General features: G+C 45.0%; 38 protein-coding genes (1 of these 38 running past the window's edge). 25 read left to right on the top strand and 13 right to left on the bottom strand.

The annotated features are described in order from the left end of the window. Positions 1 to 262: 262 nt before the first annotated feature. From EXU57_RS25925 to EXU57_RS16600, 3 genes are all read right to left on the bottom strand, one after another. The gene (locus EXU57_RS25925) at positions 263 to 499 is read right to left on the bottom strand and encodes a type II toxin-antitoxin system RelE/ParE family toxin (RefSeq protein ID WP_133269470.1); all 237 of its coding nucleotides are present in this window, start codon (positions 497 to 499) and stop codon (positions 263 to 265) included. A gap of 46 nt (positions 500 to 545) precedes the next feature. Next, positions 546 to 791 carry a hypothetical protein gene (locus EXU57_RS16595; protein ID WP_133269360.1) on the bottom strand — a complete coding sequence of 82 codons (246 nt, stop codon included), beginning with the start codon at positions 789 to 791 and terminating at the stop codon, positions 546 to 548. A gap of 604 nt (positions 792 to 1,395) precedes the next feature. Further along, the gene (locus EXU57_RS16600) at positions 1,396 to 2,247 is read right to left on the bottom strand and encodes a hypothetical protein (protein WP_133269361.1); all 852 of its coding nucleotides are present in this window, start codon (positions 2,245 to 2,247) and stop codon (positions 1,396 to 1,398) included. A gap of 898 nt (positions 2,248 to 3,145) precedes the next feature. Here EXU57_RS16600 and tnpA point away from each other — a divergent pair. Further along, on the top strand, positions 3,146 to 3,592 hold the full coding sequence (gene tnpA, locus EXU57_RS16605; protein WP_133269362.1) for an IS200/IS605 family transposase: 447 nt from the start codon (positions 3,146 to 3,148) through the stop codon (positions 3,590 to 3,592). Between the two features lie 288 nt (positions 3,593 to 3,880). Here tnpA and EXU57_RS16610 read toward each other — a convergent pair whose 3' ends face one another. After that, positions 3,881 to 6,379 carry a sugar-binding domain-containing protein gene (locus EXU57_RS16610; RefSeq protein ID WP_133269363.1) on the bottom strand — a complete coding sequence of 833 codons (2,499 nt, stop codon included), beginning with the start codon at positions 6,377 to 6,379 and terminating at the stop codon, positions 3,881 to 3,883. A 579-nt stretch (positions 6,380 to 6,958) separates the two neighbouring features. Here EXU57_RS16610 and EXU57_RS16615 point away from each other — a divergent pair. The 3 genes from EXU57_RS16615 (at position 6,959) to EXU57_RS16625 (ending at position 11,398) form a co-directional block, all read left to right on the top strand. Continuing rightward, the gene (locus EXU57_RS16615) at positions 6,959 to 8,677 is read left to right on the top strand and encodes a T9SS type A sorting domain-containing protein (RefSeq protein WP_133269364.1); all 1,719 of its coding nucleotides are present in this window, start codon (positions 6,959 to 6,961) and stop codon (positions 8,675 to 8,677) included. 479 nt (positions 8,678 to 9,156) lie between these two features. Next, a complete protein-coding gene (locus EXU57_RS16620) occupies positions 9,157 to 10,413 on the top strand; it encodes an MFS transporter (RefSeq protein ID WP_133269365.1) in 1,257 nt (418 codons plus the stop codon). Between the two features lie 595 nt (positions 10,414 to 11,008). Then, positions 11,009 to 11,398: a hypothetical protein gene (locus EXU57_RS16625; protein ID WP_133269366.1), complete on the top strand. Its 390-nt coding sequence runs from the start codon at positions 11,009 to 11,011 to the stop codon at positions 11,396 to 11,398. A gap of 140 nt (positions 11,399 to 11,538) precedes the next feature. On the opposite strand, the gene EXU57_RS16630 is transcribed toward EXU57_RS16625, so the two are convergent. Continuing rightward, positions 11,539 to 13,974 (bottom strand): outer membrane beta-barrel protein, encoded by a 2,436-nt coding sequence (locus tag EXU57_RS16630; RefSeq protein WP_133269367.1) that lies wholly within the window; start codon positions 13,972 to 13,974, stop codon positions 11,539 to 11,541. A 477-nt stretch (positions 13,975 to 14,451) separates the two neighbouring features. Between EXU57_RS16630 and EXU57_RS16635 the strand changes: the two genes are divergently transcribed. Then, a complete protein-coding gene (locus EXU57_RS16635; RefSeq protein WP_133269368.1) occupies positions 14,452 to 15,075 on the top strand; it encodes a DUF664 domain-containing protein in 624 nt (207 codons plus the stop codon). Between the two features lie 199 nt (positions 15,076 to 15,274). Here EXU57_RS16635 and EXU57_RS16640 read toward each other — a convergent pair whose 3' ends face one another. Next, positions 15,275 to 17,803, bottom strand: a complete 2,529-nt coding sequence (locus EXU57_RS16640; RefSeq protein WP_133269369.1) for a cellulase N-terminal Ig-like domain-containing protein — start codon at positions 17,801 to 17,803, stop codon at positions 15,275 to 15,277. 1,166 nt (positions 17,804 to 18,969) lie between these two features. Between EXU57_RS16640 and EXU57_RS16645 the strand changes: the two genes are divergently transcribed. Beyond that, complete coding sequence (locus EXU57_RS16645) at positions 18,970 to 19,323, top strand: YtxH domain-containing protein (RefSeq protein ID WP_133269370.1); 354 nt, start codon at positions 18,970 to 18,972, stop codon at positions 19,321 to 19,323. A 1,303-nt stretch (positions 19,324 to 20,626) separates the two neighbouring features. Here the strand turns inward: EXU57_RS16645 and EXU57_RS16650 are convergent. From EXU57_RS16650 to EXU57_RS16665, 4 genes are all read right to left on the bottom strand, one after another. Beyond that, positions 20,627 to 21,343 carry an FRG domain-containing protein gene (locus EXU57_RS16650; RefSeq protein ID WP_133269371.1) on the bottom strand — a complete coding sequence of 239 codons (717 nt, stop codon included), beginning with the start codon at positions 21,341 to 21,343 and terminating at the stop codon, positions 20,627 to 20,629. A gap of 190 nt (positions 21,344 to 21,533) precedes the next feature. Then, complete coding sequence (locus EXU57_RS16655) at positions 21,534 to 25,307, bottom strand: hypothetical protein (protein ID WP_133269372.1); 3,774 nt, start codon at positions 25,305 to 25,307, stop codon at positions 21,534 to 21,536. A gap of 262 nt (positions 25,308 to 25,569) precedes the next feature. Then, positions 25,570 to 27,033, bottom strand: a complete 1,464-nt coding sequence (locus tag EXU57_RS16660; RefSeq protein WP_133269373.1) for an SIR2 family protein — start codon at positions 27,031 to 27,033, stop codon at positions 25,570 to 25,572. 831 nt (positions 27,034 to 27,864) lie between these two features. Next, positions 27,865 to 29,064, bottom strand: a complete 1,200-nt coding sequence (locus tag EXU57_RS16665; protein WP_133269374.1) for an endo-1,4-beta-xylanase — start codon at positions 29,062 to 29,064, stop codon at positions 27,865 to 27,867. A 1,023-nt stretch (positions 29,065 to 30,087) separates the two neighbouring features. Here EXU57_RS16665 and EXU57_RS16670 point away from each other — a divergent pair. From EXU57_RS16670 to EXU57_RS16690, 6 genes are all read left to right on the top strand, one after another. Next, the gene (locus EXU57_RS16670; RefSeq protein ID WP_133269375.1) at positions 30,088 to 31,038 is read left to right on the top strand and encodes an alpha/beta hydrolase; all 951 of its coding nucleotides are present in this window, start codon (positions 30,088 to 30,090) and stop codon (positions 31,036 to 31,038) included. Between the two features lie 230 nt (positions 31,039 to 31,268). Next, complete coding sequence (locus EXU57_RS16675) at positions 31,269 to 32,045, top strand: SGNH/GDSL hydrolase family protein (protein ID WP_133269376.1); 777 nt, start codon at positions 31,269 to 31,271, stop codon at positions 32,043 to 32,045. 259 nt (positions 32,046 to 32,304) lie between these two features. Next, positions 32,305 to 33,120 (top strand): ATP-binding protein, encoded by an 816-nt coding sequence (locus tag EXU57_RS16680; protein ID WP_133269377.1) that lies wholly within the window; start codon positions 32,305 to 32,307, stop codon positions 33,118 to 33,120. Between the two features lie 489 nt (positions 33,121 to 33,609). Beyond that, positions 33,610 to 35,922: a c-type cytochrome gene (locus EXU57_RS16685; protein ID WP_243745631.1), complete on the top strand. Its 2,313-nt coding sequence runs from the start codon at positions 33,610 to 33,612 to the stop codon at positions 35,920 to 35,922. A gap of 302 nt (positions 35,923 to 36,224) precedes the next feature. Then, positions 36,225 to 36,401 (top strand): hypothetical protein, encoded by a 177-nt coding sequence (locus tag EXU57_RS25185; protein WP_165958181.1) that lies wholly within the window; start codon positions 36,225 to 36,227, stop codon positions 36,399 to 36,401. Next, positions 36,391 to 36,915 (top strand): hypothetical protein, encoded by a 525-nt coding sequence (locus EXU57_RS16690; RefSeq protein WP_133269378.1) that lies wholly within the window; start codon positions 36,391 to 36,393, stop codon positions 36,913 to 36,915. The genes EXU57_RS25185 and EXU57_RS16690 overlap by 11 nt, the downstream gene beginning before the upstream one ends. A gap of 439 nt (positions 36,916 to 37,354) precedes the next feature. On the opposite strand, the gene EXU57_RS16695 is transcribed toward EXU57_RS16690, so the two are convergent. Beyond that, complete coding sequence (locus EXU57_RS16695; RefSeq protein ID WP_133269379.1) at positions 37,355 to 37,747, bottom strand: winged helix-turn-helix transcriptional regulator; 393 nt, start codon at positions 37,745 to 37,747, stop codon at positions 37,355 to 37,357. 118 nt (positions 37,748 to 37,865) lie between these two features. Between EXU57_RS16695 and EXU57_RS16700 the strand changes: the two genes are divergently transcribed. The 8 genes from EXU57_RS16700 to EXU57_RS16735 all read left to right on the top strand — a co-directional run bounded on the left by EXU57_RS16700 (position 37,866) and on the right by EXU57_RS16735 (position 46,149). After that, the gene (locus tag EXU57_RS16700) at positions 37,866 to 38,414 is read left to right on the top strand and encodes a YceI family protein (RefSeq protein WP_133269380.1); all 549 of its coding nucleotides are present in this window, start codon (positions 37,866 to 37,868) and stop codon (positions 38,412 to 38,414) included. Between the two features lie 457 nt (positions 38,415 to 38,871). Further along, complete coding sequence (locus EXU57_RS16705; protein ID WP_243745632.1) at positions 38,872 to 39,723, top strand: pirin family protein; 852 nt, start codon at positions 38,872 to 38,874, stop codon at positions 39,721 to 39,723. A 102-nt stretch (positions 39,724 to 39,825) separates the two neighbouring features. Continuing rightward, positions 39,826 to 40,167 carry a hypothetical protein gene (locus tag EXU57_RS16710; protein WP_133269382.1) on the top strand — a complete coding sequence of 114 codons (342 nt, stop codon included), beginning with the start codon at positions 39,826 to 39,828 and terminating at the stop codon, positions 40,165 to 40,167. A gap of 436 nt (positions 40,168 to 40,603) precedes the next feature. Beyond that, positions 40,604 to 41,641 (top strand): LLM class flavin-dependent oxidoreductase, encoded by a 1,038-nt coding sequence (locus EXU57_RS16715; protein WP_133269383.1) that lies wholly within the window; start codon positions 40,604 to 40,606, stop codon positions 41,639 to 41,641. Positions 41,642 to 42,122: 481 nt separating this feature from the next. Then, positions 42,123 to 42,656 (top strand): YbhB/YbcL family Raf kinase inhibitor-like protein, encoded by a 534-nt coding sequence (locus EXU57_RS16720; RefSeq protein ID WP_207955507.1) that lies wholly within the window; start codon positions 42,123 to 42,125, stop codon positions 42,654 to 42,656. A 192-nt stretch (positions 42,657 to 42,848) separates the two neighbouring features. After that, entirely contained in the window at positions 42,849 to 43,229 is a 381-nt protein-coding gene (locus EXU57_RS16725; protein ID WP_133269384.1) for a PH domain-containing protein, read from the top strand. 362 nt (positions 43,230 to 43,591) lie between these two features. Then, complete coding sequence (locus tag EXU57_RS16730) at positions 43,592 to 45,379, top strand: sensor histidine kinase (protein WP_133269385.1); 1,788 nt, start codon at positions 43,592 to 43,594, stop codon at positions 45,377 to 45,379. Between the two features lie 2 nt (positions 45,380 to 45,381). Further along, positions 45,382 to 46,149 carry a LytR/AlgR family response regulator transcription factor gene (locus tag EXU57_RS16735; RefSeq protein ID WP_133269386.1) on the top strand — a complete coding sequence of 256 codons (768 nt, stop codon included), beginning with the start codon at positions 45,382 to 45,384 and terminating at the stop codon, positions 46,147 to 46,149. Positions 46,150 to 46,426: 277 nt separating this feature from the next. On the opposite strand, the gene EXU57_RS16740 is transcribed toward EXU57_RS16735, so the two are convergent. Together EXU57_RS16740 and EXU57_RS16745 are read right to left on the bottom strand one after the other, a co-directional pair. Continuing rightward, positions 46,427 to 47,467, bottom strand: coding sequence for a PAS domain-containing protein (locus EXU57_RS16740; RefSeq protein WP_133269387.1), 1,041 nt, complete (start codon positions 47,465 to 47,467; stop codon positions 46,427 to 46,429). A gap of 145 nt (positions 47,468 to 47,612) precedes the next feature. After that, positions 47,613 to 48,407, bottom strand: coding sequence for an alpha/beta fold hydrolase (locus EXU57_RS16745; protein ID WP_133269388.1), 795 nt, complete (start codon positions 48,405 to 48,407; stop codon positions 47,613 to 47,615). Between the two features lie 619 nt (positions 48,408 to 49,026). Between EXU57_RS16745 and EXU57_RS16750 the strand changes: the two genes are divergently transcribed. The 5 genes from EXU57_RS16750 to EXU57_RS16770 all read left to right on the top strand — a co-directional run. Further along, complete coding sequence (locus tag EXU57_RS16750) at positions 49,027 to 50,049, top strand: LacI family DNA-binding transcriptional regulator (RefSeq protein ID WP_133269389.1); 1,023 nt, start codon at positions 49,027 to 49,029, stop codon at positions 50,047 to 50,049. A gap of 80 nt (positions 50,050 to 50,129) precedes the next feature. Continuing rightward, complete coding sequence (locus EXU57_RS16755) at positions 50,130 to 51,734, top strand: glycoside hydrolase 43 family protein (protein WP_133269390.1); 1,605 nt, start codon at positions 50,130 to 50,132, stop codon at positions 51,732 to 51,734. Between the two features lie 341 nt (positions 51,735 to 52,075). Then, positions 52,076 to 52,960 (top strand): alpha/beta hydrolase, encoded by an 885-nt coding sequence (locus tag EXU57_RS16760; RefSeq protein ID WP_133269391.1) that lies wholly within the window; start codon positions 52,076 to 52,078, stop codon positions 52,958 to 52,960. A 994-nt stretch (positions 52,961 to 53,954) separates the two neighbouring features. Next, on the top strand, positions 53,955 to 57,095 hold the full coding sequence (locus EXU57_RS16765; RefSeq protein WP_133269392.1) for a SusC/RagA family TonB-linked outer membrane protein: 3,141 nt from the start codon (positions 53,955 to 53,957) through the stop codon (positions 57,093 to 57,095). Between the two features lie 16 nt (positions 57,096 to 57,111). After that, positions 57,112 to 57,671, top strand: the beginning of a protein-coding gene (locus EXU57_RS16770; RefSeq protein WP_133269393.1) for a RagB/SusD family nutrient uptake outer membrane protein. Its footprint extends 1,264 nt past the window's final position; only the first 560 of its 1,824 coding nucleotides appear in the window; the start codon lies at positions 57,112 to 57,114; its stop codon lies off the right edge, out of view.

The raw sequence follows: 57,671 nt of genomic DNA on the forward strand, positions 1-57,671 counted from the left end.
CTTGTGTCATAGGGTCTCTGTTTTTAAAGTGATTGATTATTCCTTAACTCAATTTACACTTTTACAGGACCCTTTTTTATTTACAAGTCTCCCGCATCTCATACATGAGACCTTGTACTTTTTGTATTTCTATTCACCATAAAGCAAACAGCTGCTCGGGATGTTAAGCAGGGCACCGGACTTTTAGATTAAAGATTGTTCCTTAAACAACTGACGTTGGAAGCGCCAGGTAATGTTGCGCTTCAGCACTTTCGTGTTATATTTATTTTAATTTGTTTCTTTCCGGATTGATCCTTGTGTCGTACATATTTAAAATAACAATCCTGTTGCTTTCAATTCTGTAGTACAGTCTATTATGTTTGCTAATGCGGATGCTTCTAACATTTCCTATATGAAGTGAAGGTTGCCCGATAGATGGTTGTTGTTGAATTGTCAAAAGCTTCTTATCAAGTTGCTTCGCAAATTTCTGTGCAACCAACAAGCCGAACTCATTTTCAATGTAGGTAAGTAGTTTTCAAGCTTGTTCTGAAAGCGTTTCTTGAAGATTATTTAGTAAACCATCGCCTTAACGAAGATTTCAGTTCATTGTAAGAAGTGGTGTCTTTTTCCGGCGCCTCGTTCATCAAAGAAATAAGTTCTTGGTAGTCGCTCTTGGAAAGACCTTCAGCTTCATGAGGACTTGTTGCATGTATCCTGCTGCTGGCTTCACTTAATAGGTCGTCAAGCAATACTTCATTGTTCGTTTGTTCAATCAACGAATGCAGTTTCTCCTTTATGTCTTGTATTGCCACAACAACTGTTTCTCAAATTTACTAATTATAGGGTATCCGAAGGTTTTTCTACCTTCTGATCACGGGTTTAAGCAATCGCTGTCGTTGATTTAACCAGGTTGTTTCAGTGTCTTCCGCAGGTTGACCCGGAACCGGGTTAGAAGGAGGTCTTGCATCGCGCAAAGACAGCTGTTCTAAGAACAGCAATTATCCATGTTCGAGGTGCCCTGCGGAACACCTCGAACAACGCGGAGCTCCAAACAGTATGGGACGAAGAAAAGCCAGCTCTCGTTGCCGAGGAGGCGTTGGTTCCTGCACAATCGATGGAACGTGTAATTAACTCGCAGGATTTAAGCTTAAATCTAAGCGCTGCAAGAGGCAATCGGTTTGACTCTTGCAGCGCTTTTTCTTTCTTCGTCCTGCCGGGGTCTCCTCAAAAGGATTTGGGTGGGGGGAGAGGGACCCTGGCATTCGCACAAGTTTTGTCCTGCTGGAGTCTGCCTTGAAGGGTTGGTCTGGAGCGGAAGAGAGACCTTGGCATTAACACATGCAGCCAGTTTTCGTCACCCGTAACAAGGCTAGGCGTTGCCGAAGTACTTACAAGGGCGGAGGGCTTCTTTCAGCACTAATCCCATACTTTGATATTGCCCAATACTAGCCCCTCCCTTTTCATTTGAAGAAAGATTGTGTCCTTAAATTTTGGTTCTCTCAACACATAACGTCTATCTCGTACGTTCCGTTCCTGACCTTTTTTTATTAAAACAATAGCCCCTTTGACTGGTTCTGTCTGATAGCTGACTGCATAGGGAAACTCAATGTCTTCAAAGGTTTCTATTTCCTCATTTCTGTTTCCATACTGAAAAACTTTTTCTATATAAGGATTGAACTTTACAGTTCCATTGAAACTGTCAACCTTGTAGTGCAGGTCCTTAACATACACTCCGAGCTTTCTTGCCTTGATTACGTCTCCGTTTGTCGTTGAGGTCTGTTGCCAGCTAAATTCGTCCTTTCGAAAATTGATAGTTCTAACAACCCGGTATACCCCGTAGACAATGAGGAGAGCCAATGACACTAACCCAACGGTAACTGCTTTCTTACCCAGCAAACTTTCTTCCTGTTTCTTTATTTTGATGCGTATTAAGGCATAAGCTATTACATAAGCCCCTAGAAAAAGAGCGATAGAGACTAAAGGCATTACCAGGAAGATTAATCCCTCAGTAGAGGATGTGGGATGAAAGGCAGCCTGGTAGTATGCATTCACTTTAAATACACAAACCAAACAGGCTGCTATAAAAACGCTGATGTTGGATGCTGCGGCTGTTTTTTCATAGTTTATCCACGCAGCGAAACAACTCATAACAATGTAGGGCGATAAAATAAACAAAGCTCCTCTCGCTCCACTTTGGTTAAGAATATAGTTCGTAGCGAAAAAGCCCATTGCTAGAACAATGAACGTGAAAAATTGAAATAATTTCATATTAAAAATTTGAAGGGAGCAGTAATCCACAGCTTGAAATAGTCCATATCTCTTCGACTGCAAATTTTGACTGGGAAACCGGACTGTGTCCGAAATTTAAAAAAAGCTTATATGGAATGCAAAGTATATGCAGTTATATGTATAATTTATAGCTGACCACCTTTTCTGTGATAATCTAACTTACCACTTAATGAAGCTCCTCTGCCTTCTCTGCTATGCCGGTTTAGTGGTATCGTCTCGTGGAACACTACGGAGAGCAGGGGGTATCTATTTGCCTTTGTTAGGTGCCCATATCATACGACAAGTTCAAGTTATTCCAATCAGAAAAGCGAAAGCGTATCTGCACCAGTGCCGGGTAGGGGTGCCGTGGTCCCTTACTGTTACACAAGGCTATAAAGGAGACTCCAGCAGGGCGGCAAGGGTGTAGGTTTTTTTGGAGCCAGGCGAAGTGATTTCAATCTGGCAGCCGTTGCCCGCGCGGCTGCGCCAGTCAGACGGGCGTCGCACTCTTGTAGTTATTGTCTTTCTACTCACCATTAAGCAAACAGCTGCTCGGGATGTTAATCGCTGTTGATGAATTAACCAGGCTGTTCCAGTGTCTTCCGCAGGATGACCTGGAACCGGGATAGACGGAGGTCTTAGACCTCGCGCAAAGACAGCTGTTCTAAGAACAGCAATTATCCCACGTTCGAGGTGCCCTGCGGAACACCTCGAACAACCGGTGCTACCGTGTGTATACAGTACAAAATAACCTTATGGTGACAGGTTAGGTAGCCTTGCTTCAAAAGCCTGAAAGGCTTAATTCGAATAGCCGTCGGCGAAGCCAACGGTTAAGGCACGGGGCAACAAACAACCCTGCAGGGGTTGAACGATTACAGTAAGAAAAAACCAGAGAGCTATGAGCACTTTTAGACAAATCTATTACCAGGTGGTATTTAGTACAAAAAATCGTGAGAACACCATAGCCGAACTGTACCAACAAGAATTGTACAAGTACATCTGGGGTATTATCAGCAATCTTAAATGTAAGCTGTACAGGATTAACAGTATGCCTGATCATGTACATATCTTCTCAGATTTACATCCTACATTATGCCTTAGTGATTATGTAAAAAACATCAAGGTGGCCAGTAATGTCTGGATGACAGGTAGTGGAAAGTTTCCGTTGTTCAAAGGATGGCAGGATGGCTACGGAGCATTTACGTATTCTGCAAAAGACAAGGACATGATAATCGATTACGTGAAGGACCAGAAAGAACACCACGAAAAGTACACTTTCCTGGAGGAATACAGGCATTTACTGACCGAGAACGGGATTGAGTTTGAGGAAAAGTATTTATTGTAGCAAAATATTCAACCCCTTCAGGGTTGATAGTACAATCCGACTTATCCCCTGGTTTGCAACCAGGGCTATTTAAATTGAAGCCCGCCGGGCTTTTACTTACCTCCAACATAAACGTGTGTAAAGATGTGTACACACAGTAGGTACAAGTAAACGATGCCTCCTTCCGAACGGTGTTCATCCAGGCGGGCAACCGGAGCTTCATCAATGGTCATCTGCTCGCCCCAAAGAAATCGTTAACTAATATGACATCGATTTATACCCTACCTAATCCAACGATACCTCAGCCCTCTATAAACATTTGATTTTTACCGTGGCCGGCTTCAGCCAAGGTCCACTAAAGCGAACCATCACTTCATCGGAGGGCTTACCTTTGGTTTGTATATACACAATCAACTTTCCCTGGAAAACCCGCTGCTTGTTATCTGTGTAGTCACCAACATCCGTGTTATTTCCTGCTTCCATACCAAGCAACCGCGAATTTCCAGCAATTTCGCAGGTTATTTCATCATCGGCGGTTACTACCGGAACACCATTTTCGTCAACAAGCCGAAGTTCAATCTGTGCAATTCCACCATCGCCCTTTACTTGGATTTGCTCACCCTGGAGCAGCTGAATTGCATGCGAACGCTTGCTGGATTGCAGCTGGTGACGAATGGTTTCCTGCCCGTTAGCGGCTGTTCCTATCACTTCAAGCTTACCCTCAGCATAAGGAACATCCCAGTAAATAATCCCGGTTTTTTGATCATAATCTTTGGCCTGGCCCACTACCGTTCCGTTCAGTTCCAAACGTGCTTTGGCTGCATTGGTATAGGTTACCACCCGTATCATTTGACCGCTCTGATAATTCCAAACCGGCCATGCATCCATCGATGGTGCCTGGTTGCGTTGGGGTGCCTGTGTATTTTCAAGTACAGACCAGGCATCGCCCGCAGCACCCCCTACCCTAAGCGGGTAGGTGCCGAGATAGGCCATAGGCTTATCAGACCATAGCGATTGGCGGAAATACCCGCGGGGCTTGATGAAGCCGGCAAAATCCAGTAAGCCGGAATAGAATCCCCGGGTCGGCCAACGACCAGACTCACCTAAATAATCGATACCCGTCCATAGAAATTGGCCGAAGATGTGCTCGTTATCTACTACGGCTTTCCACGCTGCCAGGTCATGACGGTTTTCACTTCCGTAGATAACACGTTTGGGATAACGTTTGTGATCTGATGCGTAGCGGCTTTCAGTATAATTGTAACCCGCTATATCCAGGGTGCCCGGGTACTCGGTTTCGTTACTCATAGCAACCCCGGCCAAACCAGCAGTTACCGGGCGGCTAGGGTCATACTTTCTGACTACTGCGGCAAGCCTTTTGGCAATATCGCCCAGGCGCATTGCATCAGGCGCATCCTTTTTATAGCCGCCGTAAGCGGGCTGTGTAAAGCCAGCTTCCTTACTGCCATCAAGTACAGGGTGAGAGTAAGGATCGTTGGGGTAATCTACCTCGTTGCCAATGCTCCACGCGAAAATCGAGAGATGGTTACGGTCTCTTTTTACCATGTCGCCCAGGTCTTGTTCTCCCCACTCTTTAAAGAAATCGAAAGATCCCTGGTGTCCCGGAGTACCTACGTTCCAGCCCTGAAGCCATTTACGCTTGGGGTATTCCCATTCATCAAATGCCTCATTCATGACCAACAATCCCAGTTCGTCACATAGGTCGTACAAGGATGGAGCCTGCGGGTTATGGCTCGTGCGGATCGCATTTACACCGAGGGATTTTAGGGTAGCCAAACGGCGGCGCCACACTTCCGGGTATACTTCAGCGCCAAGCACACCTGCATCGTGATGCAGGCATACACCTTTCATCTTCATGTTCTTACCATTCAGCGCAAATCCCTTGTCGGGATCAAATGTATAGGTGCGAAAACCGGTGGTTACGGTGGTGCTGTCAATAATCTTTCTGTCTTGAAGTATCGTTGTCCGCAGTTGATAGAGATTTGGTGTCTCTATGCTCCACAATTGTGGGTTGTTTATAGCAAGGTCGGCCTTAATTTCCTGCCTGTTGTTTTTCGTCAGGGTCAGTTTGCTTGTTTTCGTGGCAAGAACGGCTCCGGTTCTGTCCAGAAGTTCATTAACCACAGATACCCCGGCGCTTAGTGGGGACTCGTTGCTAACGGCAGTTTGTATGTGTAAAACGCCTTTACTACCCTTCACTTCCGGAAATACGTATACCCCCCATTGTTCAAGATGAACCGGGTTTGCACGAACAAGGTACACATCACGGTATATCCCCGAGCCCGTATACCATCGTGAATCGGCATCCTGGCTATGGTCTACACGAACTGTAACCTGGTTATCTGTGCCATACTTTACATGGGGAGTTATATCGTACCCAAATGAGATGTAACCGTTGGGCCGTTTTCCTACGGACTGGCCATTCACAAAAACTTCGCTACGGTTATAAACACCTTCAAAATAGAGGTAGAGCTTCTTTCCATCATCGGCTGCGGGAATGGTAATCGTCCGTTGGTACCAACCAATCCCTCCGGGCAGAAATCCTGTTGCACTCGCAAGAGAGGGGTCATAGTTTTGCTTAACGGTCCAGTCGTGGGGTAACTGCACAGCTCTCCAGGATCTGTCACGATTATCGATTGGTTTTGTGGGGTCCACCTCACCAAGGTGAAACCGCCAGTCCGCATTAATTTTTTCCGCTTTGCCAAAGCCTGGTTGGGCAGAAAGATTTACTTTAATAAGCAACAATAGGCTTAGTGCAAAAAAGGGGTGTTTGAAAAAAGGGATCATCGTGCAATAGGTAGATTTCGATTAAGATTTGCTGGCTTAAAGATATGGCTGACTGCAGTACTTCTTTTATGAAAAATTTTATCTGTTATGTCTTCTGCATCCCGCCGTGTTCATCCTTGTCTTTTAAGCGCAAGCCCTCTCTCACAGATCCACAAAAACGCACATAAAATACAAGAAAAAGGGTTTTGTCATTTGCAACCGGCCGTGTTCATCCGTGTATTCTGCGCGCAAGCCCTATCTCACAGATCACACCGAAAGGCACAGAAAATACAAGAAAAACGGTTTTACCTTTTGCAACCTTCCCAGTTCACCTGTTTGATTACTTAGCCCCATTGGCGGCGTAGCATTCCACGTATTGTAAAAGCCCACAGAGGGAATTTGATGTCGTTTTCTTAAGATAATCTCCTTGCTTTTTTCCGCTGCGGAGATGTACCCATACCGTTCCTTAATCTTTTTAGTTTCGGTAAAAAAGCGTCATAACGTGATGTCTGTAACCCGTTACCATTGGCATTATTTCTTGATGCATGGCAGACGCTCATGTTATAGGCAGCGTAATTTTGCACTTCAAAAATTTATATTATGAAATTCAGAATATTACTCTTAACGCTTGCTTTTGCTTCGGTAGCAACACGGGGCAGGGCACAAACATGGCAGCTACTGGGTTCAAATGAACAAACCAATCAGGCACTAACAAGAACAGCTGCACCCGTAACCTATACTGCAATAGATGCAAATGGCACCCCTTACATCAGTTATTTGGACGACATGCAAGGGCCGGCTAACGCGAACGACTTCAAGGTGCATGTAAAAAAGTGGGTCAATAACCAATGGACAGACCTGGGGGGCGTATCTACCGAAATTCCGTACACCGATTATTTTCCGATTGCATGCGACGGTAACAACCTTTATTTAGCTTATTCAGAGTCAGCCGTCAGTTCTACCGGTGCGGGTAAGATTACCGTGAAGAAGTATAATACTACCAATAACAACTGGGAATATGTCGGCAGTCCTGCATTCTCCGCCGGCACGGCCAGTTATACCGGTATTACCGCAGCTAACGGAAAAGTTTATGTGGCTTATACTGATGCGGGAACGCAGAATAAGGTTGTCGTAAAATATTTCGATAACAGTAGTCCTAACCTTGGCTGGCGCACATTGGGTTCGGCCCCGATTTCACTCGGTACTGTGGGCGGACTTGCCGGAAATAATATTAACCTCAGTGTTGATAATGATGAGTTGTATGTCGCCTATATCGACTTTGGCGTTAACAACGGAAATGGCGGTCTCATGGTAAAAAGATTTACAAATGATACCTGGATAACCGCTGGCAATGGTCTTGCCTCAGGAAGCGAACGTGCAACAAATGCCAGGCTCCGTTTTGATGGCAACCATAATCTATACGTCTCATATATTGAGCCGGTAAGTATGCAACTGAAAGTACGGTTGTTAATCAATAATGTATGGGCCGACTTCACCAATAACGTGGTAGCAACAAACGTCCGCCATAATTCGTCGTTTACTATTTTAAACAATACGCTGTATGTAGCTTATGTTTTCGCCAACAGCGGGGAACAGGGCCAGGCTTATGTAAAGAAGTTTGACAACACGAACTTAACCTGGGAGAATGTAGGCGCTCAACCAGTAACCGCAAGCACCATCGAGGTAAATGATGTTAACCTTACCGCAACTCCCGCAGGTATGCTTCACCTAAATTTTCACACGTTCAACAATGCCGTTTATGCAAAAAGCTTCAACGTCGGCGGTGCCTTACCTGTTACCTGGAAAAGCTTTACAGCAGAAAGAATAAACGATAAGGCGGTGCTAAAATGGAAAGTAGCCAACGAGGTAAATAACAAATTATTCGTAGTAGAACATAGCAGAACAGGTCAAAGCTTTAGCAAGGTTGGAGAGGTTGCTGCCAATGCCGGAAATGCAGCGGAACGGCACTATACTTTTACCAGTTCCGGGCTTGATGAAGGGGTGCATTATTACAGGTTGAAGCAGGTTGACAAAGACGGAGCATTTTCGTATTCACCTATAGTTAATGTTTCAATTTCGTCACCCACGACAACAACGATCAGGCTATATCCAAATCCTGTAACGGAGACATTAATTGTTTCAGGAAATTTAACCACCAATGCACCAGTTGTGATTACAACAGCAGACGGCAAAGTGGTTAAAAAGGCTATCATCACCAGCGAACAACCCCGATTAAACGTGAACGAATTAGCGCAAGGCAGATACTACCTAACCATTTACGGCAGTGGCGCACCCCAAACACTTCCATTTGTAAAATAGCAAATACCGGTTTGTATAAAACCCCTTACCGCAATCACCGGTAAGGGGTTCTTTTATTATCAAGAGACGGTGTCCATCTCCCTGCAGGCTTACACCGGGGGATAGGGTTCCAAAGTATCAACCGCTTACTCGCGATACGTTACTTGTAGCACGTGTATTTTGCAAAGCCATTCTAAGAACAACAATTATCCTGGGTTCGAAGTGCCCTGCGGAACACCTCGAACAACGGGGAACGAACCAATGTTCATTCACTTATGGATCCTGGTTAATTAAACAGGTTTATGGTCCCGGCTATGGAACAGCATGAGACGGCCGTGGCGCCCGGCTGCCCAAGTAGGACCGGCGCCGTGCCCCCAACCCCTTGGTGGGTCGCACTCCTTTACTTCAGATAACACTATTCAGCGGAATTTCATTGCAGGCCTTACCCAACCGACATCAACACCATTCGCGATTCACCATTCCTCCTTTATCTTTATCTCATGGAGCCCACCAACACAAACAGGCAAGCCAAAATACCCTTCACCGGTTACCAAAAGTTCGTAATCTTTATTCTTGCTGTTACCCAATTTTCCGTCGTGCTCGACTTTATGATCATGGCGCCATTGGGTGATCTGTTGATGAAAGTGTTAGCAATGAAACCTTCACAATTTGGTTCAGCAGTTTCGGGTTATGCATTTAGTGCAGGTATAGCAGGGCTGTTAACAGCGGGTTTCGCCGACCGGTTTGACCGTAAAAAGTTATTGCTGTTCTTCTACATCGGATTTATTGCAGGTACCATTTTTTGCGCCCTTGCAAACTCTTATGAAACCTTGCTTGTGGCACGCATCATCACCGGCTTGTTTGGTGGCGTTATCGGTTCAATTTCCCTGGCTATTGTTGCCGACCTGTTCGATATGCACCAGCGTGGTCGTGTCATGGGGTTTGTGCAAATGGGTTTTGGTGCAAGCCAGGTGCTGGGGATTCCTATCGGGCTTTATCTTGCCAACCACCTGGGATGGCGTGCACCGTTTTGGCTCGTCGTAGGCATGAGTACCTTGATAGCAGTGATGATTGTTGTAAAACTAAAACCCGTAACTGCTCACCTTGCAGCACAGCACGACCATTCACCGCTTCGCCATTTATTAAACACCTTCGCCAAAACAAATTATCGTATCGGCTTCCTGGCGACCGCCTTTTTGTCAATCGGCGGATTTATGATGATGCCCTTTAGCAGCGCCTTTGCAGTCAACAACCTGAAAGTGACCCATGAACAATTGCCCCTTCTATTCATGGTTTCCGGGTGCAGTTCTCTCCTTATTATGCCGCTGATAGGGCGGATTGCCGACCGCATAGATAAGTTCACTTTATATACGATTGCATCGGCATGGATGATGATCGTGGTTGTTATCTATACCAATATGTCGGTAAGCCCGCTGTGGTTAGTGATGCTTGTAAACGTATTGATGATGATGGGAATACTCAGCCGCATGGTTCCTGCGGTGGCGTTAACAACAGCCATACCCGACCTCGCAGACCGCGGAGCATTCATGAGTGTCAATTCATCATTGCAACAAATAGCTGGTGGGGTAGCTGCTGCGGCCGGGGGATTGATTATAAAGCAGCAGACCGAGTTCAGTCCACTCGAACACTACAACACGGTTGGCTATGTGATGGTGTGTATATCATTAATCAGCGTGTTCCTGCTTTACCGGGTAAGTGTAATGGTGAAGAAGAAGATGGGGGAGAAGAAGGTATAAGGATTTATTGTTGGACCGGCTTCATTCCTTTATTTTGCCTGGTTGTTGCCCAACCCGGCACTCCCTCCCACGACCGGGATCATTCCGTCCGAGTGGCGTCTGCCCGCGCGGGCACTTGTACTTCCAGCATATGCTTTGGCTAGCTTATCAGCCTGGCCGTTGTTACCCCCGGATGACCAGTCGGACGGGTCTCAACCAACTGAGTGTTCGCTTTATGAGTCGGTAGCTGCTTCGATTGCAGTTGACAAAACGATACAAGGGCGCTGCTACAAGCAAGACCGGGAAGGTTAGCGTCGGCAATCACCACGGGATGCTCTGCCCCGTTTGCAGGTGACAACAGCATGCAGAGGCGTGCTTTAAGGGAGCGAAACATCTTCGGCAGAAACTGGACTTTTTTACGCATGATTACCAACAAAGAAAGTTAATCATAGATCGCTACGGCTTCTTTCCGTTTGAGACCGCGTGCTTTTGCTTACGTTCACAGCTTATTTGTTGCAATCAGAAAATAAGCCTTATTTCAAGCTTCCATGACTCCAGCATATGCAAGAGGTGAAACAGGATAAATAAAAGCAGATACCCGAATAGTATAAATAATATGAAAACGGCAACTACAATTTCCCGGGTTTTACTTGGGTTTATTTACCTGGTTTTTGGGCTGGATTACTTTTTCCGTTTTATTCCGTATCAACCCAATCATACGGGTATTGTAGCGGCATTCAAATCAGGACTATTGGGCGTAGGATATTTTTACCCGATGTTAAAATCGATACAGATTATTGGTGGCCTATCCATGTTAGTAAATCGATATGCGCCCTTTTTTGCTGTCGTATTGTTTCCAATAAGCTTAAACGTATTTCTTTATCACACCATCCTGGTTCCTTCCGGTTGGTTGATGGGTGTATTGCTGATTGTACCCAACCTTTTTTTAGGATATGCATACCGCAAATACTATCATGGAATGTTTGTAAAGAAGCCAGTCTTGTAAACCCGGCTATGTTGAGTTGTTGTGCTAAAGACTAAATACTTGCTGTCAAAAGATACTGCCCAAGCAAGTACGAAGTTTGCCGAAGATCCAGGTCAGAACCCACGATAGAAGAAGTTGTTTGGAACAGTGAGGAACAAAAATCAATTCCCACTACCCACCCGGTTGATCTCCTCTGTTGCTCCACCCTCAGATCGTTTCAGGGCTTTCAGCGTCTGCCCAAACCGCCAGCTGAAAGTCAGTCGCGCCACTCTCGAATCCCATTGTATCCTAAACGGTTCATGCGAATTCTCGAACGTTGAATAGCCTGAATAATTCTGGAAATAAGTGATATCGCGGATGCCCAGTTTGAGGGATCCTGCACCCTTTAAGATTTGCTTGGAAACACCAAGGTTCAGTTCGCCCTGGGGCTCCAGCCATTCCTGTAAGTCGATCTGGCTCCGCGTTTGGTAATAGCCGCTGATTTCGGCGCCCCATCCTTTATTGAATTGGAACTGGTTGTTGAGGCTGATGTTAAGCTGGCTGATGTTTACTTTAAGGGGAGCCCATACAACCCCCTTTATGATCTTGTGATTGAACTGGGCAACTGCAGTAAGGTTCCACCACCTTGTTACCGGGACCTGGTAGGTTTCGCTTAGGCCGAAATTCTGGAAAGAACCCACGTTTCCACGTGTGTAGATGATAATATTTCTGTTGATGTTACTGCTGCTGGAGTCGATAACGAATATCTGTGAAAAGTAATCGCGCAGGTAGCCGTACGACAATTCCGTGGTAAGCCGTTGCTTGTAGGTGTGTGCCAATGCAAAGTTCCAGGTGTACTGTGGTTTTATAAATGGATTGCCGCCTTCATAGGTGTATTTGTTTAGTGTTCTCAAAAAAGGATTCAGGTTTTGAAACGGCGGCCTGTCTATCCTTCTTCCTGTCCGAAGGGTGAACATGTTATTGCTATCGGTCTTGTAAGAAACAAAGGCGGTAGGAAAGAGGCTGCCATAGTTCCTGTTGAATGCAGAATCCTTGATTTCGGCATTCCCAAGTTGGTAGGCTTTGTATGAAGTGATCTCGTATCTTAACCCGGCCTGCCAGTGCCATTTGCCTTGTTTTGCGTCTATACTCCCATAGGCGGCGCTGATCTTTTCTTTATACAAAAAATGGTTACTCCGGCTGAGGTCCGGAACCCAGTTGGCGGAATAGTACTGGAAATATTCGGCAAGGTTGTCGGTTTTGTTGATCGCGGTTTTGACTCCGGTTTCGAGCTGAAAACCTTTAAATCGCTTTGCGTAATCAACCTTGAACGTTACAATATCGAGCTTCGACGGGGTGTTCCCTTTTGTGGCCAATATCGGGCTGCCCGGTGCCAGCAACTGGGTTTGATAATTTTGATCGTTTGCAATGTTGAACTTCACATAGTCTACGTCGAAACTCCATTCGCTGCTTGCATCGATGGTATGCCTGGCGTTCAGATTTATGCCGCCCCTTCTGAACCCCATATTGTTTTCGCCCAGGGTATTAATAGTTGAGTCTGTTTGAAACTTAGGGTCCATCCATTTGATTGCGCTGGTAAAGTTATTCACCCGGTTTAAGGTGCTGCCGGTAAATACCAAACTCAACGTCGTGCGGCTGCTTACAAAGAAGTCTACGCCAGTTTTTACATTCTGGCCCGAAACTGTGTTCTTGCCAAAGTTCGGTTGCTCAAGCAGGGCAGAGTCTGCCCCGCGGCGGCTGAAGTAGGTGCGAAGACTCCAGATGTCCTGGAACTCGGTGTTAGCACGGAACCCATAGTTCATAAACAGGTTCATTTTTCCTTCGCGGTAATTCAGGTTGATTGTATTACCTGTTTTCGAATAAACCCCCTGCCCGATGCTTACACTTAACGAGCCATTGAATCCCCTTTGTTTGTTGGCCCTCGTTTTTATGTTTATGATACCAGCGTTGCCAGCAGCATCATATTTGGCACCCGGGTTTTCAATGAGCTCAATGACTTCTACCAGCGATGCACTCATGCCCGACAGGTACGACTGCAGCTCGGCGCCACTGAGTTGTGTAGGTTTGCCATCGATAAACACCGAAACCGCGGGTTTGCCTTTCATGATAATGGAGCCATCTTTTCCAACGGTTAAGCCGGGCGATTTTTCGAGTACTTCCATAACCGTTGCACCTGCGTTGGTAATGTTGGCTTCGGGGTTGATCACCGTTTTGTCGGGCAGAAATTGAACGAAAGCTTTTTTAGAAAGTACCGTTACATTGTTCAGTAACCGGGCTTTCAATTGCAGCACAATCGTATCGGTCACAACAGTATCTAAGTTTAGATGGATCGGTTTGCCAAACTGGTCTTCATGGCCCGATGCGCTGGCCTTTACGAGGTATGTTCCGGGGTTCATTTCACCAAACTCAATGCTGCCCGTGGAGTCAGCCGCGGCGGTACGGATGGTTACTGAATCCCCTGTTAGTAAGTTTACCGTAGCACCCGGAAGTGTTGCTTTCCGGTCGTTCAGCACAGTAATGCGGACAAGCGGTTTTACCTGCGCGTACACATGGGTATAAAAACAGATCAAAAGAAAAGCGACGAGTGCTTTAAGCATAAAGAGATACAGCTTTAAACGAAAGTATAGAAGGCGGGTAAATTAAGCCGGCTATTTCCTTCAGCGGCAATAATCTAATACGAGTTCCCGCTTTTGTTAATACCCAGAATCAATCGCTTAGCTTCAGTTGTTCCAGGTGTTCCGCAGGGCAGCTCGAACCTGAGTCCATTGTAGTTATATGGTCGAAGGGCTGCCGGATGGAAATGGAAAACACGCTGAAGGCCCTGTGCCAGGCTTTGTGGCGGATTTGGAATGAACAGCCGGAACCACTGATGATGGAGAACCCCCTGTTGAATGCCCCAAGAAGAAATTTTTGTCGATAGCAACGGCATTTAGCAGGTCGATTGCTTCGCTGGTATTTCTCCCAACCCGTTCGCAAAAGACCCGCCCACCGCTGGCAAACCCAGGGGCGCCGTTCGCTTACGCAAATTGTTTGCAGACGATTTGCAACGCATTTTTGGTGCTCAAACATCTACCATGAAAATCTTATTGCAATTTTTGCTTGCAGTTACCATAACACAATTAACGTGGGCACAACCTGCAAAAAAGTGGACAGACGAGGATCGCAACACGTTGACCAGGCTATTGTCGGACACCAAGGTTAAACTCGCTGAAGCCACTAAGGGATTATCAGAACGGCAACTGGCCTTTAAACCCACCGATACCAGCTGGTCAATCAAGGGGGTAACCGAACACCTGGCCAGCTACGCAGAATATTACTACTGGGAACTCGTCACCACAACCCGGTCGGCACTTCCGCAATACCTCGACTCGACCCGGTGCGCAGATCAACATTTTATGACCCTCGCCGACACTACAGAGAAACACGTAGCAACCGGCTTATTTTTACCCAGGGACAAGTACGGTGACTTCGCCAATACGCTGAAGCAGTACAACCTGTTTAAAGACGCGTTCCTAATATTCGTAAAGGAAAACCAACGGAACTTCCGGGAATACTTTTCGGTGCGGCCGGCCAGGGGAGTATTTGATTGCCGGTGGAGAGACGCGCACCAGGTGGTGCTTGTTGAAATCGCGCATGTTCTCCGGCATCTGAAGCAAATCGACCGGATCAAAAACCATCCGCAATTTCCGAAAAACTAGCTACTTGCCAGACAAGGGATGATCAGCCGCGGAAGCTGATTTTTGCGAATGTAGCAACGTGACCCACAACGGCTGTAAGCATCAGGGATGCAGGTTCAGCGCAAGAAATAGCGCAGGTAATAAGTCTTAAATCGATGGACTTATCACCTGCGCTATAAAGTACGGTTTAGGTCAGTGATGATCTAAAGGGTATAGCAACCTATTTCACTAAATTCTTAAAAGCCGATCCAAAAATCAAATACTGGGTATTTCCACCAATAGTACCCTCGTTTTGTCCCCAAAAGAAAGGCCAGTCGTCGTAGTTTTCAAAGTGGTCGGGTTTCCTGAACAGTAAGCCAGGCGCAACATTGCCGGGAATAAAGGAGAAATCAGCCCTGTTGTTGCCATAAAACACTGACTTCGGACGTGTAGCACCAACGGTTGCAACCAGGGAATAGTTGTGATAGGGATGACAACCATATAGATAATCAGCGGCCTTAAAAGCATGCCTCTTGTCGATGATTTCAGGAAAGTATTTGCTGGCAAAGCTGACCGTTGTACCAAAGTTCGTCACGTCGCCGCTGCCTGCCCAGTTGCCCAGACCAATAGGTACCCCGTATGGATTATTCTTTTCCAGGCCGGTGATATACTCTTTGTATTTCACCATGTACGGCCGAAGCTTTTCTTTATATGCCGCGTCCATGTGCGGTATCGCGTCTAATGCAGTCAGCAGGTTCATATTAACGTTGCGGTCAAGTGCGGGCCATAAGAGTTCCTGGAATTTATTTAAGTATTGTTGCTCCCTGGTGGAGATGTACAATTGAAGATTGGTTGAAATATTCGAACCGCCCCTTCTGCCTAAACTATCCTGCGGCCGGTTGGCCAGTAATTCGGTTGCTTCCTTTAGCAGTCTTTTCGACTGCTGCAACGCTCTCGCCGATAGATCATCGTTATAACCCTTTAGTGCCCGGCTTGCTGCAGCCAGCATCGTTGCGGCACTAAGATCGAGGCCGGGATTACGGCTGGTGAACGCCCACAAATCATCCTTAACCCCGCTCGACCTGCCATCAGCGGCTACCTCGTAAGGACCAAGGTTGGGATTGTAAGGAAGACCGTCTGTTAGTGAGGCTGCGTCGCCAAGGTGATGATAGTTATCGAGAACAGCGTTGGAAAGTGTTTGGGTCATATGGCCCACAATCTCTGCCTGGGCTACCAGGTTTAGTACCCCATGCTCAATAAACTGCAATACATCGGGGGTTCCATCGGGGCGATGGAGATCCACATAGCGTTGCTTCTGGTCAATAAAAGTTTGATCGCGCTTTGGTTGAAAATATTCCCATGTTCTCACAAAGTTTTGCACCACGCTGATATTTGATCCGGTCTCGATATCAAAATCACCGGCGTCGAAATAACCACCCACGTTCAATCCCGGGATTAAGTCAAGTGCTTTATACTTCGTATCGGTTGTTGGTCCCTGGGCATGAAGATCGAAGTGATCGGTGTTTGGTGGCGCCTGGCGATAACCTTCTTTAAAAGGCTCGCCATGCCATACCCGGTAAGCCTCGTTTACAAACATATGATCCATATGTATCGGGATCCATATGTCGCTGGTGGCATCAGTGATCTTGTTGTAAACAGTACTGTCGATTAAGAAGTTGTTGGTCTTAAGTGCTCCATATTGGATATAATAGATGCCCGGAGTTTTTACCGAAGAGAAATCAAACTTAACGTAGTTGTATTTGAAGTAATTACCCCATGGTGTAATGTTGCCGCTGAATACTTTGGTAGCGGCGCCATCAGCCCCGATTTTGTATAAAGCCGAAGTGGAGAGCGGTTTGTCTTTCTTGTCGAGTTCGATAACGGCAACTTTTGGTTGCGCAGGCAGGTAGCCTACCTGGGAAAAACCGATGTTCGGCTCCCGTATCCAGTTAGGAATAGCATTTGGTTCAACCGTCCAGGTTAGCACCTTGCCAGTTTTTCCTGCAGGCAGCATACTGCGCACTACAAACCAGCCGTTTTGGGCAATCATACGACCGTCAAAGAGCATAAGGTCAGCATCCTGCGAGGTAATTTTTACCAGCCGTGAGGGCTCATCAGGTGCCAGCAGAAAAGTACGCCCCTTTTCAAGCGGAAGCGGATCGATGTATTTTCCCGTGCCCCTGTCGTCTGCGGTTTTATACCCTTTGTACTGCTTTGGTTTTTCGCTGTTTGGTCGGGTAGTGGTATTACCTACCACATAACGGGGGAACCGGTTATAGCGCCCATCCATCAAATAGGTTTTTTGCCAATACTGCGATGGCAGAAACTCGAGGTTAAAACCGGCACTACCTTCAAGTGCCTTAGGGAGGGCTTTATCCAGGTAAACGGATATTTCAACCCCTTTGCCCTTGGCGGTGACGACCACCCGTGAGTTAAACTCGTAATCTTTATAACTTAAGGTAGCCTCGATGGTTTTCGCCGCACGGTCTATCTTCCGGTTGGATATATCGGGAACAAGATCCCACTGCTCCGGGGTATTAGAAAGCCGTACTGCGCCACCTTGCCCTGTACGAACACCGTGGTGGATCAGCTCTATCCCGGCGTTTTTTTCATCGTTAAAACCGCCGGTAAAAAGGTTATTGTACACCAGCACATTCACCCCTTGCCTTTCAAAATACTCCAGGTCGTTAAGTTTTAAATCCTGCCCTGAAGCATAATGGACTGCCGCAAGTAGCAGTATTCCAAGTGATAGAAGTTTCTGTTTGTTCATGTCAGTTTTACAATCGTTAATGTAACCGATTACACGCGAATAAAGGTAAAGTAAACCCTCCTAAATACCGGGGGAAATCGGTTGCACTAAACATCTTTATGGACCCGGCTCCGGGAACATCAGGGAGGCAGCCGTTGCGTCGCACTCTTGTGCTTTTTGTAATGCTATTCACCAGGTTGTTCCCCTATCTTACGATGACCCGGAACCGGGATAGAGGGAGGTCCTGGACCTTCCGCAAAAACAGTTGTTCTAAGAACAACAATTATCCCCAATTCGAGGTGCCCTTCGGAACACCTCGATAATCAGCAAACCTGGCCTGCTTAAGGCATCCTTGAGAGGGAGATATGTTCCACGTTATGTATACTCGCTTTCTCCGCTTCGATCTCCCCTGTGGACGGCCTTATACAAAAGGCGTTAAGAACTTTACTTCAAAGATGCGTTAAGCAGCGAAAATGGAGAACTTTGTACAACTGGGATTTATGAGTCCTCGCTAAGCAAAGATCCACAGCCCGGCTTTAGCTTTTTCGCTGTAGCATCGTGAAGTAAAGTTTAGCCTTTTGTATACAGCCCCGTCCGACTGGCGTCAGCCGGGCGGGCTTGATCTTTTTGCTTCTTTTTGCCCGTCCGAATGGCTTCAGCCGGGCGGGCATCAAAGCCTGTCCCGACAAAGTCGGGAGCAAAAAGAAGAGCATAACACAAGCATTTGCCTCCAAACGATTAACCAGTTTATTCCACTGTCTCTGCAGAATAACCTGTAACCAGGATAGCAAGAGGTCTTAGGCCTCGAGCAAATAGAGCGTTTTAAAAAACAACAATTGTTCCCAACTTAGAGGTGCCCTGCGGAATACCTCGAACAACGGGTGTCCTCGATCAAGAGCTGTCCTCTATTACCGAATATCCACAGCGCGGTTTAGCTTTTTCACTGTAGCAGCATAGTAAATTTCAGCCGTTTCAATACAGCCACGCCGACTGGCGTCAGTGGACGGGCTGATCTTTTCGACTATAAATTGACGCTAAGTTGCCTCGTAAAATACAACTGTAGGGTAGATAAGCAGCAGATCCATCTCATCGTCAAGCAGTCGCGGATATGTACATCTATTCTACTGTTTGGCATCGTTTTTATATGTTTTTAATCACTTATACATTCATTACTCAAAACCTATATCATGAATTCAGACTTAACAGAATACTCGGATTACAACTACCTTGACAGCGACAGCCAGGACTCCAAACGCGAGCTAAAGAAAGTTTTGATTGGCGTTCTAGCAGGCGCTGCGCTGGGTGGATTGGTCGGTGCAGCATTCACCGAAAAGGGTAAGAAAACAACCAGCCGTCTTACAAGAAGTACAAAGCAACTTGCTGAGAACATCAAAGAGAAGGCTGTATCCAGTGGTGTTGCGGATAGCCTTGCACGTACTTACGAAGCAGCAAAAGACAGTGTTGTTGACGCTATCGGAAAAGAGGCACAAAACTTTACCTCGGGAGGTAAAACCAATAGCGGGTCAACTGGCAACGTATAAGCCGATAAGGGGACGCAAGAAAGGCTAAGGGGTATTCCTTTAGCCTTTCTTTTTTATTAAGAGTAGTTCAAGGCCTAGGCATTCCCGCCCTTAGCGTTGTTCTTCATACGCACACATGCGCCATGTGTATTATGCCGGGCAGCAGACTCAAAAATTGTATTTACCCTTATAGGCATATCTTTGACCACTTATGGTTTGGCTGTATAGGTGCCGCTTCTCAAAGGACAACATGGAGGAACGGGAAAAAATACTTCACAGCCATAGGTAATTTTTTATCACCTTAAAATGAATTGTATGTCTAAGAAGACAGCGCATCCCAAAAAGAATAAGCCTACCAAAAAGAAAAGCTCAGCCCAGCGGAAACCGAGCAGAAAGAAATAAGTACGGTAAGGTCAAAACGCAGCGCGCCCGGTTCACAGAGCCGGGCTTTTTTTTACGCCAGAGTTGGTATTTTGGTTAAAGACTTCCAGCACCAGGTTTTCTTCGCCAGCAATTTGTCCTATTTGTCTCGCTTCGCTAAGACTTTGAACAACCGAGCGTACGACGGAACACTTAGGGGGAACAGAAGAGGGGTATTACATATCGCCAGGTGGAAATGGACAAGGTTAAATACACGTGGTCCTAATCTGATATTTGTTTATTTGGGCGGGCTTTTATTTCGGTTATGATGTTTTTTCAATGTTCTCAATGAGTGCTTTGCAATTCGCTGCTACTCCTCGCCTCCTACGTCGGCTGCTGCAATCCCGGTCCGACTAGTCATCCGTGCGGGCCTCATTTATACGCCGACTCATGAAAGTTCGTAAGGGATAACCAACGGAACTTCAGAGAATATTTTTCGGTGAGGCAGGGCAAAGGCGTTTTTGAGTGCCACTGGAGACATCCGCACAAGGTGCTACTTGTTGAAATAGCCCATGTTTACCGGCATATAGGAAATGGACAGGATCAAAAATCATCCCCAGTTCCTAAAGACTAATTACCCTTCACGGGTGTGCAACACTGTATGGCCAGCCAAAGGTGGGATTTTTGCTTGTGAATGTTGTAAGTGACTACAAAAGTGGTAAGCAGCATAGAAGCGTGGGTTAGCTACTAGTATCATTTTTGTTTAGCTAGTAAAGGCGCCTAATAGAAGTAGGTAGGTAGAGCGGCATCGTTTGCAAGTAAGCCATCGTTCAGCGAATAACGTGTAGGAATGCCGAACCCAGGTGTAACCCCCAAGAAGAACATCAAAACATACAATATCTGTAACCTTTAAGAAGTTTTGTAAAGAGCAATGTTATTTATCATTGTTGCGTTCTTTGCCGTGTTAAGCTTTTAATAAGTATCGAAACTTCCAATTCAAATGACTGCAAAGACCCATGACGTCGGGAAACAACGTTCTGTTATTAATTCCAAATACAGAAAGTTTTTTTATAATTTCTTCTTTAATGATGGCGGGAATCACGATTAGAGTTAAGAGATTTTTTATGCCGCCATTGCTTTCTAGCTCTACAAACTTCTTGTCAGAAGTAGAATATTTATGAGCAGTAAACCAACCGGATTGAGCAACTATTCGAACATTATTAAGTGATGGTCTTAAAACCTTCGTTCGCTCATTTGTAAAAGGAGATTCGTTCTTGTTTATATCTACGATAAAGTCGTCACTTGCTTCAAAAATATAAACAAATGAGTCGTTTGATATTTTATATTCATTAGAACAAGCAAACCATAGGGCAACTAGAGGATTGCTGCTCCAATCTAATAATCTTGTTTTCAGGCCAAAATGCTGCGCAAAAACCAACCAGTCCCAATCGTTTTTAAAGTTAGGAGTAATTAAAAGTGGTGAACGCCTTTTAAGTTCATCCAACATGTCTATTTCAACTGCTGTAGTATCCTTTTGGCGGCTTTCTCGTGCCACTGTGGGGATTAACGGTTTGCTATCTGATTGTCCTCTATATAAAGTGATTCCTTTTCCCACGGTATCCAGCCTTTCTATCACTTCCAGATATTCAGAAAATGAGGAGATTTTTATTTTACTTTTCATCTAGATGATTTCTGAACTGTTCTAATTATTAAATTGATACTTTGAGAAATATCCTTTTATGTCAATCAATGAATTTCTTTTCCCCTTTGTAGGTGTTCTTGACCTGCAACCATAGCCGAAAGAAGAGTTGTTGGTTAACAACACCAATAACGAAGAAAACTACTCTAAACGGTAAATCTCGTTTGCGTGCTTAGTAATCAAGTTTATCCCGCTCAGCGCTTTCATCTTCCTTTTTTGCATCCTCTTCATAGCGCACGGTCAAATGCTCAAAAATTGAGGCAACCGCTGGAAATCGATTTTGGTGTAATTGGGATAAGTTTCTGTAGTAGTTAGCCAAAACTCTCTCTTGATTACCACCCTCGAAAGCGCCTCTCGTTGTAACACCTCTGCTATTTATTATCGCAGTGTAAAAGTTGTTCTTTAAGCTATCCGTGTTGATAGTTTCGATAACCTTACAGATTGCATCTGGTGGCCAAACAGCGTCATTCCTAGGAAAGCCTGTTAAAACCTCGCCAATGTATGCGTCAGCAGTATTTAATCGGCCGTAGCTTTCGGCAAAGTTCCTGACCTGCTCTATCCAAGCCCACAAGAAAGCTTCATTTATCATCAGATTATCTTCTAAACCGGGTATTTGACGCCAGGTTCGAAGGAGATCATAAGCTTGCATACCTCTCGCGTGGGTTTGTTCATCAACCATATTAACTTGTTCTTTATTTGTCTCGTCATTCTCAGACTTATAAACCCATTTGAATACTTCAATAAAAAAATTAGGGTTCTTTGCCAACTCTTTGTGCAAATGCTTTGGGCTCCTTGCATACCCGTATGATGCCAAAGTCGGCAAATAAAACCATTCTAGCTGCAACAGCAATTGAGGCTCTACGTCTTGCCGCCGGTCAAACAACTCAAACAACATCTGAATTTCGTTGGATCGTACCCGATAATCCTCGCTCGCCTGATCGATGGCAGCTTTCGTCAAAACTTCGACAACAATGACACTTGGAAGTTCTTCAGCATAATGGTAGCATACATTGATCGCACTGAAGTACCTTTTGTGCTCAATGAGAGTATTAAGCCCTAAAATTTTTCCCTCTATGGGCAATTCCCAAAATGACGGAATAATTTTAAGCCAATACTCTTTCCTCACTTCTCCGTTTATTTCATCTATAAACCTCCATAGATCTAATGTTTGCCTAACTGGCACAAAAAACATTGCCAACGCATGATTTGAAAGTGCTGCTTCTTTCAAAAGACTATATGTGTCCCTTACCCAATCAAAGTGGTGAAGAAACTGTTTTCGTGACACAAACGCCTGAATAAACCTAAGATCAATTCCCTCATTCTCAAGGTGCAAGCATAACAATACAATGTCTTTTTTATCTTGAATAATATAAGCAAGTGTATCGCCGAGGATCCAAGGATCCTGTAAAGCGGCAGCTATTTCTTCTATTTGGTGCAATCCGTACTCCTTATGAATATTTGTTAAGGCTTCTACTCGCCTATTAGTAATGAGTATTTGATGTTCATCTGTAGATACCGCCTTTCGTTGAAATCCCTCAGGAAAACTTGGCCAATGCTCGTCAAACAGCCAGAGAACTTTTAAAATGTTATCATTTGGGGCTAGGGCATTATAAACGTTCTCATATAGCGCCAAGATTTCTTCAGGTAACGCCCAAGGACTTTCAGGGTAGGAACGGTGGCGCGCCAAAATGCCCCGTAAGGCATGCCATGTGGTATAGTGCACTTGATGTATTTCTTCTATGGCAGCTCCCACATACTCAAGGATTTTGTTTCTATCTCCGGGACGAAGTTCTACAGACTTTTGAATTAGGGTAGCAATTTGATCTTCGGATTTATTACATATTGAAATAAGAAGATCAACCGCACTAGAATATGTTTCCCATATCTCGTTGTACGTGTACGCCTTTTCCGTAATTTGGTCAAACAATCTCCACCTCATCCTATGTGTAAATTGCCCTACGCCATGAGGTTCAGGTAGCATCCGAATTAGAAGTGTCCAACCAACTTCCTTTTCCCTTTCGCAAATTAAATTGAGAGCCGCGAATCTTGCCTCAGATGTTGCATTTGTCTGATAGTGCCACGGCTTGAAAATTTCGGCTAAACTGTTTATGGGTCTATTAGATAGACTACCACCGGGATCAATAGCGGCAATCCTCGCAAGTAAAAGAACAGACCTAGAAAAATAATCTGGCAACCAAGCAAGATTTTCCAATGCCCAAAGCAACCCGGTATGATAGCTTTGTGAATGCAAAAAACCCGTTTCTTCATCGAAAAGACTTTTTACAGGTGAATTTACAGTTGGCATATTTTTTTCTATGGCTTCTAAAAATGCCCTTGGTGATGCTTCGGCCAGCAATGGGAATTTACTTTCGATAGATTTCCATAAAAGTGGATCATCAGAGCTTAGAAGTTCAGCAATAATACCATCCACCCATAAAGGACCGCTAACAGGTAAATCAAACCTTAGATCATTACCAAATATTGATACTAAAGTCAGTGATTGTGTAATACCCTCACGTATTGACCCAGAAAAAGTTCTCTCTTTACCATAAAAAGAAGACATGTGTCTTTGTTCTGGCGTTATTTCAAAGGCAGGATTGATTTCACCTAATATTTCAAGAAATGAACTCCGTAATATTTCGAAATCATTTTTGGTCAGATATTTTGACACGTTGGCCCAAGCGTCCAAAGGTGAAGCTACGCGCCACGTGTCTCCGATTTTGAGAAGTGGAGAGTCAGCGCTATTTAGCCACCGGCTAAGCTTTTTTGCATGTTCTTCGTAATCTTCGCCTGCAAGCTTTGCTAATATATTCTTATCATTATGGTAACGATCATCCCACCTTCCTACAATGAGAGCCGGCAGGATTTCTCGCACAATTTCAGGTTTTGCCCATTCTGGAATATTTCTATTGAACTCCAGTTGTCGCCTAAGTATCGTTAAGTTCCTCACTGACTCTTTTGAATACCTTTCCGCTATCTCCTCGGGTATACCAATATTAACTAGTGCATTTACAAAGGCTTTTCTTTCCAGTTGTGTAAGCACGATCTTATTTTTCCAGTTATCGGAAGCATCAGCTCCCAAAGGCACTATGACAGAATGGCCATTTAAAACAGCGCGGTTTATTACCCCAGAGTCCTCAAACCTACTAATGAGAATCAGTGGGCTAGTTATTACGGAAAGCTTCCGGAATGTTTCTTCATTGTCTACTATAATGCTTCTTGCAAAAAAGCCTTCAGACAAAGTCGTCTCATGTTTATGACAGGCGACAATGAATGCCAAAGCTTCTTCTCTTGAGGTCGCTTGTACCGAAACGATGGAAGGCTCTTTGACTGATTCAAGCAGTGATTTCCTTTGTGACTCTCTGCCTCCAAGAAGTAGGTCTGGACTCAACTTGAGTTTCGGCCCGCTTGACCATTCCTCCCAGAAATCTTCTGTAGATTGTATTCCTCCATCTCGAAATTTTCCTAAATGTTTGGTGGCCAGCCAAGCTGCAACTGTTGGAGCGATTTCTAACCATTCTTCCAGTATTGCTGCATCAATCACTTTGATGTCTTTCCAAACACCGCCCTTTTGCTTTTCTTCTATCCATTCCTCCCTCTTTGTCCATAAACGTGGGGTTACAAAAACATAAGTACATTCTGCAGGATTGTATCCCAAAGGGTTTTTAGTACGCTTTTCGTAATCCTCATCCGCTTTAGCTTTTACGCCGGAGTTTGCTCCGAACTCCCAGACCGATATACCGTCCGGTACATATTCAATTCCACTGGTAAGAATTGCAACTCCGTCCCAGCCTCCAATTAAAACGTTTTCACCAGATGGAAAATGTACACTTTCAATGGAGTCAGATGTTGCACGAATCAGCTTTCTAATAAGTTCCGGTAGTGTGTCTTGGCAATTTCGTCTGCTAGCCCAGTGCCGTATATCTGTAGTATCAATCCATTTCATAATTGTCTAAACAAGAACCACTCTTTTCTATTAATATAAGTTATATTATTCTGGTGACGAAAAAGACTTTGTGATCGATCTTTACGTGCAAACATAGCCGAATGAAAACTAGTGGTGAAGAACCCCAATAACGGTGAAAATGCCAACCAAAGCCGCTATTTTTAATTGCCTATTGTCCTGCCGCCATTAGGTCTGGTGGAGTAGGTCGAAAGCTCAAAGACTTTGTATAATCATACTCTGTACCTCTTTAAATCTTAAACACTTAGTAGTTTCTATAATCAGTTGATGTTGTTGAAGTATGCTCTCTTAAATAGCTCTCAACTTCGTCCAAACTAATATTGCCTTCAAAAGTATTCCACATAATACAGTTCATCTTATTCGAAGCAGAAATGTGTTCATCGTCAAAGATTTCCTGAATGGAAGTATGCCTTACCTGACATTGTCCCGGCATATGTTGCATGCATGAATCAATATTCTTAATTTGTTGATTTGTCAGTTTTTCAGAATTTTCCAAATTACCATTGATCTTTTGAAAACCCAATATAGGAAAATATTGCGTGCTCTGAATTGTATACTTATCAATCAAACTTAAAATTTGGGAATTTAACTCATCTATTATACTAAAGTAATTAGAGAGCAACTCAGCAGCTGTTTCATAGTGATAGGTTATAGTTTTAGATGATCCTATTGCTAAAATCTTGTCACCATTTTTCAATGTATCTAAATCTTCTGTAATGCTTACTTTTATATCCCCACCGGCATAAATTTCCTTCACGATATTTTGAACTTTTCTTACATCAAGTGCAGTTACAGGCAAATGCAAGTTTGAAATAGCATTGTAAACTGAAGAGAAGTTGTCTGTTTTAATTTTATTAATTCGAATAGTTAAACCACCGTCAAGAACGATGTCATGTTCACTAATCATTTCATTCTTTGAATCTTTTCCGTATTCAACTAGTAAAAAGTTATTCTTAATTTTAGAAGCTAATTCAGAATTAGGTTCAACATACGAGAATATTGTCTTTAGAATTTTTTTGATAATATCATCTCCCACACTGTAACCTAAAAAGATAATCAGTTTATGAATAAATAAAGATAGCAGTTGTGCTCTTATTAGTTCAAATTTGCTGTCGAAGTCAAAATAGTCTTTTTCAGTAATTATGATCCTTTCCGGACTTTCAAAACAACCATGTATTTTATAAACGGATCCGTAGGGATTACTCAGCAGAATACTATTTCCAATCAACTTTGTAAACTCAAATACACTTTCAATCAATCCATCGTAGTTTGTTGTAATAATTGAACCAATGTTTTTCCTGATTTTTTTGAGGTCTTTGAGTTCTTCTGCCATGTCTTCTCGAAACTCAAGTTTTGAAAATACTTCGGCTATGTAAATTTTAAATCTGCTTAAATTTACTCCATTTGCCATACTTTCATAGAAGATATCATTAATTCTTTTGAATTTGCCATTCCTATCTTCCTGCAACACATTATTGAACTTATCCTCAAGAATAGTGGCAATTTTTAGATAATTAAAGCTTCCGCTTTCGTGACACCTTCCCTTCACATCAAAATAGTATTCAAGATTTTCAGTCAAATCAAAAGCGATTTTACTTAATAGATCGTTCCAGTTATAAGAACCTTTTAAATAACGTAAACTAATACCAGTGCCAACAAAGAGAATAGGGTGGTTCCTGTATTGTTTAATAAATTCTTGGATCGTCATAGTTTGCTTCGATTTAGCTTGTGTTAAATGATGTCAGCAGCAGTGGGTTACACAATATAACATCCTTTTGCTTATTTAATTGGGCTGAACGTATGATGTCTTCCAGGTTAAGACCAACAAAACTCGACAAGTACAAGTGAGTGATGGCACTTGAGGGCGCCACAGCTCCGCGATGCTGAACAAAGAACAACGTCGGTTCCATAAAAAGTTCAATAAAACAAAAAAACCGGTTATGAGAACCGGTTTTTTTGACCAGTTTATGACTACACCAGCATCAGTTTGCTGGTAGCCGTTACTTAATTCTCAGCTCTCTACTTTGAATGCATGGTCCCTTGCCTTAGTACAAAAGCTAACTAAGTAAACGCTGGCAAGACGAATACAACTTATCAAGATGCTACTTTTCTAGAAATACCTTTAATGCTATCGCTGCAAGAACCTTTATTCATCATGGGATAACTCGACAGCAAGTATCTAGTTTGGTTTGCGTTGCCAAAGCTGCGTAAGGGATAGGAGCGGAAAGCCCGCAATCCCGACGAAGGAGGGTGAGGACTTGGAGCGTCCGCCCGGATGACAAGGTCGGACGGGGATAGCCCGGCCCCTTGCGTAGCTTGGGGACACGCCCCAGACAAAAACTTCTTTATAACAAAAAACCGGTTACAAGAACCGGTTTCCCTTACAATTTTATCGCTGTACCAGCCAGCTCTTCCTGTAAACCTTCATAAATGCTCACCTTTGTACCCTGAATGACGGTTCCCTTGCCTCGGGGAAGGCTGACTAAGGAGACCTAAGCAGGACGAAGAAGTGGAAGTGGTGTTTGCGGCAGGACAAAATTTATTTCGTCTTACTTGCCTCAAGAACTGCGGTAAAAGCCGGCTTAGCGTTTAGCTCTCCATCAAATAGGAGCGCATCCTGCCCCCTGCGCCATGAGCGGGTATCGCTTAGGCCCCAGAAGGTTACGCGGTCAATAACTTTTTCGTGACGCATGAAGATTTCGAACAACTTTTTATAGACCTCAGCCTGCTTTTCATAATTCTCTGCCGGAATTTTCCGGTCTCCCTGGTTTACACCCATAGCGCCACTATTACTTCCTGTTGCTGTTACGTCCAGTTCGGTAATAGAAACCTTGAGACCTAGGGCCGCATAGTTTTCAATAGCTTTTTCCACATCGGCGAGGTTGGTGTTCAGGTGCCAATGTCCCTGGATGCCTACACCGGTGATTGGAGCACCTTCTTTAAGGAGTCGCTTAAGCAGTAACAGGGAGCTTGCGTGTTTGCCTTTATTTTCCACCGCGCCCTGCTCGATGTTGTAATCGTTGTAGTACAACTGCGCCTTAGGATCAGCTTCATGTGCCCACTTGAAAGCCTGGGTGATCACTTCTGGTCCAACGGCCTTATACCAACTCCAGGTTCTGAGGTTTTCTGTTGAGCCGTCACCGCCGTCGGCAATGGATTCATTAAATACATCCCAGCCGGTAATACGTCCTTTGTATCGTCCGGCTACGGTCATGATATGTTTCTTCAGACGTTCCAAAACGACTTCTTTGCTTGCGAGCGGACCGGGAATAAAGCCCGGCGGGTTGCGACGTGGCCTGCTAGTGTCGCCTGGTTGCCGAGGAGTTGGCGGAGGGGGTGGAGGGGTTGGGGTGGCGGTCGCCGCACCTTTCTCCTGGAAGAACCATTGCGGGGTTTGTCCATGCCAGGCTAAGGTATGTCCCCAAACCTTTACATCGTTCTTCATACACCAATCCACCATGGCATCGGCGGTTTCAAATGTGTAGGTGTCCTCGGTAGGATGCGTGCGCTCCGGTTTCATGCAATTTTCCGGGGTAACGATGTCGTAATGTTTTTTGATACTTGCCTGGTAGGTTTCTGAGTTCATCCTTAAATCATCGGCAGCCCCTATCCAGAACTTTCCTTTATAGGCCTGCTTTAATGATTTTTGAGCCGCTACAGGGATCTTTTCCTGTCCGACTGCACTGACAGCCACCGTTGCACTCAAGATGATGCTTGTGACCAGTTTTTTGTTAATCATTGTTTTTACGTTGGGTTGTATTAAGTTAATGGTATCGATGCTGTGTTTTATTGTTCCCCGTACCGGATAAAAGGTTTGCTGTTCCTTCTTTTTTAAAGTTGAGACTGCAGTGTTTCCCAAACATAGCTACGAACCCGCAATTTACGCCCTAATTGAGAATGAAACCGATTGCAAATGCAGGTAAAACCGGGGCTCGCCGATTATCAAAGCACAACTGCCGATAGAAGTATTCAGCCGAACGGGGATAGTATTTGAAAAATCAATGTTCGTATGCTTTGCAGGAGCCTATCGTCCTGTTTGCATCTCAGGACTTTTTAATCCTGAAAAGGTCCGGCTTTTCATTTATATCCGAGATCGGAGACATATCCATAGTCGGGGTTCATTGAAGCAAACTAAGGCGACTCCCGCAGCACGAAGGATTATGTTTTGCTTTTCTTTTTGTCTTGATACAAAAAGAAACAAAAAGATCAAGCCCGCCCGGCTGACGCCAGTCGGACGGGGCTGTATAGAAAAGGCTAATCTTTACTTCAGGCTGCTACAGCGGAAAAGCTAAAGCCCGGCCAGGAATCACCTGTCAGGTAAGACTTGTGAAATATCACTGTGCACAGCTTAGCATTTTCGCTGCTTAACGCATCCTTGAAGTAAAGTTCTTAACGCCTTTTCTATAAGGCCAAATCAGCGAAGATCGAAGCGTATCAAGCGAATTGACCTGGTGGTCAAGGGCGTTCAATTCAAAAGTACATAATCGTGTTACTGGAAAATAGGTTAACACGTATGCCGAACTTTGTTGTTGGAAGCATGTGTCTCTGTAGGCCCCCAGCCCGGGCGAAAAACCATATGTCACAACCGTTTCACCTATCGGAACTGAACCGTCACCTAAAGCCTCGACGTGTTCAATTTCGATTTGGATCAACGCTTATCTTTAAGGCTTGGATTGCTGCTACTGCCAGGCACTAAAAGCTATCATTATCTCGGTAGTTGCAATTCCATAGATATTTTAAATCGCTCTTAAATCATCTTAATATGTCCACTTATCTATCTAATCGGGTTAAAACCGGCCTATTCTCTATATTACTATTTTCTGCTGTATCTACCATGGCGCAGGATGGTACCATCTATCCGCTTGAGGCCCCCCCGGAGCCAAATGCTATTCTCCTTGGTACGGGTGGGGTAAATGGACAGAAGGCGAAAGAAACCTGGTTCCGCCAATGGGGTGACCCTATGGCCCGAAATGTTACCACGGCAACCCTGACCCCGTTCCTGCCCGCAAAAGGCAAGGCAACCGGTGCTGCGGTAATCGTGGCACCTGGCGGTGGCTTCAGGTGGCTCTCAATGGACAATGAGGGTTGGGAAGTAGCAAAGGCACTTGCTGATAAAGGCATAGCCGCCTTTGTACTCAAGTACCGGCTCCAACCCACTCCCGAATCGCCGGAAGACTTTAAGGCATCCATGAATGCACCACGGCCTGCACCACCTGCGCCTTCGGCCACCACGCCTGCTACAACCTCGGCCGCAGCGCCGCAGCGGGACCTTTCTAACCAGCTGCAGGACGCGGAAGCCGCCTACACACTAATCCTCAAACGAGCCCAGGAGTGGGGTGTTGATACGGATAGGATAGGCATGATCGGCTTTTCGGCAGGTGCCATGCTTACCATGCATGCAACACTACAATCTAAAACCATGAAGCTTGCCTTTATTGGTCCGGTCTACGGCGGTATGGGCCCCGTGGAAGTGCCAAAAGACGCTCCTCCAATGTTCAATGTCATCGCCTCCGATGATGGTCTTTTCAGGGGTCAGTTCGGCGTGGTGGACTCCTGGTTTAAAGCAGGCAGGCCTGTTGAGTTCCACCTTTACCAGAATGGCGGCCACGGCTTCGGACTGGGTAATCCCGACCGGACCAGTAATAAGTGGTTTGATGCCTTTATGCACTGGCTCGACGTGAATAAGTTTCTAAAGGCGAAGCAGGGGAAGTAATTACGCCATCATTTGGGTAAGCGCTGTTTCAGTTCAGGAAACTTGTACAAAAAATGACAATCGCTATTTTTCCGTTTCAGTGGATGATGGACCGCTAACCTAAAAAGTAAGGCATAACACTTGAATGAACGTACTCCGACCCTCCATGGATTATGTAACAAGGTTGTAATACAAAGAGGAAAACTGTTTACAATGACGATTTGAAAATATCTTGTTAGCTCATTTTTTCAATGGAAGAAACAACAACCAACAAGCGAAGAGAATTTTTGAAAAAGGCACTTGCAGCTAGCGCGGCAGCTGCCTTGACTCCGCAGCTCTTAAATGCGACATCCAACGGACAGAAGTACACGAAAATCGGAGATGGATTCACTTTTTTGTTTCAGGGGGACTCCATTACCGATGGCAATCGTACCCGCAACAACGATTGGAACCATGTGATGGGTCACGGCTATCAATACATCATTGCAAGCAAGTTGTGGTATGATTTTCCAAAAAAAGGATTCAAAATTTTCAACCGGGGCATTAGTGGTAATAAGGTAACTGACTTAACTGCACGCTGGCAGCAAGATACATTGGACCTAAAGCCGGATGTCTTGAGTGTATTAATCGGCATTAACGACGTGGCAGCCTTCGTTGCCGGCAACAAGGATTTTTCGGTGGAGCAATATGAAAATGGCTATCGTTCATTGCTGCAACAAACCAGACAGCAATTACCTGACATACAAATGGTGTTGTGCGAACCATTTATTCTTTTGGTCGGAAAATTGAAGGCGAAATGGGAAGACTATTCAACCGAAGTAAAGAAGCGACAGGCGGTAGTACAGCGGTTAAGTGAAGAACACAATGCGGTTTTTGTTCCGTTTCAATCTGCATTTGATAAAGCATTGTCAAAGGCACCCGCCGACTACTGGATCTGGGATGGGGTTCATCCGATGCCTGCAGGTCATGAACTGATGGCAAGGGAGTGGATGCACCATGTAAGTAAAAGAATAAGGTTTATAAAATAATTTCACTAATAATCGCTCTTGTTTAATTCGGCTAGTGGTTTAGGGATTTGCTCCGGCAGGCTATGCCGTACAAGAGTGCGACCCACCCATCAATTGGGAGCACCGCGCAACGATGCTCTATAAAATTCCTGCTGTTCGATTCATAATAATTCGTAACCAAACCACGAAAACTGATCGGTTGCAGCCAGGTCGTTTTCGTGGTTGCTGACTTTTCTATTTACTGTTAAGCCCGTTATCTTTACCACTACAAACCTTTATTATGAAATACATTCTCTCCACTATTTTGGTTGCACTTTCAATTGGCGCAACAGGGCAGAAGCATTCGTTGGAAAAGATATGGGAAACAGATAGCATTATTGCTGTACCGGAATCTGTTTTGCCGGAAGGGAATATCCTTTATACCTCTTTAATTGATGGAGCGCCATGGGGAGCAGATGGCAAAGGTGGGGTTGCAAAACTTACGTTAGCAGGAAAGGTTATCGACACGACATGGGTGACCGGCTTACATGCACCAAAAGGAATGGGACGGGTTGGCAACAGCTTATATGTAGCAGATATTACCGAAGTGGTTGTGGTTAATGTTACGAATGGAAAAATTGAAAAGCGGATTAAGGTTGAGAGTGCGGTTGCACTAAACGACGTTACCGTAACAGACAGGGGCATAGTCTATGTTTCCGACTCCAGAACCGGAAGAATTTGGCGTCTTGAAAACGATGTTCCCCAGTTGTTTCTGGAAAACATGACCAATGTAAACGGATTGAAATGGGTTAAAAATGAATTATACATTGCCTCGGGAAAGTCTTTTGTAAGAGCAGATTCAAATAAGAAAATAACTGCCATAGCCGAACTACCCGAAGGCGGAGACGGTGTTGAACCTGTTGGTAATGGAGATTTTATCGTCACCTCATGGATGGGTTATGTTTACTATGTAACTGCAGACGGTAAGGTTGAAACATTACTTGACCTGACGAAAGAAAAAAAGAATACTGCTGATATTGGATACGATCCCGCAAAACGCATTGTTTATCTTCCGACTTTTAATGGTAAAACGGTTGCTGCATACAGGCTGAAATAGCCCGCCTCTCACAGGTGCTGCGTAAGACTATGCTTTAATCGTTAGTGTTTTTAAGGCCTGCCCCAGAAGTGAACCGACGGCCAGGAGTCCCCCATTATCTGAAAAGTAGTTGGAGAAAAGTTTGGAGGATTTTGTTTGAGGACCTTACTACAATATAACCCATAGGCCATACCTAATCTTTTTAATTACCGGACCCAGTCCGGTTTTTCTTTTTTATGGGTAGCCGTAACCAGCCGGATGATGAAGTCCCTTCAGTGCAGCCGGTTGTTAAGCCATTAATTCGTTTTTAGAACAATTGCTGGCAGCGATAATATAACCCGGATCACCACCTAAGGGCAGTGAGGCTGTAGCACTGTTCAGTTTACAAACGTTTTTACCATCGGCGCTTTTAATTTCTGTAGTGTGGGATTTCAAAAGGTACCGGTCAATTCACCAGGCCTACTTTTTCCTATATTGCAACTAACTAATCAATTGCCGTGTTATTTTAATATGATGAAGCGTATAGTATGTTGTATACACCTGGTAGTCTTGTTGTATGTAATTCAGTTGACGGCTTGTAACCCAGGTACAGGCAAGGGTAGCAGCGCCCCGGTTGATACGGCAGCAATCAAACGATCTATTGCTGATGCCCCGGTACTATCGCCGGAGGAGTCGATGAAGCGGATGCAGCTGGAAGACGGCTTCGAGATCCGGTTAGTAGCTGCAGAACCGCTTGTGACTGCACCGGTTGCTATAAAGTTTGATGAGCGTGGGCGCATCTGGGTTTGTGAAATGATGAATTATATGCCTGATACGCTTGGTACAGGTGAAGATCAACCCACCGGTAGAATTGTTATTCTCGAAGATACCAACGGGGACGGGCTAATGGACCGTAGAAAGGTTTTTATGGACGGCCTCGTGTTACCACGCGCCCTTTGTCTTGTAGAAGGGGGAATACTGGTAGCTGAACCCCCTAATCTATGGTATATCGATATCCGCAATGACAAACCTGGCAAACGCGTGTTGGTAGACCCTACCTATGCTGCAGGAGGCAACCCGGAGCACCAGGCTAATGGTCTCATCTACGGATTAGATAACTGGATCTACAGCGCCGATTGTGACAGCCGCTACAAGAAGAAAGGATCGAAATGGCTGATCGAACGGACACATTCAAGAGGGCAGTGGGGGATATCGCAGGATAATGACGGTCGTTTATATTACAATCATAATTCTGCAAACCTATTGGGTGATTATTTCTTGCCCAAACTTGGCGCCGGTAATACGGATCAAAAGAACATTGCAGGGTACCAGGAAGAGATCGTGCGGGATAAGCGGGTTTATCCATTACGGCCCACGCCGGGCGTTAACAGGGGGTATATGGAGGGCATCCTGGATGATAGCTTAAAGCTTAGAAACTTTACTGCCGCCTCTGGTCCGGTTATCTATCGTGGCGACCTGTTTGGAAAAGCATACCAGTCGAATGCTTTTGTTGGCGAACCTGCCGGCAATCTTATCAAAAGAAATATACTTGAAGAAACGGGATATCGTGTGCAGGGCAGGCAGGCGTATGAAGGAACGGAATTTCTATCCAGCAGGGATGAACGTTTCCGGCCGGTAACCTTGTATGGGGGCCCTGATGGTGCCTTGTACGTGGTGGATATGTACCGCGGTATTATTCAACACAAAACTTACCTCACCGGCTACCTTAAAGAAGAAATAAAAAGCAGGCAATTAACAGAACCGCTTACGTGCGGAAGAATTTATAAAATAGTACCAATAGCAACCGGGACCAACCGGTATGCCGGATTGCCAACCAGGGCGGATAGCCTGGTAAACCTGCTGCAACATCCCAATGGTTGGGTACGTGATAAAGCCCAACAGCTGATTGTAGAACGAAGGTTGACACAGGTAATCCCTTCTATCAAACAACAGTTAAAACGAACAAATAACCCGCTGTTGGTAAATCATGCTTTGTGGACGCTGGAAGGTTTGGATGCATTAAGCCCGGATGATATCAGTCCGCTTTTGACGAGCGCAAACTGGAAGTTCCAGGTGCAGTCACTAACCGCACTACCATCTGTAATAACTAAAACAACGTTGGGCCAATACCTTCCCTTGCTAAACCAGCTGGTAGAAAAAAAAGATACGCTAATAGCGCCTTACCTGGCTTTTATAACCGGGACCATAAAGCAGTTTGATTCTGTAGCCGCGAATAAACTTGCGCTAAACATAGCTGTTGCACACCCCAACAGTGTATATGTTGCTGATGCCATCATCAGCAATATAAACGGCACCGAAGAAACTTTTGCAAAGCAGGTAAGTTTACAGGTTACGGATCGCGCAATGGCAATAAACAAGTCGTTAAACACGATAATAACAAACATTCAAAATGGGAAAACAATAAATAGCGAGGCTTTGAAAAAAGACTTTCCTAAAGGCCTCGCCCTGTATAACGCGGTATGTCAAACTTGCCATGGTGCGGAGGGCAATGGGATAAAAACACTTGCGCCACCCTTACGAAATTCTGATTGGGTTGTTGGTGATAAGAACAGGCTGATCAAAATTGTTTTGTATGGATTAACCGGGCCTGTAACGGTAAATAAAAAGGTTTATAAAGCACCTGAAATCACTGGCGAGATGCCGGGAATTGGCAATAACACAGATTATTCAGATGAAGATATCGCACAGGTATTAAGCCTGATCCGCAAGTCGTGGAGTAATAATGCCGACAAAGTGAAGGCTGAAGAGGTAACTGATGTTCGCAGGAAGCTAAGCGGTCGACAGAAGGCGTTTACAACCGATGAGTTGAATAAAAATAATTAATTGGTAGACCTGGTGACAAAAGTGTTCCTCAGGTTTAGAGCATGAAAGCCTTTTCATTTCTAGTCGCTCCTGAGTGTTCCGCAAGTTTTTTTAGCTGCGGGGTAATGTAAATCCCTGCTGGGAGTTTCCTGTGAAAGACTTGTGCCTAGATGAGGGACCCCGGTCTTACGCTAACACCATTAAATAAATAGGTTGTTAGTGGTAATGGCAATATAGAAAACCACCTTGTAAACAGCACGAGTACCTCGTAAAAAATGTATCTTTACACACAACATTTTTACTTTTATTATACAGCTTACATAATGAAGAAGTTGAAACGGTATGACAGCTTCGAGAACCTCAAAGCAAGTGCAGTAGGTACGTCTAAACCCTTAAGAAAGCGGGAAGCAGGCCTGAGAAGTGTGTTTACAAACCTAAGTCAATATAAGGTTACTCAAGAGAATAGAACAGACAACAGGCCAGGCAAACATGGAGGATAAACTAACCGACATAATACTACGTATTTGCGAGGTACTTAATAGCTGCAGTGTGCGCTACATGATTGTCGGTGGTTCTGCGGTGGCGTTACATGGTTTCTTTCGATGGTCACAATCAAAATCTGGCACGCCGACAGAAAAGTTTGATTTAGATGTTTGGTATGATCCCATGTACCCAAATTACTTCAACCTGCTAAGTGCACTAGAAGCTTTAGGAGAAGATGTCAGTGAATTTCGGGATGAACAAAGTCCCGATCCCCATAAATCATTCTTTAAGTTCGAATATGAAGAATTTACTTTAGATTTCTTACCATCGATTGGGGAATCCTCAAAATTTCGTAACTCGTATGATACACGTGACTTGATAAATGTAGAAGGTATTGAAATCCCTTTCATTAATCGTGAGGATCTTATTGTTAACAAAGAACGACAAGGAAGACCTATAGATCTGGAAGATGTAAGCCAACTTAAAAAGCTCAGAAAATCTGACAGCACTGACGACGTTGATTTCCGCTAACATGTTGCTTGCACCGGGCGGCTAAACAACAAAGATTGACCATCCTTTTTTAAAAGAATTTATATGTTTTTCGTCTTGCTGGGTCTTCTTCAAGCCTCTGCGTAGTGTTCCGCAACACAACTTCGGACGCAAATTACAAACCTGGTTAAGTCTGGTATTTGGAAATTGATCGTTCCTTTTTATTGTCCGGTTGGTGTATTCCAAAAGATTTGTGCATGGACGAAGGAGCCCCGGCATTAGCGAAGCAAGTGGCTTTCTGGTGTTCAGAAAAAGGATCGCCACGAGAACACACAACGCGTTTGAATTTGAAGCTGAAGGTGCCCAACGCGTTGCAGTATAACCGAGCCCGTCCGAATGGCCAGCCGGGCGGACGTGGCAACGTTGATGCTATAGAAAACCAATGTTGGTAACCAAAAGAATCTCAACAGGAGACCCGCAGTTAATTGACCGAAGCCTCTGCCTTATGCATTCCCTTCTTCACCATTTCTTTATGCTTTGCGCCCCATTCACTGAGCGCCTGTAGCACCCCACCCAGGGTTTCGGCGTATTCCGTCAACTCGTACTCCACCACCACCGGTGTGCCGGTATACACCTTCCGGCGTACAAAGCCGTTTAGTTCCAGGTCTTTTAATTCGGTTGACAACACTTTCGCGGAGATGCCCTCGATCAACCGTTGCATTTCATTAAACCGCCTGTTGCCTTCTGTTAGCGCGACAATAATTCTGAGCTTCCACTTACCGCCGATTACATACAGGGCATCTGCAACAGAGTTCAGGGTGGATTTACACTGTGCATGCGAAGTGATCTCCTTATCCATTTTCAACTTGGCCATAACAGGAATTTTACTGCTTACTTAAAGGTAACTAGTAACCTTTAGTATACTGGTTACTTTATGAAAGTAAAGGTAGGTAGTTTTGCTTCATCAATTTAAACAATCAAAAAAAACAATTATGGCAACAACAAAATGGGTATTGGACCCAACACACAGCGAACTGGGTTTTAAAATAAAACACCTGATGATCAGCCACGTTTCAGGAACGCTGAAAAACTTTAAGGCTGAAGTTGAAACAGTGGGTGAAGATTTCACCACAGCTAAAATTAACTTGTCGGCCGACATGGCTTCGCTTTCAACCAACAATGAACAGCGTGACGCCCACCTGCGCAATTCCGATTTTTTTGAAGTAGAAAAGTATCCGGAGTTGAAGTTCACTTCTACAAGACTCGAAAAGATAGACGGGGAAACCTTCAGCCTGTTTGGCGAGCTGACACTTAAAGGCGTAAGCAGGCCGGTAAAACTGCAGGTTGAATATAACGGCGTAACCAAAGATCCATGGGGTGGAGAAAGAGCGGGTTTTGTGGTTACGGGTAAGATTAACCGAAGCGAATGGGGTGTAAACTTCAACAGCGTGCTTGAAACAGGTGGGGTAGCACTAAGCGAAGAACTGAGAATATTCAGTGAAATACAAGTTGTAAAACAAGGGGTAAGTGTTGCTGCTTAAAAAGGTAGCTGCGCTTTTCTTCAATGAATCACTGCTCCTTATTCAATGTAATTTGCTTAAGCTGCTCGCTTGGATTGCAGATATATCATAAGCCTCCTTATATGCAGTGTTGTCACTTTCTTTTTCTTGAAAAAAAGAAAGTGACCAAAGAAAATTCAAGGCTGTATAAAAATCGGCTAAAATTGCCTAATGTCTCTACAGCGAAAAAGCTAAAGCCGGTCTGTTTGTCTTTTGTCTGCGGAAACTTGTGAATATCATAGGGCTACAACTCTGCATTTTCGCTGCTTAACGAGACATTAGTCAATTTTCTTAACGCCATTTTTATAAGGCCGGACGAGCGAAGATCGTAGCGTAAAAGTTTCCAGGGCTACATGAACAACATTGATTGACCATTCACTTCAAATAGCAAAACGAATAACAATTAATAATAGCAACTATGGTTATTAAACGAAAATTAGTGAGAATAGAAACGCCGAAAGCCGAACCTGGTTTTCTTGGTCCTGATCATACGGCCCGGGCTGTAATAACAGGTGGCTTTTCCACTAGTGATCCGTTCATAATGCTGATGGACGATTACCTGGACAAGAAAGATAATACCCCTGTTGGCGGTGCTCATCCGCATGCAGGTTTTGAAACAGTATCCCTGCTGTTGGAAGGCGAAGTAGGTGATGCAGCACATACGATGAAAGCCGGCGACTTCCAGCTTATGACTGCAGGCAGTGGCATTGTGCATACAGAAACAATCGACAAGGCTGCTACCATGCGCCTGCTACAACTATGGGTGAACCTGCCTAAGCAAGACAGGTTGGCCCAACCAAGGGTGCAGGATCTGCCGTTCGAACATGCTCCAACTTTACACGAAGGCGGTGTACATATAAAACTGTACAGCGGTTCACTGGCAGGTTTGACTTCGCCTGTTAAAAATCATACGCCAATGACGATTGCAGATGTCAGCATTGATCCCGGTACGACAACTACCCTTGAAATACCTGCCCACTTCAATACCTTTTTATATGTGCTGGATGGTAGTGTGCTTATTGGTGATGACCAAACGGTATTGAACAAGGGCCAGGTAGGCTGGTTAGATTTGGGAACGGATGATTCTGCAAGTGCGTTAGGGTTAACAGCGGGCTCACTCGGCGTTCGGTTTGCGCTGTACAGCGGTAAACCAACCGGGGACAAGATTGTTTCACATGGTCCCTTCATTGCAGACACTTCAGAGGACATCAGTCGTTTTTACAGCGAATACCGGCGGGGCAAAATGAAGCACATATCAACCGTACCGGAAAGTCAGCGCCTGAGTTGGTAGAAAAAAAAGTTGAGCGACCCTGTACCGCAAAATGTCGATCATCTTTGCAGGTGAAATGGGTTGCAACGATTTTAGTTGACACCGATTTCTGACAAATTTTCAATGGCATTCCAATTGATCATCCTTTTGAAAAATTACAAAAAGGAGGAAGATATGAGCAAGGGATTGGAACCAATTGCTGAGGCAATTTTAGAGCTTTGCATATTTGCTTCTTTCTTTATAGTTGCCCTGGCTGTGGGTATTATGTTAATGCCGGTAGCTTCTATTATCGTACTGGTTATGGCCATCCGGGAGGTAATCAAATGGAAGAGAAAAGATCGTACCAGGAACGTCCCTATAACAAAGAGGGACTCTTCTACGGCCATAACTCCCATTAACAAGCAAACGCCAGGCCCGGTAGAAAGTTTCAGCATTTATAGCTGGCCGGTAAATTATCAGCGGTAATTGCCCGCCATGCTTAACTTTTAAAAGTGTACCAGAGATTGAAAATATAAGGGAGACAAAAACAACACCACCTGGTTGTTAGCGTATCAAAGTATCAGTGATTAGTGCAGTAAAAGAAGTTCGAGCGAATAATGCCAACCAATGAATACATTGCCCCTGCGCGAATATAAGATGCCTATGTGGGTACCTGCGGTGGGTTCCCTGATGTTTCAGCGTTGCGACGCTCCATTCAACTGCAACGCTCCGGTTGAGCAGGTTTTGCGTACGGCCAAATTGCTAAACTGCTCGTGATTTAATATTGTACTTCCGCCGCATACGGCCATTGCTGAGCCAACTTTTTTCCTCGTCATATAGTTAATACAAACCTGCTTGCCATAGGATGCCAGGTGGGGTATAGCAAGTACCTTCGTAAAATATTGAAATAAAAACCAGTAGTATGGAAATAGGTGTTGGGATGTTTGGCGATCTGCACATCAACAGTAAGGGCGAAGTGCAACCTGCACAGCAGAAGATGCAGGAATTGATAGAAGAGATCAAATTGATGGATGAGGTAGGGCTTGACTTTTTTGGAATAGGTGAACATCATCGTCCTGATTATGCGGTCTCGACTCCTGAAATTATACTGGCCGCAGCGGCAACGGTAACAAAACGGATCAGGCTCGGAAGCGCTGTTTCGGTATTAAGTTCGTCGGACCCTGTTCGGCTCTACCAAAGCTTTGCTACAGTGGACCTGATCAGCAACGGGCGTGCTGAACTGATGGTAGGTCGCGGAAGTTTTACGGAGTCTTTTCCCTTGTTTGGTAATAACCTGCAGGATTATGATGAGTTGTTTGAGGAGAAACTAGAACTACTGTTGCAGATCAATAGGCAGCCCCGGGTAACATGGAAAGGCAAGTTCCGCCCGGCTTTGGAGAACCAACAGGTCTTACCACGTGCAGTAAACGATGCCTTAGACATTTGGGTTGCCATTGGTGGTACGCCGGAGTCGGTAGTAAGAGCTGCGAAGTATAACCTTCCTGTCATCTTTGCGATCATTGGTGGTAATCCCGCACAGATCAAGCCCCTGTTCGAATATTACCGGCGGGCGCTCGAGCATTTTGGCCACCCTACGGCAGCACTAAAAGTAGGGGTGCATATACATGCATTTTTTGGTGAGCACAGCAGGCAGACGGCAGAGGATTATTATTCGGTATATGCTGCCCAAATGAACCGGGTTGGTAAGCAAAGGGGATGGCCGGCATATACAAAGCAACAGTATGAACAGGGCCGTTCACCACAAGGTCATCTCATTATCGGCGACGCAAATGAAGCGATTGATAAGATCCTCCACATGCACGAGATGTTTGGTCTGACCCGTTTTTCCGCCCACATGGATGTTGGCGGACCATCGCATGAAACGATGATGAAATCCATCGAGATATTTGGGACGAAGATTGCACCTAAGGTTAGAGAAGCTTTGGGTATTAAGGCATAAGATGCTAAAACGTCTTTAATACAATATCGTTTCAATAGAGTTTGCGGCATGTAACGCAACACTTTCCTGGAGTACAAACCCGGTTGGCAAACACCAATACAAAGAAGGTTGCCGCCGGATTGACCCCTAACTATGCCGGGCCATATTGCAGGTTAGTAATCACAAGGGTGCTCAACTAAACGACGTGTGATTTCGGATCAATAATGTTTAAACAACCCCGAACTCGCAGGGGACCGATTTCCTGGCTAGCGACATAAATCACCTTATCATTTCGTAGAAGTTTGCTCTCTCAACTTTAAGAAGCCTGACCCAGCACCGGATGCCAAACGTTACACTTTGATTAGTTTCATCTTTATGTATCTTTAGAAGGTTCCCGTTCGCCTGCAACTTTGTAAGCTCCAGTTCATCCGGCGGTCATTACAATTGGAGCTTAAATTTGGAAAAGGACCAAATCAATTTTCTACCTACTTAAATACCAGGTGTGAACATTCAAAAAAGAATCCGGTCATGCTTTCTCTTTCTGATGTTATTCCTTGGGGCAAGTATTGCAAAGTCGCAAACCGTAAACAACTTCAAACTGATAAGCTCAGCCTTCAGTAACGGTAAACCTATTCCGGCCAGATATACCTGCGATAGCACGAATGTATCGCCGCCACTTAGCTGGTATGGATTTCCTGAAAAAACAAAATCTTTTGCTATCATCCTTGACGATCCTGACGCACCAATGGGTACGTGGGTGCACTGGGTGATATACAATATACCAGGCACAGTTACGAGTCTCGAGGAGAAAAAGGGTATCGCAGATTTTAAAGCAACAGACGGTCTAAATAGTTGGGATGAAAAGGGATACAATGGTCCTTGCCCCCCGGGTGGAACGCATCGTTATATTTTTACCATATATGCGTTGGATATAAGCTCGCCTCAAAAAGAGGGGATGAACAGGGAGGAACTTGTAGAGGCTATGAAAGGTCATATACTGGCTGAGACTACATTGACCGGATTATTCAGGACGTGACAATAGACGCATTCATGCTATGGTTTAACAAGATTTAATTGCTTTGAAGATTTGCTCTTGAAATTGAACATCGCTCGCAAAGCTTCCGATTTTAATTATTAATAAAGAGTAATTGTACGCATACCTGGAGACCTGAAACCAATATAAACGGGGCGTAACCGAAAAGCCAAAAGAGTAGGACGTAGCTATACTATGGGAATATTTTCTTCTTTACTGGGAAACGCAGGTGCTGTGAGCCGCGAGGATTTGAAGAAGTCATATGGTCAACTGCTGGTTAAAGGTGAAGAACTTGAGCTGGGCTTTAAGCTGATCAGGGACACGTTTATATTCACCAATAAACGGTTAATTCTTGTAGACAAGCAAGGGCTAACCGGAGGTAAGGTCGAATACACATCGATTTCTTACAAAAGTATATCCCGATTTAGCATAGAAACTTCGGGGACCTTTGACCTTGACGCTGAACTGAAGGTCTGGGTATCCAGCGAACAGACCCCCAGTGTCAGGAAGCAATTTAACAAGTCGGTTAACGTATACGATGTACATAGGGTACTTGCAACCTATGTGCTAAAATAGTGTTTGGCTATCTTCATCAGGGCTAGTGGATTGCTGCTGAACAACCAGAACTGGATGCTAACCCTTGCCTGTATCCACCACCTTTATACAAGGTACACCTATGTGCTTAAGCCATATAATTAGCACAAGGCTTGCGAAGCTTTGATTCTGGCAATCAGTCGGCCGGAACTAAACAGTCCGCGCGGGAAGGACAGCAAGGCTATCTAAAAGCAGAAAACCCGTTCCAAGATACGAGTGGGTCAATGGGCAGGGTTGAATTCTTCCCTAAAACCGGCCAATGCTAAGTGCTTTGTTGTATCTGCTTACTTCCACTTTGAGACCCGGGTAAGAAGAGCCAGATTTGTTCGGTAATCATACCCGTTATGCAACAACCTACATCGATCTCAAAAACCGTTCAGCTTAACCAGCAGCAGCGGCAATCAAGCCGAAGTTCTACATATAACTCTCTCGCTGCTAGGAGCTGTGTAGCGCCTAATCTCTGGCTCGTTTTTGCCTTGTTTACCTGTCTCAATCTTAGCGGGTATGCACAAAGAACAGACACGGTGCTACGCGCTTTTGATGCTGACACTACTTCCTGGCGATATAAAATGGAGAACGGGGGCGAACGTTGGCAGCGCGGTAGGGCAGCGAAAGACTTCCAGCTTTTTGTTAAATGGCACTATCCTGCAAGTGACTCCTTAATTCGGTTAAGGGCCAATGTCAGTTATTACGGAACAGGTACTTTGTACTGGCTCAACGGTGCTGCTGAAGTGGAGATTGCCGCAGCAGGGATCACCCCGCAAAACAAGGACAGCTTTCTTTATCATATTACCGTCAACGACAGCATTGAAGTTCAATCGTGGGCAAGCCCAACGGAATTCAGAACTACCAATGGCCTGACCTATGCATACCTTGGAAAGTTTAGGGCCAAACAGAAACTTATCAGGCTCGAGCTTTATCGAAAAAACAGGTATTACGACCGCAGTGTATCCATCTTTAATGACCTCTACATGCCAGCGCCCCGGCTGCAATCAATAGTGGTGAACCATACGAACCAATACCTTTTCAGGCCTCACCAGCAGCACTACATACCCAACAACAAACAATTTCATTTTAGCCGGGAACAGTGGGAGAAAGGGCGTATAAAATTCGACTGGTCGGATAGCATCAATCATCTGGCTGTAAGCATGGATCCAACAGTCCAGAACGACTTGTACAATGTTTACCTTAAACGCACCATCGGTAAAAAGATCGACACGGCGTACATATCTAATGCATGGGAACTTTCGTATTATGGTAGTTCTCCATTCCTTAGAATCAATAGCTCTTTTTTTAATAAGGCAGGACAATACGAAATCATGGTTGTTCCGGAAGTGCCGGGCGATTTTCGCAAAAACAATATGGCACGGGCGATTGTTGTGCCCTTTACGGTACAGGCCGCGAACAACACGCTCTTTTCGCTCCGGGAAATGTTATCCGCCTTAGGAGTCTTATTCTTGTCTGGTGTCGTGTTGGTCACTTATTTACAACGTCGTAATAAAAACAGGTTAGCCCTGGCCGCACGCCAGCGTGAGATGGCAAGACTTCAGCTTACTTCCGTAAGGGCCCGGCTTAATCCACACTTTCTGTTTAACGCTCTGGCCGGCATCCAAAACCTGATTAATAAAAACGATATGGGTGCAGCTAACCTCTATCTCTCCAGGTTTGCCCGCATAACCCGAAGTGCCCTCAACGAAAACAAAACCGACCTGATCAGCATATCCGAAGAAGTTAAACTACTTGATGATTACCTGCAAATGGAGCAACTGCGATTTAACTTCAGCTACCATATTGAAACATCAGGAGACATAGACGACGTAAATACAGAAATACCAGCAATGCTTATTCAGCCTTTTGTGGAAAACGCGGTAAAACATGGTGTTGCCCCACTCGGGGAAAAAGGGCTGATTAAGGTATTGCTGAAACGGGAAAACAATAACCTGGTAGTGACTGTACAAGACAATGGATCCGGATTCGACGAAGCACTGCAACCCGGCGGCATGGGGCTGGAGTTGTCTAGGAAGCGTATTGAACTATTGAATAACTTTCACCAGGAACCACCCCTGGTTTTAAAGATCAATTCGGGAACAAACGGAACAACAGTTTTAATTACCCTTCAAAATTGGTTGTAAGTATGCGCGCACTGGTTGTAGACGATGAGGCCTCAAATCGTGAAAACTTACGGGAGTTACTGAGGCAGTTTTGTCCCGGTGTAACCGAAGTCGCCGAAGCAACGGGCGTTCAGGACGGTGTTTCGATGATCCGCCAAAAGTCTCCTGATGTGGTTTTTCTTGACATCCGTATGCAGGACGGTACAGGTTTTAGTTTACTGGAGCAACTGGGTAGTGTAGACTTCGAGGTAATCTTTGTTACCGCATACGATCAGTATGGTATCCAGGCCATCAAGTTCGCTGCATTGGATTACCTGCTGAAACCGGTAGATATAGGTGAATTGCAGCAAGCGATTGCAAAAGCGAAGATCAGGATAGCGGTACGACAAAACAATGAAAGAATAGATTACCTATTGCAACATCTCAACCAGGGTATCGACCTGCCGGTCCGCATTGCATTGCCGCTATCCAATGAAACGTTGTATGTAGATTTGGACAAGATCATTCGTTGTGAGTCTAACAACTCCTATACCTGGTTTCACCTGACATCCGGTGAAAAGGTATTGGTATCTCAAACGCTTAAAGAATATGAACTGTTGTTGGCGCACCAGGGCTTTGTTCGAACCCACCAATCCCACCTGGTAAATGTATTATTTGTAAGAAGCTGGTTAAAAGAGGACGGTGGCGCATTACTCTTGAAGGATCAAACAAAAGTGCCGGTATCGAAGCTGAACCGCGAGAAGGTTAAAGCCGCGCTAACCAACAGTATCAGGTCCCGCAGTCCTGGCTGATAGGGATCTGTTTTCCTTCTTCGCATCGCTTCCCGGTTATCGTTTGCTGTGCAGGTACAACCCTCCGGGTGCGACGTAAACAATTTACAATAGCAATAATGACCATGGGCTCAAAGGATATTCCTTAGCAAAAGGAATTGTCCCTGTTTGCGTATTAGCGATTCCTGAGGAGTCTAATGTTGTCTTGAGGGAAACTTAGTGAATAGTCTTGCTGGAACCCGGGCTTAATTCTTCTTCGCGATTAAGTGGCAAGCGTTGTTGATCGCGGTTACATCGCCTAAGGTGCTTCAACAGTTTTTTGAACAATTTTACGGATCACATCATCCAACTGTGTTGCGCTTTGATTTAGCAGTCCGAAAAGGCTTCGGATTTCGTCGTTCATATCCATGGTTTCGATTATCGAGAGCAGGCCAAGGATGTTCGTCAAAGGCATACGCACCGGGTGCGATTGTTCAAAAGCGATTTCCCTAAGTGCATTGGATTTTTTCAGGATGATTTCGCCGGCCTGTTCCAGGCGGGTGTTGAGCTTGTTCAGGGCGTTCCATTCATCTGCTTTTTGCTTTTGAATGTTTGTACATGACCCAAACCACATTTTAACCTCCCCCGCATCATCCTGGTAGGGAATGAGCCGGACAAGAAACCACTCGTAGTTGCCGGGTGAATTCCTGAGCCGGGCCACAAGCTCCAGCTCCTTTTCACTCTTGAACGTTCCCATCCATTTTGCTATGGCATTCCTTCGGTCGTCGGGGTGAATGTTCTCGACGATCTTGTCGAATACGTAATCATCCTTTACAAAGTTGAAGTAGGTTAAAACCTGTTGATTTACAAAATCTACTTTTCCTTCCCTGGAGGTCGTAAATATCAGGTGCGGGATGAAGTTGGCCAGTGACTGGAAGCGTTTCTTTTGTTCATTGGCAAAGTTCTTCTGGTTTCGTAATTCGACCTCGTATTTCTTTCGGTCATCAATCTTTAAGACTGACGCATGGGCACTTTCTGTTCCGTCGGGGTTCCCTACATAAACGACATTCACTAAACAAGAAAAGGTGTCGTTGTCAGCATTTCTGAAATCAAGGTTTACTTCGTTCACAAACCGTTGCATATTTAGCAATGGCAACATGATCATCTGGTAGTAAAACTTTGCTCCTTTACTTAAAATTGATGTAATCGATCGGTTCAACAGATCGTCGTGCCCGATCTTCAGCCATTTCAACATGGTCTGGTTGCAAGTAACAATACTGCCGTCCGGTTGAAATGAAATCAGGCCGCAAGGTGCTTGCTGATAGTAGAAACTTTCGCGCGTAAAAGATGTTTCTTGCATGTGTGCTTTGTCGATTGCTGTAGAGCTGCGGTAGTATCCTTACACCGACCAGGAAAATAAAGGGATGTAGCGTGGTTTGCAGGGCTACCGTGTTGCCGGGTTGTAATCACCGGTGAAAGGCAGGTCGTATAAACGTTTCAGTGCCTTAGTTTAGAAAAACCTCCAGCTGTTTAATGATCTCCATTGGTGAACTAAGGTGTGGACAGTGTCCCGTTGCGCTCAAAATAACCATGGAGTTTTCAGGCGTGTGTTCCTGTATATACGCTCCTACTTCTGTTGGCGCCAGCGGATCCTCAACGCATTGCAACGTGCGACTTTCTACGGTTAAGTTTTGCAACTGCGAACGCGTGTCCGACATAAAGGTCACTCTTGCAAATTGTTTGGCGATTTCCGGGTCTGTTGAACAAAAGCTGTTTGCAAGGGCTTGCCCGAGTTCTGGTTTATCGGCATTACCCATTACTACGGAAGCCATACTCTGCGACCATCCCAGGTAGTTGCTGTCCATCACTTCCAGTAGGTCCTCTAAGTCGTTTGATTCCATTCCTCCGCTATAGCCATTGTCATTTTTGTAACAAGGGGAAGGGCTTACAAAAAGAAGTTTGCTGAAAAACGTCGGCTCTGCAATGGCAGCCAGGGTGCCAATCATACTGCTAACGGAATGCCCTACGAAAATGGCGTCATTAATCTTTAATTCGCGGCAAATCTCCAGCACGTCCTCCGCATAACCGTTAAGGTTGCTATATCGCATTTCATCATAGGCAGTAAGATCCGAATTGCCTGCACCCACATAATCAAACAAAACAATGGTGTAATCCTTTTCGAATGCGGGAACGATGTGCCTCCAGGTATTTTGATCGCACCCAAAGCCATGGGCAAAAATCATAAAGGGTTTTCCGTGTCCAATTACTTTAACGTTGTTTCTTCTTAGAATATCTTGCATATACTTAATTGACATCTATCAAAACGGTCAGCCACGGTCTTTATTGTCGTATCGTTGATGGAAAGGATCTTTTAAAATACCCTGGCATGGCTGGCTTAAACCGGGTTTTTAAGTCGGTAGCTCGGACGAGAACTTTTCAGCCAATATGCAAACATCCAGCACTTCACAGATCACATTTAGTACGGGCATAATGGCTCATGGAGGGTTGGTTTAGGGTTGGTTTTATCCGGCGGCTGCTCCTGTACCTAACTTCCTGCCTCGGTTCAGGCAGCGACTTCGAAAAGTTCAATCCTTTTATAACACTGCGCAACTGCTTACAATCCCCCAAACGCTTCAATCTGTTTAAAATAAAACATTTGTCTTAGAGGTTTCAACAAACAATGCAGTTAAAGGAACCAGCCAACGATAATTTTGGATGCATACTGTTGTTGATAACAGGAATGGTGTTTGAACCAGCGGGCAGTTTTGTTTAGGTTTCTTGTCTGTCCCTGACCACTATAAAGCCAGAGTGCCGGTCCGGGGTACCGGACGTTCAAACGGGCAATACGGACAGCAAAACAAAGGTTTAAAACGAGTTGCTTCAGGATTTTTCCCTTGCCTGCTTAATGCTAAATGTCATATGCTAAAAAAAGAGATTACGATCTACGATATCGCGAGAAGACTTAAAATATCCAGTGCTACAGTCAGCCGCGCTTTTATGGAAAATTCCCCCGTTCGAACTTCTACCCGAAAAAAAGTTTTTGATCTAGCTGAACAACTCGGATATCGCAGAAATCATTTTGCTTGTAGCCTTCGACGGCTGCGTTCCTATACCATCGGGGTAATCGTACCGGAAATCAATGATTATAGTGCAGGCATAATCTCCGGAATGGAAGAAGTTGCCCGGCACGAGGGTTATAATATTATCATCAGCCAGTCATTCAATAATACTGCAACAGAACGAGCAATTGCCAAAAACATGTTTAACCTTCGCGTCGATGGGTTAATCGTTGGGATGGACTCCAATGCTGCAGACAGCGAGCTTTTTGATATGCTGTTGAGAAAAAACATTCCGATACTCTTTTTTGGCAATCATACCTGTAACGCCAATTCGGCAAGTCTCTCATTCAACAACCTCAATGCAGGTTATAAAGTTACCGAACACCTTATTCAAGCCGGTTGCAGGCGCATTATGCACATTACCTCATCTACGGATGGCACTATATATACAGAGCTTTTAGAAGGTTACAAACGGGCGCTGCAAAAACACCAGTTACAAACCGGTAATCATTTGGTGCTTCAAAACAACCTTAGCGTAGAAGCCGGTATCGAAGCGGCAAGAGCAATCGCAAAGTTGACCCACTTACCGGATGGAATTTTTGTAGCAAACGATACCTGCGCAGTAAGTTGCATGGCTGAATTAAAGAGCCTCGGTATCCGTATTCCTGTTGATATTGCATTTGCTGGGCTCAACACCAGCATGCTCTCGGGTATTGCAGAACCCGCACTCACAACCGTAGGGTGGCCCGGTAAAATCGCCGGTGAGACCGCTGCCCGAAAGTTAATCAACAGCATTAATGACGAGGTGCAACTGGATCCATCATCCACGTTCGCCATCGAGGCGGAATTGATCATCCGCGCTTCGTCGAGCCGGTCAAATTAAAACGGAACACCTGGTTATCCCGTAATCGGGCGTTTCGCATTGCTATAACACTTAAGTTGCTATTCCAAAAAGACCCTTTCATGAAATTTATTCCAGCCGTTTTTACCTTCATGCTTACGATTGCCCTTGCCATCCAGGTCGGAGCGCAACGGGAGGCTACAAACCCCGTGATTTTTGCTGACGTGCCAGACGTGTCCATTGTCAGGGCAGGCAACACCTATTATATGAGCAGCACCACGATGCACATGAGTCCGGGCGTACCGATCATGAAATCAAACGACCTGGTTAACTGGCGATTGGTAAGCTATGCCTACGACACCCTCGCAAACATGGATGCCCTGAACCTAGAAAACGGTAAAAGTACTTATGGCAGGGGATCATGGGCGAGCAGTATCAGGTACCACAAAGGCACTTTCTATGTAAGCACCTTTGCGCAAACGACAGGTAAAACATATATCTACTCCACCAAAAACATCGGGAAAGAACCGTGGAAAAGAATAGCGTTTGAGCCCAGCCTGCACGATCACTCCTTGTTTTTCGACGATGATGGTAAGGTTTACATGCTCTATGGGGCAGGAAAACTTACACTGGTTGAACTGCGTGATGACCTTTCCGGCATCAAACCCGGCGGTGTTAACCAGGTGGTTATCGAAAACGCCAGCAAGCCCAGCGAAGTGGAAGGCAGAAGGGGTGGTCTCGGCGCCGAAGGTTCTCAGCTGTACAAGGTAAATGGCAAATATTACCTGTTTAATATTACATGGCCTCCGGGAGGCATGCGTACCGTGGTTATCCATAGAGCAGATAAACTTACCGGACCCTGGGAAGGAAAAGTCGGCCTCCAGGATCTGGGTGTTGCACAAGGCGGGTTAATCGACAGGCCTGACGGTAGTTGGTACGCTTACCTGTTCCGCGACTTTGGTGCAGTTGGCCGCATTCCCTACCTGGTGCCCGTTAAGTGGGAGAATGGATGGCCCATCCTGGGTGTAGACGGCAAAGTGCCCGGAAGGCTTGATCTTCCTGCAAGTAAGGGACTTATTCCCGGGATCGTAGCTTCAGATGAATTCACCAGGAAAAAAAACGAACCTTCACTCCCGCTGGTATGGCAGTGGAACCACAATCCCGATAACAGGTTTTGGTCACTAACAGCCCGGAAAGGTTTTCTGCGGCTCACAACCGCACGCGTCGACACAAGTTTTTTAATGGCGCGCAACTCGCTTACGCAGCGAACCTTTGGACCTGCTAGTGAAGGCTCAACAGCGTTGGATATTTCGAATATGAAGGATGGCGACATTGCGGGTTTAGGTCTTTTACAGAAAAATTTCGGGCTTGTTGCAGTACGGGCAAGTGGTAATAGTAGGAGTCTGGTGATGATCAATGCAGGCACAGGAGCACCGGTTGAGATTGAAAGCATTCCGCTTAACCAAACAGTGGTGTACCTGAAAGCTTCATGTGATTTCCTGAATAAAAAGGATATAGCAACGTTTTCGTATAGCCTCGACGGAAAAACCTGGTTACCGATCGGCTCACCTTTAAAAATGGCTTATACGATTCCCCAATTCATCGGGTATCGTTTCGCATTGTTTAACTACGCCACCAAAACTCCCGGCGGTTCGGCTGATTTCGATTATTTCCGGGTCAAAGATATCTCCGGTACAGCAAACCTAGGGGCAGTGGGCCGCAATTAAACCGAACCCACCACGTTTTACACCAACCGGAATAGATAAAGGCTGCGAAAAGGTGGTCAGATGGAGGGAATTATACGACCGGGGTCGAGGAAAGCGGCTTAACCAGCAGGATTTTGAAGAATTCGGGTGCAACAATTTTTTCATTTCTTTCGTCAATTTTTCCATTCCCTGAACAACCACATTGATAATTTTGTCGTTCATCGATATACCATAATTTTTAGCGATTGTAACCACTGCTGTATTCCTCCCGCTTTGTCGCACCTCTGCACCAGAGGTAGATTGGGCACCGTAATGGGTTCCGTCCATAATTGGTCAGGGAAGCAGCAATAGATTTTACGCATATGAAGAAAATAGCGCTTGCTTTTGTCGCAATGTTTACGGCTTTCAGCACCTTTTCACAAGGGGTTGTAAAACAGTCCACCTCCGGGTTCGACGTCGATCAGACTAATATTCCACATGGGCGGGTTGATTCTGCAAGTTATAAGTCAACAACCGTTGGCACAGCCCGAAAAATAACCATCTATACACCACCAGGATACGTTTCAACTAAAAAATACCCCGTTTTATACTTACTTCATGGCATTGGCGGCGATGAAAAGGAGTGGCTGAATGGCGGCAAACCACAGGTTATCCTCGATAATTTGTACGCAAACAAGAGGGTTGAGCCAATGATTGTGGTAATGCCAAATGGCCGCGCAATGGAAGATGACCGCGCAACAGGAAACATCATGGCGCCGGACAAAGTACAGGCATTTGCTACTTTTGAAAAAGACCTGCTGAACGATCTTATTCCTTTCATTGAAAAAAACTATCCCGTATATACCGATCGTGAGCACAGGGCCATAGCTGGTCTGTCAATGGGCGGTGGCCAGTCGCTGAATTTCGGACTTGGTAACCTTGATAAGTTTGCATGGGTGGGTGGCTTTTCTTCTGCTCCCAACACCAAAGCTCCGGCGGAACTACTGCCTGATCCCGCAAAAGCAAAGGAAAAGCTGAAATTGTTATTCATTTCCTGCGGCGACAAGGATGGGCTATTACGCTTTAGCGAACGAACCCATACCTATCTTTCTGAAAATGGCGTTCCGCATATTTATTATATCGAGCCCGGCGTCCACGATTTTAAAGTCTGGAAAAACGGTTTGTATATGTTCTCTCAACTGCTGTTCAAAGCTGTTGATACCACCACGTTTTCGCAATATAAATATGCAGCAAACGAACCCGGGTAACAACAAGGGTGGCTCAATCCTCGGCTCTCTTCAAATCTTTAACCAACATAAAGGTGCTCGCCGGTTTCGATCAGGTATCGGCTAATCCGGAGGGAATAATACTAATTATATGTTCCCCCCTTCCAAATCGATTGCGAACCGGGTGGTGAGGGGGATTGCTCCTGAGAACTGTTCGAAAAATACCGTGAGCAGAGCGATTGATTTCTTCTATAAGTTATGTTGCCTACAGATCATGATTGGTTTGTCCAAATTTGAACAGTCAGGTGCAAGTCGATTGGTTATTGTTCAGGAAGGGGGTAGTAGAAGAATTTTGGGCGTGCCCCCATTTCCGGCTGATGCCGGAATGGGGTCGGGCTTTCCGCTGCAAGTCCCGGCGCCAGGGCGCCGCGGCTTTCCGCTGCAATCCCTCACGCGAAAGGGCCTGCTCGCATCAAGTCTGTTTATACAGTGGAAGTTTCTGCAACATTTTTAAACAGTAACCGATTGCTACAAAACACGCGAAACGCAGCTGGGGAACGGCAACCTTGTGGCTTTTACCTGCGTGTACCTGGCAAACCCATTTGTTTGTAATAATACGCAACTCGTAGTGAAAACATGGCTAGCAAATTTAATTTAGAGGGTAGATTAGTTGTAAATTAAAGAATGTAACCGATTACACGAAAAAGAGCGCTATCTTACATTTTGTTTAAAGTTTAGTTTCAGCAGAGCCATAATGATAAATCAGACAACATTGATACTTAATGAGATAATTGTCCTGCAGCTACACTTTGAACATTTGTCGCATAGAAATCAACATTTCAGCTAGTCGTTCGACTAACACTATGTTAAATTTATCGTCTAATTGATTGCTAATACCAACCCAACCAAAGTCATATGAACAATTTTACCTGACCCTCCGCGCCCGAAAACGGGCATTGCCGCCAACCGGCCAGCCTGCTACTTCACCAAGGCTACTAACGAACCAACCCCCTTATCACATTACTTATTTAAAAGCATGAAAAATTTGTATCCGGATTTACCACTCGGCGGCGCTTGCCGGGCCTTAAAAAAGCTTTTGATAATCTGTTTACCATTACTTCTTTCCATTGTTTCACCACAGGCACAGGCCCAGAACTTAAGGGTTAATGGCCGGGTGGTTGATGAAAAAGGCGCACCAATGACCGGTGCCACTATCTCCGAGCGCGGCACCAAATCTACCGCAGTAACCCGCGAAGATGGTTCATTTACCATTTCTCTTTCTAAGTCGAAAACAGTACTTGATGTTTCTTTCGTTGGCTACTCTCAACAGCAATTTGAAACAGATGGTGCTGCTCCCATTGTTATAAGAATGGTGCCAGCCAGCCAGGCAATCGATAGCGTTATCGTTGTAGGTTACGGTAGACAACGAAAAGAAAGTGTTGTTGCTGCCATTACTCAAACTACCGGTAAAGTATTGCAACGGGCCGGGGGAGTTTCTAATATCGGCGCTGCCCTCACCGGGAATGTTCCCGGGGTAATTACGGTTCAGGGAACCGGCATGCCAGGGCTTGAAGATCCTCAGATTTTCATCAGGGGCCAGGGTACATGGAACAGTTCGGGTCCGCTGATCCTGGTGGATGGTATTGAGCGCTCCATGAATGGGGTTGATATCGGCTCGGTAGAAAGCATCTCAGTACTAAAAGATGCTGCAGCAACTGCGGTCTTCGGGGTTAAAGGTGCGAATGGAGTGGTTTTGATAACCACAAAAAGGGGAGTTGATGGTAAGGCCAACATTAATGTTATCGTGAACTCAACATTGAAATTGCCATCCCGGCTTCCCCAGAAGTACGATGCTTTTGATGCTTTAAGGATCAGAAATCAGGCAATTGAACGAGAACTAGGCGTAAACCCTGCATCTTGGCAGGATTACACCCCTCAGGCAATCATTGATAAATACCGCAGTCCGGCAAACTTGCAGGAGGCAGAACGTTATCCAAATATCGACTGGCAGGATGAGTCTTTACGAAAAGTAGCTACTGCGCAAAATGCTAACCTCAGTATTTCCGGCGGATCGGGTTTTGTAAAGTATTTTACTTCAGTCGATGTGCTTCATGAAGGTGATATCATGAAGATACCTAATAATAATAAGGGTTATGATCCGGGCTTTTTCTACGACAGGCTAAACCTTCGTGCAAACCTCGACTTCAAACTTACAAAGAGTACCACATTATCAACCAACCTTTCGGGCCTTCATGGCAAACGCCAGACGACCTATAGTGGTTTCGAATATGCATGGTACCAGGGCATTTACGGTAATGCTCCCGATCTTTTTTATCCCCAGTACAGCGATGGCTCTTATGGATATTATCCAAATGATCCAATCGCAACAAACAACCCTGCTCACATCCTTGGAAACAATGGGGTAAGAAATGAGAAGACAACACAGATGACTACGGATTTTATCCTTAGCCAGGATCTAGGCGCGCTTGTTAAAAACCTCAGTTTCAGGGCTTCGTATTCGTTAGACAATACTTTTCTTGCTGTGGGCGGTATAACTGATGGCGGAAGTACGATTACCAAATGGATCGATCCGAATACAGGGGCGGTTCGCTATGGAAATACTGCGGGCATTAACCAGTTTGACTATGTGGTACCGCAATGGGGAGTGGCATCAGATGCTTTCCAAAACAATGCAACCCGTAGAAGAACAGTTTACCAGGCGCAATTAAACCATTCAGCTAGAATCGGCAGGCACAATATTTCTACAATGGGCTTGTTTATGCGTAATGAGAGTGCTACTGGTAGCGCCTTCCCTGATTTTCGTGAAGACTGGGTTTTCAGAACAACCTATAATTATGGCAACAGGTATTTTGCCGAGTTTAATGGTGCTTACAACGGTTCACAAAAGTTTGGTCCGGATTACCGCTTCGACTTCTTTCCTTCCGCCGCTGTGGGCTGGACGTTAACCAATGAGCCTTTTATGAAGAAGGTTCCGTGGGTGTCCTCTCTTAAGGTTCGTGGTTCATACGGTTTAGTAGGAAATGATAATGTTGGAAACGCGAATTACCTGTATGTGACCCAGTGGAGCTTTGGTGGAGCATCTCGTTTGGGCGAGAACAATAACAACGCTAATAGCCCATACCAATGGTTCAGGGAGAGTGTGATCGGAAACCCCGAGATACATTGGGAAACAGTTGCAAAAGCTAATATTGGTGTAGACTACTCCTTATTCAGGGGCCTTATCGAAGGTAGTGTCGAATTATATCGCGACTATCGGACTGATGTCTTAATTGCCGGTAACCAAAGGGCAGTTCCCGTCTACTTCGGGGGCACACCACCACCGGCTAATCTGGGTGAGACAGTGGTGAAAGGCTACGAAATAGAAGTTAAGTTCAATAAAAACCTTAACAGGGATATGCGCCTCTGGGGCAACATTGCAATTACCCACGCAAAGGACCAGATTATTGACAGGGACGATCCACAATTATTAGATGACTATCTTAAACAGGCTGGCTACCAAATCGGCCAGACCCGTTCTCTCATCCGTACAGGCTACAATAATTCATGGGATGAGGTTTATGGAAGCACCAGGGTTGATCAAAACGACAACCACAAGCTACCAGGACATTTCAATCTCATCGACTTCAATGGTGATGGCGTTATCAATAACTTCGATAATGCGCCTTATGCCTTCCCGCAAAGACCTCAGAATACCTATACTGCCAGCGTAGGCTTCGACTACAAACGCTTTGCTGTATTCGTTCAGTTCTACGGTGTAAACAACGTAACACGCGAGCTTACACAAACAAACTTCAATGCTAAATTGAATTCGGTTTACCAGCAGGGTGACTATTGGTCAAAGGATAACCAGGATGCTGATGGCCCAATGCCAAGATGGAAATCATTGGCATACGGCACTGGGTATGGAGATTTCTTTCAATACGATGGTTCTTATCTGCGGTTAAAAACCGCCGAAATTTCCTACACCTTAAATCCGGCATGGGTAAAGAAAGCCGGGGTTCAATCTATGCGCCTGTTTGTTAATGGTAACAACCTTACGTTCTGGAGTAAAATGCCGGATGATCGTGAAGGTAACGTAGGTAACACCAACACTTCTGGACAGGGCGCATATCCAACCGTTCGCCGGGTCAACTTCGGTTTCAATCTTAGTTTATAACGATTAAAGTCTCAATATGAAAACGTATCTAAGAGCAATTTTATCTGTAAGTACACTACTTATAGTATTTGGACTAGCGTCCTGTAAAAAATATCTTGACAGGCCGCTGGACGCAAACATTTCTGAACAAGACGTGTTTACGAATTTCAGGAGTTTCCAGGGCTTCACGGAAGAGTTATACCATTGCCTGCCCGACATGTCGAAGAGCACATGGAACAACGAGTGGAATATGGGTGACGATATCCTGTCGACAACCAATGCACAATATCGGTTGGGTGCAGAGTTCGACAACGGAAACTACAGGGCTTGGCAAACCGGTGGTGGTGGCTGGGATAATAGCTGGCTCGACGACGGTGGTCCGAACACAAGTAACGACCCACATAGAAAGGGATTGTGGCCTTTAAGCTGGTACGGCATCCGTAAAGCAAACCTTGGGCTTGCAAACCTTGATAAATTGGTAACGGCTACCCAGGATGAAAAAAATGTCCTGAGAGGTCAACTACTGTTTTTCCGAGGCTTTTTTCACTTTCAGTTAATGAGTTTCTGGGGCGGGCTTCCCTATATCGATACTGTATT

The sequence above is a fragment of the Segetibacter sp. 3557_3 genome (assembly GCF_004354985.1).
Classification (GTDB): domain Bacteria; phylum Bacteroidota; class Bacteroidia; order Chitinophagales; family Chitinophagaceae; genus Segetibacter.

Coding starts and splice junctions, on each gene's coding strand:
- EXU57_RS16600 (WP_133269361.1), bottom strand. CDS start 2,247: ATGAAATTATTTCAATTTTTCACGTTCATTGTTCTAGCAATGGGCTTT.
- tnpA (WP_133269362.1), top strand. CDS start 3,146: ATGAGCACTTTTAGACAAATCTATTACCAGGTGGTATTTAGTACAAAA.
- EXU57_RS16610 (WP_133269363.1), bottom strand. CDS start 6,379: ATGATCCCTTTTTTCAAACACCCCTTTTTTGCACTAAGCCTATTGTTG.
- EXU57_RS16615 (WP_133269364.1), top strand. CDS start 6,959: ATGAAATTCAGAATATTACTCTTAACGCTTGCTTTTGCTTCGGTAGCA.
- EXU57_RS16620 (WP_133269365.1), top strand. CDS start 9,157: ATGGAGCCCACCAACACAAACAGGCAAGCCAAAATACCCTTCACCGGT.
- EXU57_RS16625 (WP_133269366.1), top strand. CDS start 11,009: ATGAAAACGGCAACTACAATTTCCCGGGTTTTACTTGGGTTTATTTAC.
- EXU57_RS16630 (WP_133269367.1), bottom strand. CDS start 13,974: ATGCTTAAAGCACTCGTCGCTTTTCTTTTGATCTGTTTTTATACCCAT.
- EXU57_RS16635 (WP_133269368.1), top strand. CDS start 14,452: ATGAAAATCTTATTGCAATTTTTGCTTGCAGTTACCATAACACAATTA.
- EXU57_RS16640 (WP_133269369.1), bottom strand. CDS start 17,803: ATGAACAAACAGAAACTTCTATCACTTGGAATACTGCTACTTGCGGCA.
- EXU57_RS16645 (WP_133269370.1), top strand. CDS start 18,970: ATGAATTCAGACTTAACAGAATACTCGGATTACAACTACCTTGACAGC.
- EXU57_RS16650 (WP_133269371.1), bottom strand. CDS start 21,343: ATGAAAAGTAAAATAAAAATCTCCTCATTTTCTGAATATCTGGAAGTG.
- EXU57_RS16655 (WP_133269372.1), bottom strand. CDS start 25,307: ATGAAATGGATTGATACTACAGATATACGGCACTGGGCTAGCAGACGA.
- EXU57_RS16660 (WP_133269373.1), bottom strand. CDS start 27,033: ATGACGATCCAAGAATTTATTAAACAATACAGGAACCACCCTATTCTC.
- EXU57_RS16665 (WP_133269374.1), bottom strand. CDS start 29,064: ATGATTAACAAAAAACTGGTCACAAGCATCATCTTGAGTGCAACGGTG.
- EXU57_RS16670 (WP_133269375.1), top strand. CDS start 30,088: ATGTCCACTTATCTATCTAATCGGGTTAAAACCGGCCTATTCTCTATA.
- EXU57_RS16675 (WP_133269376.1), top strand. CDS start 31,269: ATGGAAGAAACAACAACCAACAAGCGAAGAGAATTTTTGAAAAAGGCA.
- EXU57_RS16680 (WP_133269377.1), top strand. CDS start 32,305: ATGAAATACATTCTCTCCACTATTTTGGTTGCACTTTCAATTGGCGCA.
- EXU57_RS16685 (WP_243745631.1), top strand. CDS start 33,610: ATGATGAAGCGTATAGTATGTTGTATACACCTGGTAGTCTTGTTGTAT.
- EXU57_RS25185 (WP_165958181.1), top strand. CDS start 36,225: ATGAAGAAGTTGAAACGGTATGACAGCTTCGAGAACCTCAAAGCAAGT.
- EXU57_RS16690 (WP_133269378.1), top strand. CDS start 36,391: ATGGAGGATAAACTAACCGACATAATACTACGTATTTGCGAGGTACTT.
- EXU57_RS16695 (WP_133269379.1), bottom strand. CDS start 37,747: ATGGCCAAGTTGAAAATGGATAAGGAGATCACTTCGCATGCACAGTGT.
- EXU57_RS16700 (WP_133269380.1), top strand. CDS start 37,866: ATGGCAACAACAAAATGGGTATTGGACCCAACACACAGCGAACTGGGT.
- EXU57_RS16710 (WP_133269382.1), top strand. CDS start 39,826: ATGGCATTCCAATTGATCATCCTTTTGAAAAATTACAAAAAGGAGGAA.
- EXU57_RS16715 (WP_133269383.1), top strand. CDS start 40,604: ATGGAAATAGGTGTTGGGATGTTTGGCGATCTGCACATCAACAGTAAG.
- EXU57_RS16725 (WP_133269384.1), top strand. CDS start 42,849: ATGGGAATATTTTCTTCTTTACTGGGAAACGCAGGTGCTGTGAGCCGC.
- EXU57_RS16730 (WP_133269385.1), top strand. CDS start 43,592: ATGCAACAACCTACATCGATCTCAAAAACCGTTCAGCTTAACCAGCAG.
- EXU57_RS16735 (WP_133269386.1), top strand. CDS start 45,382: ATGCGCGCACTGGTTGTAGACGATGAGGCCTCAAATCGTGAAAACTTA.
- EXU57_RS16740 (WP_133269387.1), bottom strand. CDS start 47,467: ATGCAAGAAACATCTTTTACGCGCGAAAGTTTCTACTATCAGCAAGCA.
- EXU57_RS16745 (WP_133269388.1), bottom strand. CDS start 48,407: ATGCAAGATATTCTAAGAAGAAACAACGTTAAAGTAATTGGACACGGA.
- EXU57_RS16750 (WP_133269389.1), top strand. CDS start 49,027: ATGCTAAAAAAAGAGATTACGATCTACGATATCGCGAGAAGACTTAAA.
- EXU57_RS16755 (WP_133269390.1), top strand. CDS start 50,130: ATGAAATTTATTCCAGCCGTTTTTACCTTCATGCTTACGATTGCCCTT.
- EXU57_RS16760 (WP_133269391.1), top strand. CDS start 52,076: ATGAAGAAAATAGCGCTTGCTTTTGTCGCAATGTTTACGGCTTTCAGC.
- EXU57_RS16765 (WP_133269392.1), top strand. CDS start 53,955: ATGAAAAATTTGTATCCGGATTTACCACTCGGCGGCGCTTGCCGGGCC.